This window comes from Kitasatospora sp. NPDC093102 (genome assembly GCF_040683915.1).
GTDB lineage: Bacteria > Actinomycetota > Actinomycetes > Streptomycetales > Streptomycetaceae > Kitasatospora.
Genome location: NZ_JBFBFA010000007.1, coordinates 1 through 57671, shown reverse-complemented (window position 1 = coordinate 57671; position 57671 = coordinate 1). Strand labels below are relative to the sequence as shown.

The window sequence follows — 57671 nt, the reverse complement described above, 5'->3', positions numbered from 1 at the left end:
ACGTGTTCCGCCGCCTCCGGGCCACCCCCTGGGCGGCGCAGTGCGAGGAGGAGCTCCGTGCCGCGGGCGACTCCGTGGCCCTGCCGCAGAACGGACCGGCCACGGGGGCGGCCGGGCTGACCGGTCAGGAGCTGCGCATCGCCCGGCTGGCCGCGACCGGTCTGACCAACAAGCAGATCGGCCGGCAGCTCCAGCTGTCGCCCCGCACCGTCGGGGCCCACCTCTACAAGATCTTCCCGAAGCTCGGCATCACCACGCGGGCCGCCCTCGCCCACGCCCTCGACGGCGGCTGACCTGCTCGAACGCCCGTCGTCCCGAGCCCGGCGACCGACCGTGCCGACACGACAGTCAGATGACCTAACGACCCACGCCGCCCGAGCCCCAGGCTGAGAGTGCAGGATCTCGGCGGAAGGACGGTCAGATGGGCGTGCGGGTGACGACCGCGTCGGTCGCGGACGACGAGAAGGCGGCCTTCTGGAGCGGAGCCGTGTCGCGGACGCTGGTGCCGCTGGAGGTGCGCCCGCTCACCGGGCGGCCGTTCGACGGGCTCCTGGAGTCGCACCGCCTCGGCTACGTGCGGATCTCCACGCTGGAGGCGGACGCCGCCCGGCTCTCCCGCACACCGGCGCTGATCGCGCGGACACCGCGCGGCGAACCGCAGGTCGGGGTCGGCGTGCAGGTGTCGGGCCGGGCCGTCCTGGAGCAGGACGGGCGCCGGGCGGAGGTGCCGCCGGGCGGGCTGGTCCTGTACGACACGGCGCGCCCGTACGCGGTGGACTACCCGCAGCGGTTCCGCACCCACCTGTTCCACGTACCGCGCCGGCTGCTGGGGGTGCCGGAGCGCGACCTGCGGAACGCGTCGGCGACGGTCGTCGGCCCCACCGAGGGGTGCGGGCCGGTGCTGCTGCCCTTCCTGGGCGTCCTCGCCGCCTCCGCGCACTCCTACCCCGCCCCGGTCGGCGACCGGCTGGCCGGCAGCGTCGCCGACCTGTTCAACACGCTCATCGCCCAACTGGCACCGGCCCGGGCGGTGGACGAGCCGGGCGCCCAGAACGCGCACCTGGTCCAGCGGGTGCGGGAGTACATCGACCGCCACCTGGGCGACCCGGACCTGTCACCCGAGAGGATCGCACATGCCCACCACATCTCCGTCCGCTACCTGCACCGGCTCTTCGAGGGCGAGGGCACGACGGTGAGCCGCCTCGTCCAGCAGCGTCGCCTGGACGCCTGCGCCCGTGAACTCGGCCGCCGCGGCCGCACCGCGCCCACGGTCTCGGCCGTCGCCCAGCGGTGGGGCTTCGTCAATCCGGCGCACTTCAGCCGGACGTTCCGCGCCGCGTACGGCGTCTCGCCGCGCGAGTGGCGCTCACTCCCGCACGACGAGACGGGCTGAGGAGCCATCGGTCCGCCCGCCGAAGGGCATGATCAGGTCACCACGGCCGGGGCACACACGGAGCCACCGTGCCCGTCGACCGAAGCCAGGAGCAAAGAGTTGTCCGACCCCACCCCCCTGCCCGACCGGCGTCCGGTGCTCGACCGGGCGCTCCAGGAGTTCCTGGACGCCCGAGCCGGCCGGCCCGCGACGGAACCGCCGGACCTCTCCTCCCTCACCCGCGACGACCTTCCGGACGTCGCGGACGGCGGGCCGGTCGGCGGCGCGTTCGAGGCCGAGGACGATCCGTACGCCACGACGTCGGAGTGGCTCGCCCTGCCCTGCGGACCGACCGGACGCGTGAACGTCCAGGTGACCAGACCCGTCGGCGCCGCCGAACCCAGCCCCGTCGTGCTGTTCCTGCCCGGCCTCGGCTGGTCGCTCGGCGACGCCGCCTGCTACGCCCGGCTGATCCGGGAGTTCGCCCTGGGCACCGACGCCGCCGTCGTCTACGTGGACTACGCCCGGGCACCCGCGGCCCGCTACCCGGTGGCCGTCGAGCAGTGCCACGCCGTGGCCCGCTGGATCCACGGGCACGGCCACGAGATCGGACTGGACGGGGGCCGGATCGCCGCCGTCGGCGACTCCGCGGGGGCCAACCTGGTGGCGGCCCTGACCCTGGTGGCCCGGCAGCGCGACGACGTACCGCTGCTCCACCAGGTGCTGCTGTGCCCGGTCACCGACGCCGACTTCGACACGCCCTCCTACCGCCGGTTCGCGACGGGGTACTTCCTGCACCGCGACCACATGCGCCGGTTCTGGGACGACTACCTGCCCGATCCCCAGCGCCGGAGGGAGGCCACCGCCGCGCCGCTGCGCGCCTCCCTCGACCAGCTCGCCGGTCTGCCGCCGGCCCTGGTGGTCACCGCCGAGGCCGACGTGCTGCGGGACGAGGGCGAGGCCTACGCGGCCAGGCTCCGCGCGGCCGGGGTCCCGGTGGTGGCGATGCGCTACCAGGGCGCCGTCCACGGCTTCCTGCTGCTCGGCGCGAGCTGCCCCACGAGCACCGCCCGCGCCGCGCTGATCCAGGCCGTCGACACCGTGCACGTCGCGCTGCACGGCCGCTCCTGGTGACCTGATCCCGTCGCCCCGACGAGGGCCCGCGCCCACCCGACACCGCGACACCGGACCGGCCGGTCCGGCCGACAGCTGTTCGAGGAGTACCGATGTCCGTCGTTCTCGACACCGCCCTGGTACCGCCCGCAGACCGCGCCGAGTACTGGCACGAGGCCGTCTCCCGCACCTTCATCCCGCTGGACGTCGCCCTGCTCGAAAGCAGGCCCGTCCCCGCGACGATCACCAGTCACAGCCTGGGTGCCACCCAGGTCTCCCTGGTGCAGGCCGGCCCGCAGCGGGTCGAGCGCGGCGCGGGGCTGATCGCCCGCGGCGGGGGGGACCACCTCACCCTGGCGCTCCAGCACCGCGGTACCGCCCGGCTCGACCAGGACGGCCGCCAGGTGGAGCTGGGCCCGGGCACCTTCGCGATCTCCGATGCCGGGAGGCCGTTCGCCAAGGAGCTTCCGGAGCCCTTCCTCTTCACGGCCTTCCACTGGCCGCGGTCGGTCGGGGGCGTCTCCGAGGAGGATCTTCGGGTGCTCACCGCGACGGCCTTCGACACCGGCGACGGCACCGCCCGGCTGGTGGCCGCCTACCTGGAGTGCCTCTCCCGGTCGGCCGACGCGATGGAGCCGCAAGTGGCCGCCTGGCTCGCCGCCACGGCGCTCGACCTGCTCGCGGTGCTCGCCCACGAGCGGCGCGGCCGGTCCGTCCCCGAGGCGCCCGAGGCGGCGCTCGCCACCCTTGCGCGGGTGAAGGACCACATCCTGCGCCATCTGGGCGACCCGGGCCTCTCGCCGGAGCGGATCGCGGCGGCCCATCACGTGTCGGTGCGGTACCTGCACAAGCTGTTCCGCTTCGAGGGGGTGACGGTGGCCCGCTGGATCCAGCGCCAGCGGCTGGAGATGTCCCGCCGGGACCTCGCCCGTCCGGGGGCGGGCCGGGCGAGCGTGGCGGCGGTCGCGGGCCGCTGGGGCTTCGTGAGTGCGAGTCACTTCAGCCGGGCGTTCCGCGCCGTTTACGGCGTCTCCCCGCGTGAGTGGCAGGCATGCGCCGGAACGGGCCTCACCCCGGCCGCCGTCCGGCTGCCCCCGCCGGGCGGTGAGCCGAGGGCGACGGGCCTGCCGTCCGGGTACGGCGTCGCGGTGTGAGGCCCACCCGGACCACCGGCCGGAGGGCGGGCGCGGCACACGGCTTCGTCGACGCACACGTATCCACCGGTGATCGGACGCCTTCGTCACACCCCTGACCGGTGTTCCACCGTCATCGAGGAGGGGTGGCCCCGGGGGAGCGGCCGTGGCCGGTCGGTGGGTCGGCCGGCGTCGCCCGAGGCGGCCGGGCCCGGCGGAAGCACGGTGTGCACGACGCGTGTGGTCACGGAGGGGTTATCGGGGGCCCGTGGCGGACGGCGTCTTCTTCCGCGCGCGGTAGGCGGCGGCCTTGATCTTGTTGCCGCAGGACTCCATGCCGCACCACTGACGGCGCATGCCCCGGGAGCGGTCGATGTAGACCCGGGTGCACTCCGGGTTGCCGCACTCCTTCATCAGGGGGACGTCCGGGCCGCTGAGGAGTTCGACCGCCTGGCGCGCGACGGTCGCCAGCGCCTGCTCGGGGGTCGCCTCGTTGTGCCGCCCGGTCACGGTGAGCTGCGGTGTCACGGGCGGCTTGCGTGCGGCGCCGTTGAGCACGGCGAGCGCCTCGCGGTCGAACGCCTCGCCGAGCCGCCGGTTGGTGACGAGCCGGTAGACGGCCTCGCGGACGGTCGTCGCCTCGCGGACGTCCTGTTCGTCACCGGGCGTGATCGTGTCCACCAGGCCACAGTCCAGGTACCAGGCGTTCAACCGCTCCGGCGTCACGAACATCTCGAACCGGATCGTGCGCCGGGCACGGAGCGTGGCCGCGAAGTCCAGGGCCGGGTGCCCGCAGACGAAGACATGGTCAAGGTTCACATCACCATGCTGACAGGTGACTGCGCAGGGGGGCAATAACGCCCGGCCCCGACAGCGTCGAGCCGCAGCTCGCGGCCCTGCCAGCGCCGGCGCAGCCAGCGGTCGTGGCTCGCGAGGACGATCGCGCCGGGACCGGTGCCGAGAGCCTCCTCCAGTTCGTCGCACAGGCGGGGGGAGAGGTGGTTGGTGGGTTCGTCGAGCAGCAGCAGTTGGGGCGGTTCGGCCACCAGGAGCGCCAGCGCGAGCCGTCGGCGCTGTCCGACGGACAGCCGGCCGACCGGCTTGTCCAGGTCCGCCGTGTGCAGCAGACCGAGCGACCCCAGTGGCACCTCCTCGGCCCGAGCCGGGCCCAGTGCCAGCGCGTAGGTGTCGAGGACGGTGCGGTCGGGCCGGTCGAAGGCGGTGTCCTGGGTGAGCAGCCCCACCGTCAGCCCGGGGCGCCGGCGCACCGTGCCCCCGGCGGCGAGGTGCCCGGCGAGCACGGCGAGCAGCGTCGACTTGCCCGTCCCGTTGCCGCCCGTGACCAGCAGCCGGTCGGCCGCGGGCACCTCCAGAGCGTCCAGCGCGAGCCGGCCGGGCACCCGGACGTCCCGGAGCGACACCAGGGGCCGCCGGTCCTGCCCGGCGTCCGTGTCCGGAGCGACGGCGTCCGCGGCCAGGGTGACGGCGTCCGCGGCCAGGGCGGCGACGGCGAACCGCAACGGGCGCGGCGGCTCGGGGACCTGCGCGCGCTCCAGTTCCGCCAGCCGGCGGGCGGCGTTGCGCACCCGGCGGGAGACCTGGTTCTGCACCCGGCCCGCCCGGTGGCCGTAACCCATCTTCTCGTTGTCGCGCGGCCCCCGGTCCGGTGCGACCAGGTGCGCGGTCACGCCGGCCGAGTGGCGCAGCTGTGCCAGCTCCTCCTGCTCCTCGGCGTACCGCCGCTCCCAGCGCTCCCGCTCGGCGCGCCGCTCGCCCAGGTAGGCGCTGTAGTTGCCGCCGTAGCGGACCGGTCCGTCCACCGCCGGGTCGAGGTCGACCAGATGGGTGCAGACGGCGTCCAGGAACGCCCGGTCGTGGGCGGCGACGACCACGGTGCCGGGCAGTTCGCGGATCTGCTCCTCCAGGAAGGCGGCGGCGCCGTCGTCGAGGTGGTTGGTCGGCTCGTCCAGCAGCAGCGCGGACGGCCGTCGGACGAGCAGTGCGGCGAGGGCCAGCCGGCCGCGCTGCCCGCCGGACAGCGAGCCGAGCGTGCGGTCGTGCCCGAGCGCGCCGAGGCCCAGCCCGTCGAGGACCAGGGCGGCGCGGCGGTCGGCGTCCCAGGACTCCCGGTACCGGGCCTGTTCCAGCCGCCTGCCGTAGGCGTCCAGGAGTTCCGTGTGGCCGGGGGTGGTCTCCGGGACACGGGCGATCTCCGCACCGAGCCGGTCCAGTTCCGCGAGGTCGTCGCGGGCCTCGCGCAGCGCGTCGTCCAGGACGGCGGCGACGGTCGCGTCGGCCCGGAAGGGCATCTCCTGGTGCAGGAAGCCGAGGTCCGCGGGACGCGAGACGCTCCCCGCGTCGGGTTCGTCCACGCCGGCGAGCACCCGCAGCAGGGTGGACTTGCCGGCGCCGTTCTCCCCGATCAGGCCGATCCGGTGGCCGGGGGCGGCGCTCAGGCCGACACCGTCGAGGACGCGCCGGCCGCCAAGGTTGCGGACGACGTCGTGGGCGAGCAGGGCGTGCTGGAGCACGGGGATCCTTGATCCTTCCGACGTGAGGGGTGGTGGGCCCGCCGGGCACGGAGCCTCGGGCGCGGGCCCGGTCGCACGTCGGCGGCTCACACCGCGGGCGCCCCGGTCTCCTTCAGGGTGCCGTCGGCCAGCCGGAGCCAGCGGTTGACCCCGATCTCGGCGAGGAAGCGCTCGTCGTGACTGACCACCAGGAAGGCGCCCTGGTAGGAGTTCAGGGCGCTCTCCAGCTGGCCGGCGCTGACCAGGTCGAGGTTGTTGGTCGGCTCGTCGAGCAGCAGCAGGTGCGGGGCCGGCTCCGCGCACAGCACGCAGGCCAGGGTGGCGCGCAGCCGCTCGCCTCCGGAGAGCACCCCGACCGGCAGGTGGGCCCGGGCGCCGCGGAAGAGGAAGCGGGCGAGCAGGTTCATCCGTTCCGTCTCGGGCCGCTCGGGGGCGAACGCGGCGAAGTTCTCCGCCACGGTGCGGTCGAGGTCGAGCAGGTCCAGGCGCTGCGAGAGGTAGGCGATCCGCCCGTCGTTGCGCTTGATCTCCCCGCTGTCCGGGGTGAGTTCGCCGGTGACCAGGCGCAGCAGGGTGCTCTTCCCCGCGCCGTTGGGCCCGGTCAGCGCGATGCGCTCGGGGCCGCGGACGCTCAGGTCGACGCCGCCGTCGGCGAACACCGGCCGGCCGGCGTGGTGGACCTGTAGGCCCTCGCCGAGGAAGAGGTTGCGTCCGGCGGGCACCTGGGTGTCGGGCAGGTCCAGGGAGAGCCGCTGCTCCTCGCGCAGGGCGCGTCCGGCCTCGTCGAGCCGGGCCTTGGCCTCGCTGACCCGGGCCGCGTGCATCTGGCCGGCCCGGCCCGCGGACTCCTGGGCGCCGCGCTTCATGTTCCCGGCGAAGATGCGGGGCAGGCCGGCGTTCTTGAGGTTGCGGGCGGCGTTGCTCTGGCGGCGCTCGGCGCGTTCGCGGGCCTGCTGCATCTCCCGCTTCTCCCGCTTCAGTTCCTGTTCGGCGTTGCGGACGTTCTTCTCGGCGACCTCCTGTTCGGCCCGGACGGCTTCCTCGTACGCGGTGAAGTTTCCGCCGTAGAAGCGCAGTTCGCCGTTGCCGAGTTCGGCGATGTGCTGCATCCGGTCGAGCAGCGCGCGGTCGTGGCTGACCAGCAGCAGGCAGCCGTTGAAGTCCGCCAGCACGTCGTGGAGCTTGTGCCGGGCCTGCGCGTCGAGGTTGTTGGTCGGTTCGTCGAGCAGCAGCACGTCGGGGCGCTTGAGCAGCTGGGCGGCGAGGCCGAGGGAGACGATCTGGCCGCCGCTGAGCGTGCTCAGACTGCGGTCCAGGGTGAGGTCGGTCAGGCCGAGGCGGTCGAGCTGGGCGCGGGTGCGCTCCTCGATGTCCCAGTCGTCGCCGATGGTGGTGAAGTGCCGCTCGTCGACGTCCCCGGACTCCACGGCGTCGATGGCCCGGACGATCTCGGCGATGTCGAGCACCTGGGCGACGGTGAGGTCGGAGGTCAGGGGGAGGTTCTGGCGGAGGTAGCCGAGCCGTCCGGTGACCGACACCGAGCCGGTGGCGGGCTTGAGTTCGCCGGCGATCAGCTTGAGCAGGGTGCTCTTGCCGGCACCGTTGGGGGCGACCAGTCCGGTCCGGCCGGCGGGCACGGTGAAGGACAGGTCGTGGAAGACCGGGGTGTCGTCGGGCCAGGCGAAGGAGACGTTCGAGCAGACGACGGCAGCGTCGGACATGGAAGTGACCTCGAAGGGAATGAGGGCAGGACTTGGACCTCTGCCCTGGGCAGACATGGGGGAAAAGGGGTACGACGAAACGGACCACCTCGGCGGCGCTCCTGAAGCACCGGCCGGTGGCCGTCAGATCCGGATCTCACCCGGAGATGTCGTCGTCACCCGCCACGTCTGCCACTCCTCGATCACACGACTACAGGTCGCGCCCACCCTAGCAGGCGCCGCCGGCGGCCGGGAGGCCGGACAGGTGTGCGTCCCGGCGGATGCCGACCGGCAACTGCCCTTCGTCGCAGCCCCTTTCGCCCCGGCCCCGCTCGGTGCGGCGCGCGGGTCGTCTCGTTGACAGGCCGGACGCGACCGTGCCAGCATCGTCACCAGTTGAACCGGTGATGGCGCTGAAAAGGCTCGACCGTGCTCACACGTGTGGATCCGCCCGTGACCGGGCCGGCCGGAGGGTGGCGGCCCGCCGGGATCGTCGCCACCTCGAAGGAGCGCACTGACCATGGCGGGAAAGTCGAAGCAGAGGACCGAGGGCGCACCCGTGGGGCGGCGCTCGGTGCTCGGGGTGGCTGCCCGAGCACCGGACGGACGCCTGAGCGCGCCGACCCGTCGTCACCGTCTCGACCGGTGGGACCTTTTCGGCCGCCTCTGTTCCACCCCCTGTTTCGACCCACCCCTGCCCGGACGCCGGACACGTGATCCTTCGCTGCCGGGCGCACACCCACGTACTTGGACGGGATACCCATGAAGCGATTCCTGATCGTGCTCGCGACCGGTGCGGCGCTGGCCGCGGTGAACCTGCCGACGGCGACAGCGGAGTCCCCGTACGGCTCCGTGCCCGCGGCGTCCGGCTGTTCGGCGCCGGCCGTGCAGGCCCCCTCCGGCGCGGCGGTGGAGTCCGTGACGGCGGTCCACCGGGACGGCGGCACCATCGACGGAACCGGGGTGGTGGGCGGCACGGTCACCGGGGTCCCCGCCTTCTGCGAGGTGACGGTCACCCTGACCCACCCGGGCGACAACGACCACGCCAAGGTCTCGACCTGGCTCCCCGTCAGCGGCTGGAACGGCCGCTTCCAGGCGCTCGGCGGGAGCGCCTTCGCGGCCGGGGACAACGGCGTCGGGATGGGCACCGCGGTCAAGAACGGGTACGCCGCGACGACCACCGACGGCGGGCTCGCCGATGCCGTCGACGTCACCTGGGCGCTGAACGCCGAGGGGCAGGTCGACACCGCGCTGCTGAAGAACCTCGCGTCCCGCTCCCAGCACGAGGCGTCGATCGTCGGCAAGCAGGTGGCCGCCGCGCACTTCGGCAGGCAGGCCTCCTACTCCTACTTCAACGGGTGCTCCACCGGCGGACGCCAGGGCTACATGGAGGCCCAGCGCTACCCCGACGACTTCGACGGCATCCTCGCCAACGCGCCCGCCGTCAACTGGGACGAGTTCGAGGTCGCCACCCTGTGGCCGCAGGTGGTCATGAACAACGAGAAGACCTACCCGTCCGCCTGCGAGTTCAAGGCCTTCACCGACGCCGCCGTCGCGGCCTGCGACCTGCTCGACGGTGCCAGGGACAACCTGGTGAACGACGCGTCGCGGTGCGACTTCGACCCGCGCCGGCTGATCGGCACCAAGGTGCTCTGCGACGGGAAGGAGCTGACCATCACGGCGGCCGACGCCGCCGTGGTGCGCAAGATATGGGACGGTCCGCGCACCGCGTCCGGCCGGAAGCTGTGGTCCGGCGTCCCGGTCGGCGCCGACCTGGCAGGGCTGGCCGGCACCGCACCCGACGCCAGCGGCCAGGTGAAGGGCGCGCCGTTCCCGGTGCCCCGGCTCTGGGTCACGACCTGGCTGAAGAAGCAGCCGTCGTTCGACGTCTCGACGATCACCTACGACCAGTTCGCCCGGCTGTTCGAGCAGTCCCGGACCGAGTACGGCCGGATCATCGGCACCGACGACCCCGACCTGTCCGCCTTCCGCGACTCCGGCGGGAAGCTCCTGACCTGGCACGGCCAGGCCGACCAGTTCATCCCCGCCCAGGGCACCGTCGAGTACCGCCGGCAGGTCGAGCGGAAGATGGGCGGCACCGAGCGGGTCGACGACTTCTACCGTCTCTTCCTCGCCCCGGGCACGGTCCACTGCGGCCTCAACAAGGGCGACGGCACGACCGACGACCTCGCCGCCCTGACGGCCTGGGTGGAGCAGGGCAAGGCGCCGCAGACCTTGCCCGCCACCCTGATCGACGCGTCCGGGCGGAGCGTCGACCGGGACCTGTGCCGCTACCCCGAGGTGTCCCGCTACCGGGGCCACGGCGACCCGGCCGCCGCCTCCGGCTTCCGCTGCGTCCTCCCCTCCCGGCACTGATCCCCTCCGGTGCCGTCCCGGCCCGCGCCCGATGGCGCGGGCCGGGTCTTTTTGCGTCGGCCCTTTTGCGTCGGAGGATTTGCGTCGGCCTCTTCGTGCCGGCCGGCGCGGGCGGGTTCGCCGGACGGGCCGCCTTCCGGCCGTCCCTCCGGGGCGCGTCGGCGTCCGCACCGGCCGGCCAGGGACATGGCGAAGGGGCCGACAGCTGGTGCTGCCGGCCCCTCGGGAATCGCCTCCTGCGGTGGATCACCCGGCCCGCAGGGGCCCTGCGAACGACTTGCGCAGGGCCGGGGGAGCGGCGACGGGGAGCAGCGCGGCGAGCATCCTGCCCTTGAGGGTGTCCGGCTGCCGCGTCAGCTGGACGTCGACCCGGGTGCCGTCGCCTTCGGGGGTCATCCGGAAGACCCAGCCGCCGCCGGGGCCGAAGAGCTTGGAGTCGAGGGTGGTGACGGTGACGGTGTCGCCGCCCGGCTCCCACTCGTAGCGCGCGCGTTCCCAGGCGGCGGCGGTCCCCTCGGTGACCTCGGCCCAGGTGTCGCCGAGCGCGTGGACCTCGAAGTGCTCGGCGTCGATCGTCGGCCAGACCTCGGCGCGGGAGGGGCTGAAGTCGGTCAGTACCGCCAGGACGTCCTCGGTGCCGAGCGTGGAGACGAGATGGAACCGTACGACTGCCACAGTGGATGTCCTCATCTAGAAGTAACTGCTCTGGCCGGTGACGGTAGATTTCCATGAGCAATCGTCACCTGTCAAGGTGGTGACGGATGGCGGGTGTGCCCGTCGATCGGGGAGCAGTGGTGAGACATGTGTGTGGTCCCGAAGGCCGCAGAGCACGACCCGCGGGCCGAGTGGGTGGACGGGCCGTCCGAGTCGTTGGGCCGCCGGGCGGAGGTGACCGCGCGAGGATGGGACGTCGGAGCCCCGGCGCGCGGGGCCGGTACGGGCGAGGGGAAGAGGGACCATGACCCAGCAGGAGCGCATCGATCCGATACGCGTGGGACTGGTGGGGATCGGCATCATCGCCGAGACCCACCTCGCCGTCCTCGCCGAACGTCCGGACGTGGACGTGGAGTTCACGGTCGACCCCAGGACGAGGGGGCCGGTCGTGTTCCGGGGCGCGACGCCGCCGCACTACAGCGGGCTGGACGAGGCGCTCGACGGACACCAGCCGGACCTGCTGGTCCTCGCCACCCCGACGGAGACGCACGCCGAGCTGGTGACCGTGGCCCTGCTGCGCTCCACGGCCAGGGTCCTGGTGGAGAAGCCGCTGGTCCATGACCGCGCGTCCCTCGCCGCGCTGCGCGAGCTGGACGGGAAGGCCGATGTGCGGGGGCGGGTGTTCACCGCGCACCACTTCGCCTTCTCCCCGGAGGTCGACTGGGCGGCGGAACTGCTCGCCGCACACCCGGAGTGGGGGCCGGTCACGACCGTCACCTCGGCGTTCTACGACCCGTACGTCCTCCGAGGAGCGGAGGCGTTCGCCTCGTACGTCTCCAGCTGGACGGACTCGGGGGTGAACCAGCTCAGCATGCTCACCCGCTTCGTCGACCTCGTCGGGCTCAGGTCCGTCCGGCAGACGGACGGCGGCGCGAGCGCGTGGTGCGCGGTGGACTTCCGCTCCCGGGGCGAGGCGGGTACGGCCCGCCTGCGCAGCAGCTGGCTGACCGGCTCCAGCAGCAAGGAGAGCAGCCTGGTGTTCGGCCGCTCCGGCGTGGAGGTGTGGATCGACCACACCGCCATGACGGGATTCGCCGCCCGGGACGGTGAGTTGCTGGCGGCCTTCGGGAACGACGGCAGGACCGGGCGGAAAGTCGCCCACTACCGTCCGCTCTACGCCAGCCTGCTCTCCGTGCGGCCCGATCCGGTGCTCGGCTTCGACGCCGCGGAGAGGATCACCGCGATCCACCGGGCGGTACCCGGCACGGAGTAGTCAGGGGCGGGGTGGCCGGCGAGCTGGGAGAAGACCTCGTCGAGGGTGGTGACAGGGCTGTTGACGCCCGGCTGATCGCCGGATGGCAGGCGGAAGCAGGAGTCAGGCCTGCTTGACCGAGATGCGTCCGTTGCTGGTGCTCAGGTCGAGCTGGTACTGGCCGGACGGGTCGTCGGGGACCGCGATGTCCTTGTGGCCGTTGCCGGTCTTCGCGGACACCTTGTACTTGGCGGGCGGCACGGCCAGGGTGATGGCGCCGTTGGAGGTCGACGCGCTGACGTCCTGCGGCTTGGTCGAGGTGATGTCGATCGAGCCGTTGTGGGCCTCCGCCCGGATGTGGTCGCCGTTCAGCCCGCGCCCGATGATGGCGCCGTTGGTGGTGTTCACCTCCGTGCTGCCGTTCACCCCGTCGAGGTTGACCGCCCCGGAGTTGGTGGTGACCTGCACGTTGCCCACCTGGGAGAGACTGACCGCGCCGGAGGAGGTCTGGCCGCTGATCGGCAGCCCCGCGGGGACGTCGACAGTGTAGGTCACCGCGCAGTGCTGACCGCAGCCGCCGAGCACCAGGACGCCGTTCTCGACCCGGCTCGTCGCGCCCGGCTTGTTGTCCTGGTAGCTGACCGACCGGTGCAGGGAGACCTTGTCGAGGCCCTCCTTGCCGCGCAGGGTCACGCCGCCGGCGGTGGTGTCGAGCCTCACCGCGGTGATCTTCTCGCCCACCGTGGTGTCGTCGTCGAAGGTGTTGTCGGATGTCAACCCGCAGGCGCTGAGACCGCCCACGGCCGCCACGAGGGCGACGAAGGACGCGAGACGGCCGGACTGCTTGCGCATGTCTTTCCCCAAATCTGAAAGGCGTTCCTGGAAGGGCCCCGCCGCGGGGCGGACTCCACGAAGCTATCGTGGCGGATGAGCCGCGGACCATGAGGCTAACCCCCCTGTAGGGGTGGAGAGTTCTCCAGGTAGTGGGCGTCAGGGGAAGGCACCGGAGACGAAGTCGGCGTCCTCCGGCGCGGGTCCGTGGTCGGCGCCGGAGCCCTGCGTGAGAGATCGGCCCCATCGACTTCCCGGGCAAGATCCGGCAGGGCCATGCCCTACCATGGCCCCGTGTTCCTCTCCCGTGACTAGGACCCCGGACAGCGACCGCACCCGAGTGGTGCGGCCCTTCGGCGTCCCGGTACACCGGCGCGCGGCGCGCGCCTGCTCTTGAGGAACCCCCATGTCTTCGTCCTATGCGACGGTCCTGCGCACCCCCGGCGCGGTCCGGCTCTTCGGCGCGGCCCTGATCGGCCGCCTCTCCTACGGCGTCGTCCCGCTCGCGCTTCTGCTGGCCGTCACCGGTACGACCGGCTCGTACGCCCGGGCCGGCTGGTTGACGGCCCTGTTCGCCGCCTCCAACGTGCTGCTCTCACCCGTCCGGGCCGGGCTGGTCGACCGCCACGGCCCGCGCCGGGCGCTGCCGCCGATGGCGGCCGGGTACACGGTGGTGCTGCTCGGCCTGGCCGCTGCCACCTGGCGGCCCGGCGTGCCGTTCCCGGCTCTGCTCGCCCTCGCCGTGGCGGCCGGGGTGCTCGCGCCACCTCTCGGGCCGGTCACCCGGGCGCGGTGGAGCGCACTGCTGCCCGATCCCGAGCTGCGCCGGCGGGCCTACAGCCTGGACACCGTCGCCGAGGAACTCCTGCACGTCACCGGCCCGTTGCTGGCCGGCCTGATCGCGGCGGCGACGGACCGCCCGGCCCTCGGACTGGTGCTGGGTGCCGCCCTCGTCCTCACCGGCACCCTCGCCCTGGCCTCCTCGGTGCGCGACGAGCCGGCCCCCGCCCGAATGAACTCCCCTGTGACCGAAGACCGTTCGCGCCCCTGGCAGCTGCTGGCCCGAACCCGCCAGCCGCTCGCCGCCGCCGCGGGGGCCGGGGCTGGGCTCGGCGCGTTCGTCCTGCTGGCGGTGGTCTTCGCCCAGCGGCACGGGCAGGCGGCCGACGCCGCGTGGGTGGAGGGGATGCTCGCCGCGGGGAGCGCGGTCGGCGGTCTCGCCCTCGGCGCCCTTGACTGGCGGGCACCGGCCCGGGTCCGGCTCGCCGTCCTGACCGCGGCCTTCGGCGGCACGCTGGCCCTGACCGCCCTCGCTCCGACACTCCCGCTCCTGGCGGCCGTCGCCGCCCTGGCCGGCCTGACCGTGGCCCCGACCCTCACCACCGCCTACCTGTTCACCGACGAACTTGCCGGGCCCGGCCGGCGTACCCGAGCCGGCGCCTGGGTCAACGCCGCTTTCAACGCGGGCAGTTCGGCCGGCACCGCGCTGGCCGGACTCCTCGCCGAACACCTGCCGCTACCGCTCTGCCTCGTGCTCGCCGCCACCCCGGCCCTGGCCGCCCTCGCCACCGTCCGACCCCGGACCACCACCCCGCCCGCCGGCGGGCGGCCCGAGAACCTGCCCACCCGCACGGCCGCCTGGACGAACGAGCCCAAGGGGGAGCGTTCCTAGGAGGTCAGCGGTCGGCGGTCAGCGAGCGGCGCCGGGCGACTTCGCGGGGCGGACCGCCCAGTGGACGGTGGCGGGTGAGTCCGTCGAGGCGGTCGCACCAGCCACTCGCTCGGCCCGGCTGTCGCGCCTGACCCGACGGAAGGTGCGGCGGCCGGGCCGGCCGGGCTACTCGGTGTCCGGATCGGCGGCCGGGGCGGCGGCGGCCGGGGCGGCCTCCAGCGCGGTCATCCGCGGGAGCAGGAGCAGCACCGCGACCAGCAGGACCAGCAGCAGGCCGCCGCCGAGGAGGAGCGGGGTGCGGATGCTGACGACGGAGGCGATCCAGCCGCTGAGGGCGGCGCCGGCCATGATGCCGAGTCGGCTCAGCAGCATGTAGCAGCTGTTGACCCGGCCGAGCAGCTCCTTCGGTACGGCCTGCTGGCGCAGCGAGATCGCCTGGATGTTCCAGGTGACGATCCCGAAGCCGACCACGCCGTACAGCGCGGCGACCTCGGCCACCGAGGTGCTCAGGCCCATCAGGATCAGCGAGACGCCCATCAGCAGGAAGGCGAGGGCGATCCGGGTGCCGCGGCCGAGCAGGCGGCTGAGCCGGCCGGCCAGGGTGCTGGCGGCGGTGCCGCCGATGGCGCCGGCCGCGAGCACGATGCCGTAGGAGGCGTCGGGCGCGTGGATGACCTTGGTGACCATCAGGACCATCATGGTGGTGCCCATGAAGCAGGCCAGCGCGCCCAGGGTGGAGAGCACGGCGAGCATCCGCACGTCGCGGTGGCGGACCAGCCAGCTGACGCCCTCGCGGATCTCGGTGAGCACCGGGCGGCGGTCGGCCTGGGCGCGCGGGGCGGTGGAGCGGCCGGTGGCGGCGACCAGGACGGCGGCGAGCACGAAGGAGACGCCGTCCACCGTGAACGGGTAGGTGGCGGCCACGGCGAACAGCGCCGAGCCGAGCAGCGGGCCGATGAGGTTGCCGCCGACCAGCATGTTGGCCTGCATCCGGCCGTTGGCGGCGTCGAGCTGGTCGGGGCGGACCAGCTCGGGGACGGCCGAGGTGGCGGCGTTGGAGAAGACCGTCTCGCCGCAGCCGAGCAGGAAGGCCAGCGCGGCGAGCGCGACCAGGGGTGGGTGGGTGAGGAAGACCCAGCCGGCGAAGCCCAGGACGACGACGGCGCGCGCGCCGTCGATCGTCCACATCAGCCGCCGCCGGTCGGCCCGGTCGGCGAGCACTCCGCCGTACAGCGACATCAGCAGGAAGGGCAGTGACGCGGCGACGGAGACCACGGAGACCGCGCTGGGCGAGTCGGAGACGGCCACCGCCAGCAGCGGCAGGGCGGAGTCGCGCATGCCGTCGCCGACCGAGGAGATCGCCGACGCGGACCACAGCAGATTGAACTTCCGGCCCAGTCGGGGACGGCTTTTGGACGGCTTCGCGGCCAGGTCAGCTGAGGTCACCGACGCAGTATGTCATGTCCGCGGAGGGCTGTTCGGGCGGTTTCCGAACTGCCGAGGGTATCCCGAACTGTCCGTGCCGGTAAGGGCGTCGGGCTCATCCGGAGTTGTCCGGAGTATCCGGTGGGTTTCGGCTGTTCCGGCCGGGTCTTCCGGACGGTGATGCCCGGCCGGGTGCGTGCTCAGCCCAGCCCCGAGACGCCCTTGGCGAGGGTGGTCAGCCCGCCCCCCAGGGCCAGGCCCAGCACCACCATCCGGGCGCGGCCCTCCGGCACCCGCCCGGCGAGCAGCCGGCCGATCGCCGCACCGCCCGCGAGCGCGGCGGCCACCAGCCACCAGGCGGGCCCGGACAGCGTCGGCAGGCCCTTGCCGGCCAGCGAGAAGGCGTTCACCACCACACCGTAGAACTGGGCGTTGGGCAGGAACTCCCGTGCCGTCCAGCCGGTGTTGACGGCGTACAGGGAGACGGCCGGGCCGCCCACCCCGGCGGCCGAGTTCATGAACCCGCTGGTGGCGCCCGCGACCAGGGCGCCACCGACCCCGCGCAGCGCGGCCGCCCGTACCCCGCGCAGCACCAGCAGGGAGGCCAGGCTGACCAGCGCCCCGATGCCGATGAGCAGCCCGGGCGCCGGGATCTTCGCCGCGGCCCAGGCTCCGGCCGGCACCGTGCAGGCCGCGGCGAGGATCAGCGGCAGCATCGCCGGCAGCCGCACCTGCCGCCAGCTGCCCAGCAGTCCGACGGCGCTGATGACCCCGGCGGCGAGGTTCGACAGCGTGACGCCGTCGCGCGGGCCGAGCAACAGGACCAGGACGGGCGCGGCGACCAGGGCGAAGCCGATGCCGGCCAGTCGCTGGACGGAGGCGCCCAGCAGGACGGCGCAGCCCAGGACGAGGTCGGTGGTCCAGCCGTCGGGCATCGGGTGGGCCCCCTCTCGGCGCCGGATGTCGGATCGTCGGGCGGTCGCACCGATCATGCCGCACAGTCGAGTTGCCGGGCCCGGCCGCCCCGCCCTGCCAGGCCGGGCGGGGCAGGGCGCGGCGGGGCGCGGCACCGGTGACACCCGTCGGGCGGGCGCGGGCGCGGGCCCGAACGGGGTCGGGGTCAGTGCTTCGGGACGGCGTCCGCGGACTCCGGCAGCGGGTAGGCGCCCGGGTCGACCGGGCCCGGGAGGTCGGTCGCCGGGCGGCCGGGCGCGGTCGGGTCCGCCAGCGAGGGCTGGGCGGGCGGGGCCGGCACCTGGCTGAACGGGATGCCGGGCGGCGCCTGGACCGGGCTGGTGCGGCCGAAGGGCGGGGCGGTCCGGCCCTGGACGGCGCAGCCCGCCAGCGTCTCCAGGCCGTCCGGGCTCTGGACGGCCGGCTGGTTGCCGGTGAAGCAGTTGCCCGGGTCGGCGGAGGCCAGCGCCAGGTCGGTGCCGTTGCCGGTGGCCCGGTTGCCCTCGATCCGGTTGCCGCTCGCCGGGTGCCCGGGCGGGTCGGTGATGACGATGCCGACCGCGCGGTTGCCCTGGACCAGGTTGCGCTGCACCTGGTTCCCCGTGCCGCCGCCGATGCCGATGCCGATGCCGTAGGCGCCGTCGGCCTGTTGGGGGGTGTCGGCGGCATTGTTGTCGGTGACGACGTTGCCCACGATCACCGCGCCGTGCTGGGGGGCGAGGGCTTCGAGGTCGTTGGAGTTGGCGGTGACCCCGACCCGGTTGCCGGTGATCCGGTTGCCGACCACGGTGAGCCCGTCGGAGGCGTTGGTGATCTCGACGCCGACGGCGTTGCGCTCGACGGTGTTGCCCCGCACGAGGGTGTCGCAGGGCTTGCACTGGCCGACGTAGATGCCGGAGTCGGCGCCCCCGGAGGCGTACGAGTCCTCGATGACGCCGCCGCGGGCGTCGAAGGCGTAGATGCCGTACAGGCCGTTGTTGTACGCGGTGACGTTGCTGGCGCGGAAGCCCTGGAGGGCCGGGAAACGGACGGTGTCCAGCGGGTTGTAGGCGGAGCCGCCGGCGCCGTGCTGCTGGAGCTTCTCGTCGGTGACGCCGGTGAACAGCACGCCGTTGGCGAGGTAGCCGTGGACGGTGAGGTTCTCCACCACCGAGCCGGGGCCGGAGGCCGTGATGCCGTTGATCAGCCGCAGGCCGCCGTCCAGGACCACGGCGTTGCGGTCGGTGCCGCGCAGCACGATCTTGGGCTTGGTGAGGCGCACGCTCTCCCGGTAGGTGCCCGGGTCGACCAGGACGGTGTCCCCCTCGCGGGCGACGTCCACGGCCTTCTGGATGGTCGGGAAGTGCTGCGGGACCCGGATGACCGTGCCCTCCGGGTGCTTGGCGTCGGAGGAGGACGAGCCGCCCGAGGAACAGCCGGAGAGGGCGAGGACGGCGGCGGCGAGCAGGGCGGGCAGCCGCTTGACGGTCAGGGCCGCGCGTGAGGGCGCTGTGGCGGAGCGGACGTGACGTGTGGTCAAGATTTGCATACGGCGTGTTCTATCGTCTCCAATGTCGCTCATGCATGCCGAAACCGGAAAGGCGCAGGACCAGCCACCGACCGTCAGGAGCGGTGTGGATCGAAGGGCCCTGATCGCGGGCGGGGCGGTGGTGGCCGCCGGGCTCGGCGCGGGGGCCGCGGCGCTGGCCCTGGGCGGCGGGAACGGCCCCGGGAGCGGCCACGGCCGGACGGCGCCGCCGCCGGAGCCGTCGGTCGTGCCCTTCCACGGCGAACGGCAGGCCGGGGTGACGGCCCCGCAGCAGCCGGCCACCCAGCTGCTGGCCCTCGACCTGGCGCCCGCCGCGACCTCGGACGGGCGGGCCGCCCTGCGCGGTCTGCTCGGCGAGCTGACCCGGGTGCTGGCCGAGGCGGCGGGCGGCAGCCCGTCGGACGCGCGGCTGCAGGGCGGCCAACCGGCCGGACTCAGCAGCCTGGTGGGGGTCGGGCCGGGCCTCGCCGCCCGCCTGGGACTGAACGTTCCGCCGGCCCTGCTGACCGAGCTGCCCGACTTCCCCGGGGACCGGCTCGACCCGGCGCGCGGTGGCGGCGACCTGGTGATCCAGCTGTGCGCGGCGGACCGCTGGCCGCTGTCCGTGGTCGCCGAGCAGGCGGGCGCGGTGGCCCGGGCGGCGGGCGCGACGGTGCGGTGGACGCAGTCCGGCTTCCTGGCCCGGACGGCCGGGGGCGCCACGCCGCGCAACCTGTTCGGCTTCAAGGACGGCACGGCGAACCCGAACGGTCCGGAGGGCGGGCAGTGGGTCTGGGGCCCGCCGGGGCCGCACGAGCACGGGACGGTGCTGGTCTACCGCCGGATCCGGATGGACACCGCCGCCTTCGCCGCCCTCCCCGGGGACCGCCAGGAGCAGGTGATGGGCCGTCGGGCCGGCGACGGCGCGCCGCTCACCGGCACGGCGGAGCACGACGAGCCGGACATCTACGCCAAGAACCCGGACGGCTCGTACGTCATCCCGGCCACCGCCCACGTCCGCCTCTCCAGCCCCCGGCTGGACGGCGGCGCCCGGATGCTGCGGCGGGGCTACAGCTACGACGACGGGCCGGGCGACCGCGGCCTGCTGTTCTGCGCCTTCATGCGCGACCCGGCCCAGTTCACCCGTGTCCAGAACCGGCTGGCCGCGCGCGATGCTCTCAACGCCTTCGTCGAGCACACGGCCTCGGCGGTGGCCTACGTGCTGCCGGGCGCGCCGGCGGGCGGGACGCTGGGGGAGGGGCTGTTCGGATGAGCCGCGAGGAGGAACAGCCGCTGTCCGGCGGGAACACGAGTGCCGGCGTGGTCCGCGTCGGGGACACCGTACGGCGCCCGGCCGGGCCGTGGACGCCCGCGGTGCACGCGCTGCTGGAGCATTTGCACGCGGCGGGGTTCCGGGCGGCGCCGCGCCCGCTCGGCCTCGACGGGCAGGGGCGCGAGGTGCTGACGTACCAGCCGGGCCGGGTGGTCTGGCCCGACCGCTTCGACCTGCTGGACCCCGCTGAGCGGCTGGCCCGGGTCGCGCGCCTGATCCGGGAGTTCCACGACGCCGTCCGGGACTTCACGCCCCCGCCGGACGCCCGCTGGCAGGTGCTGATGCCGCCCGACGACGCCGACATCATCGCCCACAACGACCTGGCCCCGTGGAACCTCGTGGTCGGCGCCGAGCACCAGTGGTCCTTCATCGACTGGGACACGGCCGCCCCGGGGACCAGGCTCTGGGACCTCGCCTACGCGCTGCACGGCTTCCTGCCGTTGTCGGCGCAGCCGGACCGACGGCTCGCCGACGCCGACGCGGCGGCCCGGCTGCGGGTCTTCGTCGACGCCTACGGGCTGGACGAGGGCGAACGGCGCGCTCTGGTACCGCTGTTGGGGCCGCGGACCCGGGCCATGCACGACTTCCTGCGGGACCGGGCGGGCCGTGGCGTCCAGCCCTGGGCGAGGCTCTGGACGGAGGGCCACGGGGAGGTCTGGCGCAGCGACGCCGAGTACATCGAGCGGCGCCGGGAGCGGTGGTCGGGCGCCCTGCTCGACGGCTGACGTCGGGCAGGGCGGCTCGCCGACCGCGTTCTCGGGGGCGGCTACCAGTCCACCGGGAGACGGGCGGGGCTCCGGGTGGTGCTGCCGAGCTGCCAGGCGAGCTCCGTGACCGGGGTGGTCAGGCGCAGGCCCGGGAGGGCGGTGGCGAGGCGGTGCAGGGACTCGCGCATCTCCAGGCGGACCCGCCAGGCGCCGATGCAGTAGTGCGGGCCGGCGCTGAAGGCGAGGGTGGGGGCCGGGAGCGGGAGCCCGAGGTCGGCGTCCAGGCCCTCGGGGTAGACGGCCGGGTCACGGTTGGCGCTGCCGAGACTGACGGCGACGACCGCGTCGGCCGGGACGGTGACGTCGCCGACCTCGATCGGCGCGGTGGTGCGGCGGATGGTGGCCTCGTCGTCACCGAGCGGGATGTAGTGCAGCAGTCGTTCGGCGGTGCGCTCGGCGATGTCCGGGTCGGCGAGGTGCGGCCAGTGCTCGGGGCGTTCGCCGAGCACGTAGACCAGGGCGTTGGCGAGGGCTCCGGCGACGCTCTCGTTGCCGCTGGCGGTGAGCCCGGCGACCAGGAAGACGAGTGACTCCTCGGGGACGCCACCGTCCTGGTCGGCGGCCCGGACCAGTCGGCTGACCAGGTCGTCGCCGGGCTCGCGGCGCCGTCGGGCGACCAACTCCTCCATGAACGCGCCGAATTCGGCGAGGGTGTCGCCGTGGTCGGCCGCCTGTGTCTCGCCCTGCTCGCCGCCCTGGGCGAGCAGGGCGAGGGTCCAGCGGTGCAGCCGCGCCTCGTCCAGGTGGTCCGGCCCGTCCCCGTCGAGCCCCATCAGCCGGGTGGTGACGGCGAACGGCACCGGCCGGGCGAATGCGGGGACGAGGTCGGCCGGCGGGCCGGCGGCGACCAGCCGGTCCACGGACTGCTGGACGGCGGCCGCGACCCACGGCTGCCAGCCGGCGATGGCGCGCGGGGTGAAGGCCCGTTGGACGGTGCCGCGCAGTCGGCGGTGGGCGGGTCCGTCCTGGTTGAACAGGGAGGCCGGGTTGGCGGCCACGTCCGCGGTGACGCCCGCGGTGCCGACGTCATGCAGGTCGGCCCGGGTGACCCGGGGGTCGCCGAGGACCTGCCGGACGTCGTGGTAGCGGGTGATCAGCCACGCGGGGGTGCCGTCCGGGAGGGTGGTGGGGTGGGGCGGCTGGGCGGGGGTGGTGGGGAGCCGGTGGAGTGGGGGGAGGATGGTCCGGGGGTCGGCTGCGGCGGAGTCCATGGGTCCCTTCACGGGGTCGGAGGTCCGGCTGGTCGAGGGGAGTCCGGGCATTCAATTGTCTTATTTTCATGAGAAATTGGATGCTTGTGGTGCTTCTCCCGTTACGCCCCGATGGTATGCCCTCGGCGCCCCCAGCCGAGTGCGGGATCGGTCGGCAGCAGTGGCCGGAGCGCGCCGAGTACGGCGCCGATGCAGGCGTCCCGCAGCTCGGTGCGGGTGCAGGTCTCCTCGGTCAGCCAGTCGATGACCAGGACCCGGACGAACACCAGCCAGCTGCGCAGGACCTGCGACACCGCCTGCCGCGCCCGCTCGTCCGCGAGCGGGAGGACGCCGAGCAGCCGGCCGCGCAGGGCGTCGAGCTCCTCGGTGATGATGGTCTGGATCACCTGGTCCCCGGCCAGCACGCGGTTGGCCGCGAGCACGGCGTGCCGGTTGGCGATGAAGTAGTCCAGGTGGGCGTCCATGCCCTCGACCAACTGCTCGGCCAGAGTGTCGGCCGGATCGAACCGGCTCCTGGCGAGCAGGTCGTCGGCGGCCTCCCGGTAGACCGCCGCGAAGAGGCGAACTCGGGCTCGCACCGGTGTACTTGTGGCTCGCCGGCGCGGACGAGCGGGCGCACGCGGAGGGCTGACGGTGCGGGGCGGCTATGCTTCCGCATCGATCGAACGTACATCCGCAAGGAGGGTCCGGAGCATGAGCGGCACCGTGGTGGCGGTCAGCAGCAACGCCGAGTACTCGTTCACCAAGCCGAACCGGGAAGCCATCACCCTGCTCGCAGGGCTGGGCGTCGAGGGCGACGTGCACGCCGGGGTGACGGTCAAGCACCGGTCCCGGGTCGCCCAGGACCCGACCGTGCCCAACCTGCGCCAGGTCCACCTGATCCACCGCGAACTGCTCACCGAACTCGTCGAGTCCGGCTTCGACGTGGCGCCGGGCGCGCTCGGCGAGAACATCACCACCGAGGGCGTGGACCTGCTCGGCCTGCCGGTCGGCGCGGTGCTGCGGGTCGGCCCGGAGGCCGAGGTGGAGATCACCGGCCTGCGCAACCCGTGTGCCCAGATCGACCACTACCGGCCCGGCCTGCTCAAGCAGGTCGTCGGTCGCGCCGAGGACGGCACGATCGTGCGCCGCGCCGGAATCATGGGGATCGTCCGCACCGGCGGACCGGTCCGGCCCGGTGACGCCATCGCGGTCGAGCTGCCGGACGGCCCGCACCGCCCGCTCGACCGGGTCTGAAGCGCACGCCTCGGCGGGGTCCCCGTCGACGCGGCGGAGGTCGAGCATACCCCCTACCGGTACGCCCCGGCGGCTGCTGTCCGCCCTGTTTGCCGGTTCGCCGGCTCGCCGAAGGGGCGGTGGATACCCCCTCCCCGTAACGGCGACGGCTCCCGGTGCACGAGCTGCCGGGAGCCGGGGAGGAGCCTGCGCTGCTGACGCGAGGTCAGGACCTGACGAGGCGGGCGATGGCCTGGTTGGCCTCGCGGATCTTGGTGCTCGCCTCCTGGCCGCCCTCGGCGATGGCATCGCGGACGCAGCATTCGATGTGCTCGTCCAGGAGTTGGAGGGCGAAGGACTGGAGGGCGCGGCTGGCGGCGGAGACCTGGGTGAGGACGTCGATGCAGTAGGTGTCCTGTTCGACCATGCGCTGGAGGCCACGGATCTGGCCCTCGATGCGGCGGAGCCGCTTGAGGAAGTCGTCCTTGTGGGAGCTGTAGCTGGCCATGGCCGTCTCCGGTTCCTGTTCGGTGAGGCGTGCTCACACTCTACCGGGGGTGCGGCAGGGGGGAGTCGGCCCGGACGGACGGGGTGGTGCCTGCCCGTCCGGGCCGACGTCGGTGGTCAGCCGTCGGTGCGGCCGACCAGCTCGTAGCCGGCCTCGTCGACGGCGGCGGCCACGTCGGAGTCGGCGAGCGGCCGGGTGCTGCCGACGGTGACCTTGCCGGTGGAGAGGTCCACGGCGACGTCGGTGACGCCGTCGAGCTTCTTCAGCTCGGCGGTCACCGAGGTGACGCAGTGGCCGCAGGTCATGCCCTTCACCTGGAAGGCCGAGGTCGGGGCGGACTCGGCGGCGGGGGCCGCGCCGGCGTCGGTGCCGCACGAGCCGCAGCAGGAGGACGCCTCGGTGGCGGCGGACTCGACGGTGACGGTGGTCTCGCTCATGGGTGTGCTCCTGTCGTGGGTGCCCGGCGCCGGCCGGACTGTCCGGGCGGCTGCTTCGCTTGTGAACATACCATACCCCCCTAGGGTAACGGCCAGACCTTTGTCCGCCGGGAAGCCGTCGTCAACACCGCACTGTGACAGTCCTGTTGCGGGTGGCCGGGCAGGGTGAAGGCGCTCCCGTGCATCCCCGGACGACCGGCGCCCGCCACCTCGACGTCCTCGCCGCCCACATGCAAGGAGTGTGCTCGTATCCGCAGTGGGAAAGGGCTCCGGCGGGGCCGGCCTGCCCTCGCCGCCTGATCGAGCAGCCCGGTGAGCCCGGCCGATCGCAGCTAGCCGGCGTCGAGGCCCAAGGAGCGGACGAGCTGGGCCAGTTCGGTGCGGAAGAGCTTGTCCGAGGCGAGCGTCTGGGCGCGCAGGTGGCCGTAGATCTCCAGCGCGACCAGCCCGTGCAGGTGCCCCCAGATCCGCAGGGCCAGGGCCACGCCCGCCGGGGGAAGGTCGGGGAAGGCCGGGCGGACCTTGTCCAGCAGGCCGGGATCGAAGTCCGCCCAGCTGAAGTCGCCGCCCTCGTGCGGCGATTCGGAGTTCTCCCAGGCGGTGGCAGCGAGGGCGGTGATGCCGACGCAGACCCGCCGGGCGGCGTCCGGTGCGGCACCGCCTTCGGGGGCCCGGTAGCCGGGTACCGGGTCGCCGTAGATCAGTCGGAAACCCTCGGGGTTGGCCAGCGCCCAGTCGCGGAAGGCGTGCGCCCAGGCCTGGATCCGGGCCGCCGGATCGCCCTGTGGCGAGGCGGCCCAGGCGGTGTCAACGGCGTCCGCGAGTGCGGTGTAGACGTCCACGATGAGCGCGGTGACCAGGTCATCGCGGGTGGCGAAGTATCCGTAGATGGCGTTGGCGGTCATGCCCATCTCGCGGGCGATCGCCCGCAGGGTGATCGCGTCGGGCCCGCCCGAGCCCATCAACTCCAGGGCAGTGCTCTTGATTTCGGCGGTCGTCTCGGTCCGCAGTCGCTCACGTCGTCCGGTGCTTCGGGTGCCTGCCACGGGCTCACTCTACAGCGTCACTGTGCTGATTGCCGTACTGAAACTTCACGCCGTATAGTTTTGGCACGGCGTGAAGGCGCGGGCCTTCATGCCGCCATCCGGCATGAACAAGGGGAGAACCATGCACATCGGCATCATCGGAGCCACCGGCATCATCGGCAGTCGGATCGTCACCGAGGCCCTCGGCCGCGGGCACCGCGTCACGGCGTTCAGCCGCGATGCCTCCGCGATCGACGACCAGCGAGAGAACCTCAGCTGGGCGAGCGTCGACGTCCTCGACGCGGCGAGCATCGCCGCAGTTCTGCCTGGTCTGGACGTGCTCATCAGCGGATTCCAGCCCGGCAACGCGGCGAACGACATTGCCGACGCCATCCGGCGCGCGATCGCCGACCCGACCGTGTACGCCGCCGCCGCCCGGGCCCTGCTCAAGGCCCTGGAGTCACACCCCCGCACCCGACTCATCGTCATCGGCGGCGCCGGCAGCCTGGAGATCGCACCGGGGGTCGTCCGCACCGACCACGACGACTTGGTGTACGAGGCCCTCGACGCCCTTGGCCTGCCCCGGGAATACATCGCCGCCGTCCGCGGCCACCGCGACGCGCTGAACGTCCTGCGCACCTCGAACCGGCTCTGGACCTACTTCAGCCCCGCCGAGGAGATCGCCCCCGGTGAGCGCACCGGCCGCTTCCGCATCGGCGGCGACCAGCCCGTCCTCGACGCCGACGGCCTCAGCCGGATCTCGGCCGAGGACGCCGCGGTCGCCCTCGTCGACGAGGCCGAGCTGCCCCGGTTCGTCCAGCGCAGGTTCACCATCGGCTACTGACCGACGGGCACGGCCGGTCGGGCCCACGGCCGGCTCGTGCCGACCTCGTGACTCCGGGCGTCGAAGAGCTGCCGGACGAGTCGGAGGCCCGGGCTGTCCGGCAGGGGGTTGCCGGACGGCCCGGTGTCGGCCGGGATCGTCAGCCTCCTGCAACGGGTGGCCGGACCGGGGGAGTGGTCCGGCCACCCGTGAACCATGGTCGATCCGCGCCGTGCGAGGCCGGCTTGGCGCGGCGGTTCCCGGAGGGGCGTCAGGCGGCCGACGGGGTCACTGGGTGCGGTAGGCGTCGGCGATGGTCTGGTCGAGGCGCTCATGAGAACGCGTCTTCGCCGCGGCGACCCCGACGCCCTGGGTGAGCTGTACGACGAGCACGCCCAGGTGCTGTACCGCTACGCCCTCCGCGTGACGGGCGACTGGGCGGAGGCCGAGGACGTCGTCTCGACGACCTTCCTGGAGGCGTGGCGGGGCCGGGAGAAACTGCACCCCGACGGTGACGGGCTGCGCCCGTGGCTGCTGGGGATCGCGACCAACGTCATGCGCCGCACCGCCCGGGCCCGCCGGCGCCGTGACAGCGCGCTCGCCCGGCTCCCGGAACGCGGTTCCGTCCCGGACTTCGCCGACGACCTGGTCGCGCACCTCGCGGACGTCGAGCACCTGCGTGCCGCGCACCGTGCGCTCGCCCGGCTCCGGCGCCGCGACCGGGAGGTCTTCACCCTCGTGGTCTGGGCCGGGCTGGACTACGCGAGCGCGGCCGAGGCGCTGGGCACGCCGGTCGGCACCGTCCGCTCGCGACTTTCCCGGGCCCGGGCCCGACTGCGTGAGCTCACCGAGGCGGAAGCCCGGGCCGAAGCCAAGGCCAGGGCCAGGGCCGAGGCCCGCGTCACCTCGGCGCGGCACCGGCACGCCGGAACCGGAAAGCCGCCCGCGGCGGAGGGGCGGACCCCTTCCGTCGTCACCGCCCTGCCCGTACCGGGCCGCATCCCCGCGCTCCGGCCGTCGATCCAGTCGATCCAGTCGATCCGGGAGAGCCACGGATGAACGCCACCCCACGGCGCGATACGCAGTGCCCGTCCTCCGCGGAGGCCGAGCGCCGCGAACTCGCCGAGCTGCTGCCCCCGCCGGCGGTGCCCGGCCTGGACGCTGATCGCCAACTGCTGCTGAGAAGGGAGGTGTTGCGCAGGGCCGCCGCGTCCGCCGAACCGCAGGGCGGCGCCACCCGGCGTCCGGCCCGGTACCGGCGTCCGGTCCGGATCGCGGTACCGGCGCTCGCCTGCGCCCTCGCGGTCGCCGGCGTCGTGACGGTGGACCTCGGGGGTTCGGCCGGGTGCGACCGCGCGGCGGTGGCCGGGGGTGGCGCCACCGGTACCTCCCAAGCGGTACGGCTGCTCGACCGCATCGCGCTCGCCGCCGCCGGAGCGGAGCAGGAGACGGTTCGCGCCGACCAGTTCGTCTACATCGAGAGCAGGGTCGCCTACGCGGCTCAGAGCGCGGCAGGCGGTCCCGTGACCACGGCTCCCGTGCACACCCGGCAGGTCTGGCTGTCCGCCGACGGCAGCCGCCCCGGCCTGCTGCGCGAGGAGGGCGGGCCCGACACCCGGCTCGACGCCTCGCGCGGAAGCGGCCCGTCGATCGACACGCCGACCCACGCGTACGTCGCCTCGCTGCCCACCGACCCGGATGCCCTGTTGAAGCTGATCCGGGACGGAGGCCGCAGTGGGGACCCGGACCAGCGGGCCTTCGCCGCGATCGGCGACCTGCTGGCCGAGACCTGGGCGCCGCCGCAGGTCAGCGCCGCGCTCTACCGGGCCGCCGAGCGGATCCCGGGGGTCGCCGTCGTCCCGTCGGCCGTCGACGCCGCCGGGCGGGAAGGCGTCGCCGTGGCGCGTACGGCGCACGGGCAGCAGACGCAGTGGGTCTTCGACCGGACCACGTACGCGTTCCTCGGCGAGCGCAGGGTCCTCAGTGAGGCCGGCGACGCGGGCCCCGCCGGGACGGTGGTCGGAACCTCCGCGGTCCTCGCGAAGGCCGCCGTGGACCGCGTCGGTGAACTCCCGCCGGAGCAGCCGCGCGGCTGACCGGACCGGACGCGGTCGGAAGGTTCGGAAGGCTCAGAGCCGGTGGGACATCGCGATGACCCGTTCCCCGGGCGGATCAGCGGACGGTGACCCGGATGCTCTTGGACACCTTGCCGCACTCGGAAGCTGTCGGGGCCGGAGTCCGGGAACACGCGATCCGGTCGTTGAAGCGCCAGGTCAGCCTGGTGGTGCCGGTGGCGAGTGCGACGAAGGTCTGGTCACCACGTAGGTGCAGCCGGGCGTGCGGTCGGTGCACGGGACGACGTTGACCTCCGGGCCGCGCTTCAGGACGGGGCCGTCGTCCGCCTCGGTGAGGGACCAGGCCCACGGCCGGGCGCCCTCGGTCACCCTGACGCCGAACCGCTGTCCGACCGCCAGGGTCACCGTGTCGGTCGGGTACGCGGAGCCGGCCTTGGCGGCCTCGTCGTCGGCGGGGAGGGCGATCTCCAACTTCGGCCGTTCGGTGGGAGGTTCGGCCATCGGACCGGGGAGGGGCAGCGTGCCGGAGGAGCAGCCGGCCAGCAGGGGAACGGCGGCCAGGAGTGCCGGTACGGCGGTGAGTGGACGACGCATCAGTTCCCGGACCCCTGCAATCGGCTTGTCTGGAAGGGCTGTTCGCCCGACGTGTCGGCCATCCCTCGGCCCACGTGATGTCCCGTGCCCGCCGTGATCGGACGGGCGCCGCCGACGAGCACAGACGCCGTCGGCGCGGGCCCGATCCCCGGTCGGAAGCACTCGGCGGAACATGCCCCCACCTCTATCGACCTCCGTGGCCACCCCGCGCCCCGAGGGCGCGGCCCGCGAGTCGAAGTCCGCGACAGCGGCGTGAGGCCGTCCACCACCTCGCCGAGGGGCGGGCCTCCTGCCGGCGCCCGCCCCGCCCGTCCCTCCGGGGGCGCCCTCGCCGTACGGGCGGTGCAACGGCGGGTCTCGGCGCGTTACGGTTCCTGAATACCCCACATGGGTATACGGTGACCGGCGCCCACCGGGGGACTCGCTCTGCGGAAGGCGGACCACATGCACGCGATCCTGCACGCGCTGTCCATCGCCGGATCGATGACTTGGGAGATCACCTGGGCCCTCGTCCTCGGTTTCCTGCTCTCCGCCGTCGTGCAGGCCGTCGTCCACAAGGCCACCGTGGTCCGGTTGCTCGGCGACGACCGCCCGCGCACCCTCGCCGTCGCCGCCGGCCTCGGGATGGCCTCGTCCTCCTGCTCGTACGCGGCCGTGGCCCTGGCCCGCTCGCTGTTCCGCAAGGGCGCGAACTTCACCTCGGCGATGGCCTTCGAGATCGCCTCGACCAACCTGGTGATCGAACTCGGCATCATCCTGGCCCTGCTGCTGGGCTGGCAGTTCACCGCGGCGGAGTTCGTCGGCGGACCGGTGATGATCCTGCTGCTCGCACTGCTGTTCCGGCTGTTCCTGAGCGAACGGCTGATCCGAGAGGCCCGCGAACAGGCGTCGTACGGGCGGTCGGGCTCGATGGAGGGCCACGCGGCGATGGACATGTCGGTGGCCGGGGAGGGCTCCTTCGCCCGACGGCTGCTCTCCGGGCGGGGCTTCACCTCGGTCTCGCACGTGTTCGTGATGGAGTGGGCCGCCATCCTCAAGGACCTGGTGATCGGCCTGCTCATCGCCGGCGCCATCGCCGCCTGGGTCCCTGATTCGTTCTGGCAGGCCTTCTTCTTCGCCGACCATCCCCTGGCCGCCAAGCTGTGGGGCCCGCTGGTCGGCCCGCTGGTGGCGATCGCGTCCTTCGTCTGCTCGATCGGCAACGTGCCGCTGGCCGTGGTCCTGTGGAACGGCGGCATCAGCTTCGGCGGCGTGGTCGCGTTCATCTTCGCCGACCTGCTGATCCTGCCGATCCTGAACATCTACCGGAAGTACTACGGCCGCCGGATGGCCCTCTTCCTGCTCGGCACCTTCTACCCGGCGATGGTGCTGGCGGGCTACGCGGTGGAGTTGCTGTTCGGAGGGCTCGGCCTGATCCCGGACCAGCGGGCGGCGGAGATCCCGATGTCGGGTGTGGAGTGGAACTACACCACCTGGCTCAACATCGCGTTCCTGCTGCTGGCGCTGGGACTGCTCATCCGTTTCTTCCGCACCGGCGGCGCCGCGATGCTACGGATGATGGGCGGTGCCCCGGACGCGGGCGGGCCCGCGGCCCACGACCACCACTGATGCTCAAGAGGTTGTGCGAGAGGTCGGCCTGGCGACTGGCGTTCGCAGCGCGGCGAGGATCGCGCCCGCGTCGGCGGAGGCCAGCATCTCGATGAAGTGGAACTCCATGATGCGCATCCGCCGGTACAGGGCCTGGAAGCGGGGATCGTGGTGCAGCAGGCGTACGAGGGCGATGTGGAGGGCCACGCAGTCGTTGTAGCCGGCTGCCACCGCGGCGTCGAGGTGGTGGATGGCCTGGTCCGTCTGTCCGTGTGCGCAGGCCAGGCCGGCGAGGCCCGAATGGCCCGCAGCGGCGAGCCACGTGCCGTCGGGGCCGAGCGCCGTGGCACGCGCGACGACGTCGTGGAGGCCCCTGGTACCCGCCACGGCGGGTCCCTTGGTCAGATGCTCCACCAGCACTTCGTGAAGACGGGCGGCCAGTGAGTTGACGGTGTCGACCATGGATCTCCTCGGACCTCGGTGGTGAAGAGCTGCAGGGGCGTCGAGTGTGTGGAACCCCTGCGGAGATGACGGGCGGACGGGGTGGGCGGTTCCTGCTCGTGCCCGGCCGTGATCACGAGAACTGCCGCCTGGGCCACCGGGTTTCGGGGACGGCAGCGGGCCGGGCGATCCGCGGTGGGATCGCCCGGCCCGTGTGGGGTGCTGCTCAGTGCTGGTGGTCGCCGGCCGGCTCCTCGGTGGTGGGGACGGGGGCGGTGCTGCCGTCCGTCGTCACGGTGAAGGCCGCGGTGCGGACGGTGTCCTGGTGCTTGAAGTCCAGGAAGAGCCGGTAGCTGCCGGCGCTCGGGGCGGTGGTGGTGAAGCCGATCTCCGGTCCGGGGGCGGTGGTGTCCGGGTGGACGTGCAGGTAGGCGAGGTCGCCGGCGCGCAGCGCGACCAGGTGGCCGTACGCGCCGAGGTAGGGCTGGAGGTCGGTGACCGGCCTGCCGTCCTTGCTGACGCTCAGGGTGAGCTTGCCGCTGCGCCCGGGCGTGAGGTCGCCGCCCAGGGTGACGGTGTAGCCGTCGACGGTGACGGTCCGGCCGGTCTCCGGCAGCGGGGCGGGCCGCAGGTCGCCGGCGGCGTGCAGGTCGGCGCCGAGCGTGAGGCCCTCGGCGGCGCCGGCGGGGGTGAAGTCCGCGAAGACCCGGTACTCCCCGGCGGCGGGGACGGCGGTCGGGGCGCTCCAGGTGCCGTCGGCGGACAGGGTCGGATGCAGGTGCTGGAAGGTCGACAGGTCGCGCGGGGCGACGATCAGGTGCAGTTCCTTCTCGTGCTGCTGCTGGTAGGCGGTGACGGGCTTGCCGTCCGTGCCGAGGATGCGGAAGCGCAGGTCGGTGGGGGAGCCGGCGGTCACGAAGGGGTTCTCGACGCTGAGGGTGTAGCCGCGTTCGGAGACCTGGAGCCCGCCGGGCAGGTGCTCGGCGGCGCCGGCCGGCTCCTCGCCGTGTCCGCCGTGTCCGGCGGTGGCGGGCTTGGGGGAGGGGCCGCTGCCGGTGGCGTGGCCGACGCCGAGGGCGAGGCCGAAGGCGGCGGCGAGTCCGGCGGCGAAGACGGTGATGCGCAGCGGGGTGTTCATGACGGGGTTCTCCTCGTGACGCGGGACGGAAGCGGAGCGAATGGGGCGGGGCTCAGGCCCGCATGAGCCGGGCGATGGCCTGCGAGGCCTCGGCGACCTTGGCGTCCGCCTCGGCGCCGCCGGCCGCGATGGCGTCGTGGACGCAGTGGGCGAGGTGGGAGTCGAGCAGGTGCAGCGCGACGGACTGGAGGGCCTTGGTGGCGGCCGAGACCTGGGTCAGCGTGTCGATGCAGTAGGTGTCGGTGTCGACCATGCGCTGGAGGCCGCGGATCTGGCCCTCGACGCGGCGCAGTCGGCGCAGGAGCTGGTCCTTGTCGTTGTGGTAGCCGGCCATGGGGCCCTCCTCGGGATGTCGCCGGGCTCGACACCTTGAGTGAATACCCCATGGGGGTATCAAGTCAAGCAGATCGCCGTCCCTGGAAAATACCTGCCCGGGGTACCGGCGAAGCCTTGCGGTCGATACCCCTCGGGGGTATAAATGAACCCGGCACCGCCCGATACCCCTCCTAGGTATGAAGGCCCGGCCGCCGAACGTACCGCACGACGACTGTCACGAGGAGCGACGATGACTACGCAGGCACCCGCCTCCGCGGAGGTGGAACTCTCGATCGGCGGAATGACGTGCGCCTCGTGCGCGGCCCGCATCGAGAAGAAGCTCAACCGGATGGACGGGGTCACGGCCAGCGTCAACTACGCCACCGAGAAGGCGAAGGTCTCCTTCGAGGGCGGCGTCGAGGTCGCCGACCTGATCGCCACCGTCGAGGCCACCGGCTACACCGCGGCGCTGCCCAAGCCCCCGGCCGTCGAGGGCGCGGACGCCGGGCAGGCCGAGCCGGCCGACGAACTGGCCCCGCTGCGCCGGCGGCTGTTCACCGCGGTGGCGCTCGCGCTGCCGGTCATCGCGATGGCGATGGTGCCGGCCCTCCAGTTCGACAACTGGCAGTGGCTGTCGCTGACCCTCGCCGCCCCGGTGGTCACCTACGCCGCCTGGCCGTTCCACCGGGCCGCGTTCACCAACGCCCGGCACGGCGCCGCGACCATGGACACCCTGGTCTCGCTCGGCACCGCCGCCGCGTTCCTCTGGTCGCTGTGGGCGCTCTTCTTCGGCGACGCCGGGATGCCGGGCATGCGGCACGGCTTCGAGTTCACCATCGCCCGCAGCGACGGCTCGTCCAACATCTACCTGGAGGCGGCGGCCGGCGTCACCGCCTTCATCCTGGCCGGCCGCTACTTCGAGGCGCGCTCCAAGCGCACCGCCGGGGCAGCACTCAAGGCGCTGCTGGAACTGGGCGCCAAGGACGTGACGGTGCTGCGCGGCGGCGCCGAGGTGCGCATCCCGATCGCCGACCTCGCCGTGGGCGACCGCTTCGTGGTCCGGCCGGGTGAGAAGATCGCCACCGACGGCGTGGTGGTCGAGGGCGCCTCGGCGGTGGACGCCTCGATGCTGACCGGCGAGTCCGTCCCGGTCGAGGTCGGGATCGGCGACGCCGTCACCGGCGCCACCGTCAACGCGGGCGGACGCCTGGTGGTCGAGGCCACCCGGGTCGGCGCCGACACCCAGCTCTCCCGGATGGCCAAGCTGGTCGAGGACGCGCAGAACGGCAAGGCCGCCGCGCAGCGCCTCGCGGACCGGATCTCGGCGGTCTTCGTGCCGATCGTGATCACCCTGGCGGTGGCCACCCTCGGCTACTGGCTGGGCACCGGCGAGGGCTGGACCGCCGCGTTCACGGCAGCGGTGGCCGTACTGATCATCGCCTGCCCGTGCGCCCTGGGCCTGGCCACCCCGACCGCGCTGATGGTCGGCACCGGCCGCGGCGCCCAGCTGGGCGTCCTGATCAAGGGCCCGGAGGTCCTGGAATCCACCCGCAAGGTCGACACCATCGTCCTGGACAAGACCGGCACCGTCACCACCGGCCAGATGTCCCTGCTCGCGGTGCACGCCGCCGAGGGCGTGGAGCAGGCCGAGGTGCTGCGCCTGGCCGGCGCCCTGGAGCACGCCTCCGAGCACCCGATCGCCCGGGCGATCGCCAACGCCGCCGCCAAGGCCGGCGAGCTGCCCGCCGTCGAGGGCTTCGAGAACGTCCCGGGCCAGGGCGTCCAGGGCGTGGTGGACGGTCACGCCGTGGTGGCCGGCCGGGAGGCCCTGCTGAACGAGTGGTCGCAGTACCTGCCCGAGGCGCTGGCCGAGGCCAAGCGCACCGCCGAGGCGGCCGGCCGCACCGCGATCGCGGTCGGCTGGGACGGTGAGGCCCGGGCCGTGCTGGAGGTCGCCGACGCGGTCAGGCCGACCAGCGCCGAGGCCATCGGAAAGCTGCGGGCGCTGGGCCTGACCCCGGTCCTGCTGACCGGTGACAACCGGCTGGTCGCCGAAGCCGTGGCGGCCGAGGTCGGCATCGCGCCGGAACACGTGATCGCCGAGGTCATGCCGCAGGACAAGGTCGACACCGTCAAGCGGCTGCAGGCCGAGGGCAGGGTCGTGGCGATGGTCGGCGACGGCGTCAACGACGCGGCCGCACTCGCCCAGGCCGACCTGGGCCTGGCGATGGGCACCGGCACCGACGCCGCCATCGAGGCGGGTGACCTGACCCTGGTCCGCGGTGACCTGCTGGCCGCGGTGGACGCCATCCGGCTCTCCCGCAAGACCCTGGGCACCATCAAGAGCAACCTGTTCTGGGCCTTCGGCTACAACGTCGCTGCCCTGCCGCTGGCCGCCGCGGGCCTGCTCAACCCGATGATCGCGGGGGCCGCGATGGCCTTCTCCTCGGTCTTCGTGGTCGGCAACAGCCTTCGGCTGCGCCGCTTCCGCTGAGGAATCGAGTCCCGCCACCGGGCCGAGGCCCCGGAACCCCGCCAGGGTTCCGGGGCCTCGGTGCCGGTCCGGCCGATCAGTCCTCCGGCAGCTCCACCGCCTGCCAGCGGTACGCCGCGTCCTCCTGCCAGACCTGCAACTCGCCCTCCACCACCGCCGCCAGGCACAGCCGCCAGTCGTCGCCCATGGCCAGTGCGACCCGGGTGGCCGGGCGCAGCGTGGGCCGCCACCAGCGCGGCCGGCGGGAGGCGCCGCCGGCCGGCAGCCGCAGCCGTACGCCGCCCGCGCCGGCCAACGCGACGGTCGGGCCGCCGCGGTGGCCCACCATGGCGATGCCGAGCGAGGGCTCGCCGTCGCCGATCTCGGTTCCCGCCCCGGCCGTGCCGAGGGTGTGCAGCTGGGCCGAGCCGTCCGGCCGCAGCGTGGCGGCCTGCGGCCCTGCGGAGGTACGGGCCAGTGCCCCGGCGCACAGCGGTCCGGCCGGGCCGACCGGGACGGGCGGTCCGGCGGCGCCCGGCCGCCAGCTCAGCACCCGCTCGCGGTGCTCCACCAGCAACAGCCAGGCGCCGGGCCGCTCCTCCTCGGCGGCGAGCACCCGGTCGGCCGGGCAGCCGGGGTGCTCCTGGCCGGTGAGGGTGCGGCCGGGCGTCCAGCGGTAGGAACGCAGTGCACCGCCGGCGGCTGTCCAGACCGTCATCTCCCCGGCCGAACCGACCGCGCCCGCCAGGCCGTTGACCCCGCGCGCGGCCTCCCACCAGCCGGCCGCCGTACCGGCCCACAGGGTGCCGCCGCGGTCCTCGGCCCAGACCACCAGCTCCTCCTGGCTCCCGGCCCAGCCGGCCGCCAATTCCCGTACAACAGAAGGGCCATGGCCCGCCGGGAGTCTTCGGCCGAGCCGGCCCGGCCCGGCCAGCGCGGTGCCGTCCGCGCCGCCGGTGACCACCAGCGGCCGCCCGGCCGGGTCGGGCAGCACGGCCAGACCCGCGGTGCGGGCCACCGGCCGGTGGGTGCGCAGCAGTTCACGGCCCCGCTCGGCCCACGGGCCGAGCGGGGAGGGGCGGCGGTCCGGGTCACGGGCCAGCGGCTCGCAGGCCCAGCGCGCCAACTCCTCGCTGTAGCCCGCCGCCAGCAGCTCCGCGCGGGCCTGCTCGGCGGCCAGCCGGTGGTCCAGGCGGCCGTGGTCGGGCAGCAGCAGGGTACGGGCGAGGGTGCCGACCGCGAACAGGTCCTTGGCGGTGGTCGGGAAGCCGCCCACCTGCTCGGCCTCCGGCGGGACGTGCCCGGGGGTGAACACCGCGACGGTCAGGGTGTGGTCCAGCGGGGCGAGGAAGGTCAGGTCGATCAGCTTGACCTGCCCCTGGCCGTCCACCAGGACGTTGGCGGGGGAGATGTCGCGGTGCACCCAGCGCTTGCGGTGCAGCTCGTCGACGATCCGGCAGAGCCGGGTCAGCACCTCGGCCACGGCCGGCGGGCCGCCGCGCTGGCCGCGCGCCCAGGTGTGCAGCGGCGCGCCCTCGACCCAGGGGGAGATCTGATAGGCCAGCAGCGCGCCGCCGGGCGGGGTGCCGGGCCGGTGCGGGGAGGGGCCGAGCAGGAAGCTGGGCACCACCAGGTCGGTGACGCCGAGCCGGTGCGCGTTGTGCGAGACGTCGTCCCAGCGGCCGAGCCAGCGCCGCACCTCGGTCGGGTCGCGCTCCAGCATGATCTTCGCGGCGACCAGCTCCTTGCGCCCGTTGTGCCCGGTGCGAACCGCCCTCCACACCTCGGCCTCGCCGCCCCGGTGGTGGAACTCCAGGAGTTCGTACTGCTCGGGGTCGAACTCCGGCCCGAACCGGAGACCGGGCACCCAACGCGACTCGGACACGCGACCCCCGACGCTTCTGACCGCTGTTGATGTGCTGCCGTGCTGCTGCTGATCGATGCCCAGGATAGTGCTCTTTCCTGTTCGTCCGTCCGATCGAGGGCCTATTCTGATGGCGTTCGATCAACATCACGACACGACGTCAACTCATGATCGCCAGAAGCGAGTTGATCATGGGGTGGGCGGTTTCCGAACACAGGGGGACGGTGCATGGTGCTGTTAGCGGTGCTGCTGGTCGTGGTGGCGCTGACCGGTGCGGCCGCCGTCGTGCTGGCCCGCCGCCGACGGGCCCTGGACGCCGCGACGGTGGCGAAGGCACTGGCCGCGGCCGCCGAGCAGCTCGCCGCCGGCCGGGCCGCCCAGGCCCGCCGCCGCTACGCCCGGCTGGCCCGCGAACTCGCCGACGGGCCCGAGGAACTGCGCCCGCAGCGCGGCCTCGCCCTGCTCGGCCAGGCCGAGGCCACCGTCCCCACCGGCGACCAGCAGGCCACCCTCGCCCTGCACCGCGAGGCCTACCCGTTGCTCGCCGACCCGGCCCGGCAACTGCCCCGGTGGAGCCTGCGCCGCCTCGCCGAGGAACGGATGCAGGCCCCCGACGGCGACCTCGGCCCGCCGCTCGCCTTCCTCCAGGCCACCGCCGCCGGCGCCGAACCCGGCGAGGAGGCCGAGGCCGCCGCCCGCACCGTCGACTGGCTGCAACACCACTGCCGTGAGGGCGCCCTCGACCAGCGCGAGCATGTCACCGCCCGCGCCCTCGCCGCCCTGCCCGGCCGGGACTGGCCCGTGCTCGCCCGCGCCGCCCTGCTGCGTGCCACCGCCCGGGCCGCCGAGGCCGAGGCCCTGCTCGCCGCCGCGGCCCCCGCCGGCAGCGGCGAACTGTGGTTCCGCTGGGGCGCCCAGCTCTACGCCCTGCACCGCGACGAACCCGCCGTCACCGCCTTCGACGAGGCGCTGCGCCGTGGCCCCGGCGAGCCCTCCCCGTGGGGGCGCGGCCCGGCCCTGCGCACCGACGGCCTGCTCTTCCGCGGCCTGGCCCGCCAGCGCCTCGGCGCCACCGAGGAGGCCTGGGCCGACCTCGCGGCCGCCGTCGTATCGAGCCCGACCGACCCCCGCCCCCGCTACGCCCTCGGCCGGCTCGCCCTGCTGCTCGGCGCCGACGAGCCGGCCAGGGAGCAGTTCACCGCCGCCCTGACCGTCCAACCCGACTTCGCCCCGGCCCGGTTCGGCCTCGCCCTGGTGCACGAGCGGGCCGAGCGCCCCGCCGAGGCCGCCGCCGACTACCGGGCCGGCCTCGGCCGGGCCTCCGACTGGCGCCCCGCCCGGGTCCGGCTCGGCGCCGCCCTGCTCGCCGCCGGGCAGGCCGAGGAGGCCGAACCGGTCCTGCGCGCCGAGGCCGACACCGACCCGGGCACCCGCTGGACCGCCATCGCCGCCTTCCACCACGGCCTCGCCCTCGCCCGCACCGACGACCCGGCCGGCGCCCTCGCCCGCTGGGAGGCGCTGGACGACGAGGACCTGAAACCCCGCCGGGCCCTGGCCCGCGACCGGCTCGCCCGCACCCGGCTGGCCACCGACCCGACGGCCGCCCGCGAACTGTGGCAGCAGGCCACCGCCGAGCACCCCGCCGCCCCCGGCTACCGCGCCGCGCTGCGCGAAGCCGCCCTGCGCGAGGCCGCCCACCTGCTGGTCACCGGCCGCGACCACGCCGAACCACGCCGCCGCGCCGCCGCCGCGCTCGCCCTCGCCGACACCCTGCCCGGCGCCCTCACCCACCGCCAGTCCCGGCTGCGCGCCGCCCTCGCCCTGGCCGAAGGCACCCCGGAGCCGGTCACCACCCTGCTCGACGCCGGCACCGGCCGACGCGACCGCTACCACCTGGCCGCCGCCGCCCTGCTGACGGGCCGCCCGGCCCGGACGATCGCCCTGCTCGGGCCGCCCGACCCGGCCGGCGACCCGGCGACCGCCCGGCTGCGCGCCCTGCTCGCCGAACGAGCGGGCAACTGGGCCGCCGCCCTGGACTGGTACCGGAACTTCCTCCAGGCCGGCGCCGCCTCCACCGGGTCGCCGACCGGCGACTGCGCGCTCTGCGACCGCCCAGCCACCGGCACCTGCGGCGGCTGCGGCCGTGAGGCCTGCACCGACCACCAGCACACCCCCGAAGCCGCCGCCTCGCCCCGCTGCGTGCGCTGCGCCGCCCCCGCACTGCGCGCCGTCCTCGACTGCGCCCGCCGGGCCGGCACGCCCGAGCAGGCCGAACCCGTGCTCGCCCGCTGGGCCGAGGTGCTCGGCGACGGTGCCGCCGCCGCGCCCGTCCGGCTCGACCTCGCCCTGCTGCGCGCCGAACTCGGCCGGCTGGACGAGGCCCTGACCGGCCTGCCCGCGGACGCCCGGACGGCCCGCGCCGCCGTCCTGGTCCGCCGGGCCGGCGCCGCCCTCGACGCCGGCCGGCCCGGCCCGGCCGCCGTCGACCTGCGCCAGGCCCTCGAACTTGCCTCCAGCCATGAGATCGCGGGCCACGAGCTCCCCGGCCACGAGCGGGTGGCCGGCGCGCTCGTCCTGCTCGCCGAGCACGAGGCGCACCAGGCCGCCGCCGACGGCCGCCACCGGGAGGCCTGGGAGGCCTACCGCGAGCTGCTGCTCAGGGATCCGGCCCACCCCCGGCTGCTGCACGCGCTCGGCCTGGCCGGCTACCGGCTCGCCGCCGGCTCCGACACGCCCGACGAGGAGGTCTGGGCCTGGACGCTCGGCAGCCTGGTCGCCGCCCTGCACCAGCCCGAGCTGTGGGCCGAGTCCGCCCGGATCACCGGCCGCACCGCCGAGCCCCAGCAGCTCGCCGCCGCCCGCACCGGACTGCTCGACCGCCTCCGCGACGACCTGCGCGCCCTGGACCGGACCGCCGGGCGCAGCGGCGACGAGGTCACCGCCTGGACGCTGCGCCTCGGCCTGGAGGCGCACTGCGCGGACGCCTTCGCCCAGGAGGACGTCCGGATCACCCTGCCCGGCCGCCCGACCCGCTGCCTCGCACTCGGCCCGGCCCTGGACCGGCTGCTGCGCGCCGAGCCCGGACCCGCCGGCTGGGCCGAGGCCTTCGAGCGGGCCGTCCGGCCCTGGCGCCGGCCCGCCGGCCCCGACGCGCCCGCGCCCACCCGGGCCCTCGGCCTGTTCGGCGACCTCGGCGCGCAGCGCTACCTGCAACTCCAGGGCCGGCAGGCGGCCGCCGTCGCCGCCCTGGACGCGGTGCCCGAACAGCGGCGGGGCGAGGACTGGCACGCCCTGCTCGGCGAGTCGCTGGTCAGCCAGGCCCGCGAGCACCACCGCAACCAGGACTGGCGCGAGGCCCTGGACAGCCTCACCCGCGCCCGGGCCGTCCCCGGCGCCCGGCTGCCCGCCGACGCCGCCGCGATCGCCGCCGAGTCCGGCGTCCGGGCCGCCCGCGCGCTGCTCAAGAACAGCCTGGACGACCAGGCCGGAGCAGCCGAACTCCTGGAGAGGGCGCTGGCGTTGGCCCCCGACGACCCTGAGGTGCGGGGTGACCTCGGGGCCACCTACGCCCAGTGGGCGCGCAAGATCAACAACGAGGACAAGGACTACCCCCGCGCCCTCGCCCTCCTGGAGAAGAGCCTGGAACTGGTCCCCGGCGACCCGACCGCCCGGCACTTCCTGGAGGCCGCCCTCGGCAACCGGGCCGGCCAGCTCAGCCGCCCCGACGCCACCGACGCGGAGCTGGAGGAGGCCGTCGAGGCCTGGCGGGCGCTGATCGAACTCAACCCCGACCCGGACAACCGGCTCGGCCTCGCCTTCGTGCTGCGCCACCTCGCCCGCTCCGCCGCTTTCGCCGACGACCGCCGGCGCGCCGTCGAGTGGATGGCCGAGGCGCTGCGCGCCGACCCGGAATGGGAGGGCGGGGTCGACCACGAGGCCCCGCGCCGGGTCTCGGTGATGCTCGCCAACCACGTGGTGGACGCCATGCAGGACCAGCCGTTCACCGACCAGGCCGCGATGCTCCAGAAGGCCAGGTCCTACGACGACTCCACCGACATCCGACGGCTGATGGTCGGCGTCTGGCGCGGCAAGGCCATCGGCCACTACGAGGGCCACCGCTACCGCGCGGCGATCAAGCTGCTGGAGGAGGCTCTCGAACTCTCCGGCACTCCGGAGGACACCGACAAGCTGCACCGCGAACTCGGCATCGTCTACGGCTCGTTCGCCGTCCAGCGGGCCAACGCCCGGCAGCTGCGCGAGGCCCGCGACCTGGCCCGCAAGGCCGTCGAGCACAGCCCGGACGACATCGAGCTGCACGCGATGCAGATGCGGATCAACTCGCTCTACTGACAGCAACCGCACGGCAGTTGGCGTCGTCCTGGACCGTACGCCGCAGCCGTGCCCGCACCCGCGCCGTCCCCGTCACCGTGAGGAGAGAGACCGCCCGCCATGCCACTGCACGAACCGTCGCCGTACGAGGTCCTGGGCATCCCGCTCACGGCCGGCGTGCGCGAGATCAACCTCGCCGTCGGAACGGCGATGCGGGCCGGCCGGTACAGCCGCCAGCAGATCCAGGAGGCCGCCGCGCTGCTGCGCAACCCGGACCGGCGCCTGGAGGCGGACCTCCAGCAGTCACTCCCGCCGGAGCCGGTCGACCGGGCTGCCGCGCTGCTGGCCCCCGCGCTCGCCGAACCGCTGCTGGTGATCGAGCGCCCGCCGCTGCGGCCCGCCGTCCTGCCCGCCCTCCACCGCGCCGAGCTGGCCGCCGACTTCGCCGAGCCGCCCCCCGGCGGCGCCGACCCCGAACCGCCCGTCCCCGCCCGCTACGCGGCGGACCTGTCCGTGCTGCCGCAGATCGAGGTTCCGGAATGACCGACGCACCCACCGACGCACCCACCGCCTCCCTGGCCGACGGCCGTCAGCGGCTGGAGGTCCCGCCCGGCGTCGAGGACGTCGACCTGGAGCAGGCGTTCGGCCGGCTGCTCTTCCGGGCGTCCCTGCTGGGGAGCAAGCTGACGGAGCAGAAGCAGGCCGCCCGGGCCGAGCAGCGTGAACTGCTGGGCATCCTGGTCGAGGTGGACGACGCGCTCGCCGCGCTCCGTCTGAACCCCGAACTGGTGGCGCTCGGCCGCGGCGACGGCCTGGAGGCCACCCGGCGGCGGCTGCTCGGGCAGCTCGCCAAGGCCAAGGTGCGGCCGATGCGTCTGGAGGGCATGACGGCCGACCCCGACCTGACCGAGATCGTGGGCACCGAGGCCCGGTCCGGGGTGGCGCCGGAGACGGTGGTGCGGACGGTGGTGACCGGGTTCTTCTGGGGGGACGAGGTGCTGCGCCGGGCCCAGGTGGTGGTCGCCGCACCGGAGCCGGACCCGGACCCCGAACCGCAGGACGGGCCGGCGGCGGCCGCGACGGAGGCGGACCCCGCGCTCCCGGGGCCGACGGGCGTCGAACCGGGGGCACCCGAGGCCACCGGGGCCGTCGAGCCCGTCGAGCCCTTCGAGCCCTTCGAGCCCTTCGAGCCCGTCGAGCCCGAGATGTCCGAGGCCGTCGAGGCGGAGGGGCTCGGGACACCGGAGAAGCCCGAGAAGCCCGAGGCCGTCGAAGCCGTCCCGCCCGCCACCGCCACCGCCGCGACGGCCACCCGCGCCCAGCCCAAGGGGGCCCCGCCCCGGGCCCGTCGCCGGGGCAAGGCCGTGGCCAAGCAGGCCAAGCGCAAGAAGTAGCCAGGACCACGAGGGGCAAGAGGGGAACGACATGTACCGCACACTCGGCATCGACCTGGGCACCACCAACTCCGTGGTCGCCCACCTGCGCCGGGGCGAGCCGGAGATCATCTTCAACCGGCAGAACCAGGAGGCCACACCCTCCGTGGTCGGCAGCGGCCGCAAGGGCGAGCTGCTGGTGGGCTCCACCGCGCGCAGCCGGATCGCCATCGACGGCGCCAACGTGATCCGCTCGGTCAAGCGCTTCATGGGCCGCAAGTTCAAGGACCCGCAGGTCCAGGCGGCCCTGAAGGAGGTGGACTACAGGGTCACCGCGGGCACCGACGGCGACGTCAACGTCTGGTTCAACGGCCGCTCGTACACCCCGATCGAGATCTCCGCGATCATCCTGCACCGACTCAAGGAGGACGCCGAGCAGCGCTTCGGCGAGCCCTTCCACCGGGCCGTGATCACCGTCCCCGCGTACTTCGGCGAGCGGCAGGTCGCGGCCACCCAGGAGGCGGGCCGGATGGCCGGCCTGCACGTGCTGCGGATCATCAACGAGCCGACCGCCGCCGCCCTCGCCTACGGCATCACCTCCGAGGCGGGCGACGAGGGCAGGACCGTCCTGGTCTACGACCTCGGCGGCGGCACCTTCGACATCTCCATCCTGCTGCTGGTGCCCGGATCGGTCTCGGTGCTCGGCATCGAGGGCGACAACCTGCTCGGCGGCGACGACTTCGACCGCGGGATCACCACCGCGCTGCTGGAGGACATCCGGGAGGAGTACGGCTCGGAGTACCAGCCCGACCTGCGCGACCGTCCGAAGATCGCCGCCACCGCCGAGACCATCAAGATCGAGCTCTCCAACCAGGAGTCCTCCGAGGTCATCCTGCCGGGCCTGGGCGCCGGGCAGCTGGTGCTGGAGACGGAGTTCGAACGGGCCCGCTTCGAGGAGCTGATCGAGGCTCGGATCGAACGCACCATCGAGCTGACCCACAAGGCCATCATGCAGGCCAACCTGACCGTCGGGGACATCGACGAGGTGGTGCTGGTCGGCGGCTCGACCGCGATCCCGCTGGTCGCCCGCCGGCTCGGCGAGGTGTTCGGCCCCCGCCGGATCCGGCGCGGCGTCAACCCGATGCAGTGCGTGGCGCTCGGTGCGGCCGTGCAGTCCGCCCTGGTCGGCGAGGTGGAGTGCCCCGAGTGCCGGGCCCCCGGCGACCTGTCCGCCTCCAACTGCGCCAACTGCGCCACCACCCTGCTCGGCGGCCCCCGGGTCTCCTGCCCGACCTGCCACCTCCCGGTCGACGCCGACGCCGCAGCCTGCCCCAAGTGCGAGCAGGCCCTGGACGGTTCGGGCGGCGGCGCGACGATCCCGCAGCAGACCCGGGCCACCGCCGTGGTGCACGGTGGCAACTGCCCGCGCTGCGGCACCCCGGCCGCCCCCGGCGTCACCGCCTGTGAACTGTGCGGCGAGCCGCTCAACTCGGCCGCCCCCGGCCACACCAGGGTGGCCACCAGCGCCGCCGAGGACGTCGGCCTGCGCTGCGCCGCCTGCAGTGTGGTCAATCCGCCCGGCTGCGAGGTCTGCCCGGGCTGCGGCGAGCTGGCGCAGGTCACCAACCCGTTCGACATCACCCCGAAGAACCTCGGCATCGAGCTGAACGACGGCCGCCTCGCCGTCATCATCCCCAAGAACACCAGCTACCCGACGAGTTCGCCGGTGAGCCGGGAGTTCGTGGTCTCCGGCAGCGGCCGGCAGCGGCTGGAGGTGGCGGTCTACGAGGGCGAGCACGAGATCGCCCAGCAGAACGAGCTGATCGGCCACCTCACCCTGCGGCTGCCCGAGGGCCTGGGCGGCCGTACTCCGGTGGAGGTCTCCTTCGGCCTCGACCGGGACCGCACCATCACCCTGTCGGTGCGGATCCAGGGCGGTGCCGAGAAGACCGTCAAGCTGGAGCGGGTCACCCTCGACCCCGAGCTGAAGGTGCAGGTCGAGGAGCAGCAGCGGCAGGTCGAGTCCTTCACCGACCGCTGGGGCGGCGAGCTGACCGAGGCCGAGAAGCGCGAGGCGCAGCGGCTGATGGACACCCTGGACGACCTGGCGGCAGGGCAGACCCGCGGCCAGTCGGTGGACGCGGCGCTGGAACGGGCCCAGCAGCAGCTCAAGGCCCAGCGCTGGGTGCGCGGCTCCGAGGCGTACCTGAGCCTGTTCATCCACTACTGCGAGAAGCACCTCGACCCGAGCGACCTGGACCGGCTGCGGTCGGTGGCCGCCGAGCTGCGGCTGCGCCGCGAGGCCGCCGACTGGGAGGGCGCGATGCGCGCGGCCCGGAAGGCGGACGAGCTGTGCGACTCGCTCGGGCACACCATGCGGATGCTCACCATGTGCAACGTCTACGTGACCCAGAACATGGTCTCGCCCGCCCTGGCCCAGCTGATCATGGCCGAGCTGCGCGGGCTGGACGCGGCGGTGGAGGCGCCCAACATGGCGGACGTCAACCGGCACATGTCGAACCTGCTGGCCCTGTACGCGCAGGCGGAGCGGGAGCTGGGCAGCGAGCCGGCCCAGGAGTCGCTCGGCCCGGTCCGGCCGGAGGAGGCGGGGCCGCGATGAGCGCCGTGGACGCCTTCTCGGGTGCCCCCGAGGTGCTGTGCCCGCTGTGCAGGGTGCCGGCGGATCCGCAGGCCCTGCGCTGCGCCTCCTGCCGGGAGGACCTTTCCGTGCTGTTCCGGCTGCGTTACGCCGGACGGATCGACTACAACCGGGCGCTGGACGCCCTGGCGGCCGGGGACCGGGCGCTCGCCCTCGGGCTGCTGCACCGTGCGGTGGCGGCCGAGCCGGGGCTGCACCAGGCCCGGGAACTGCTGGAATCACTGGGCGTCGCCGCTCCCGTGGCCGCGGCGCCGGCGGGCCGGGAGGGCGACACGCCCTAGGTCGGGGCAATCCCGGCGCGCCGAGGAGCGGATCGCTTGTGATCGATGGCGGGTGTGATCGTCACACTCGAAATCGCCACCCTCACAAGGAGTGTCGCAATGCGTATGCGCACCACCCTCGCCGCCACCGCCCTCACCGCGGCGGCGGTCCTCGCCGGAACCGGGACCGCCGCTGCCGGCGGCGACGGCGGTGGCGCCACCGCCTACGGTGTCGCCGCCAACTCGCCCGGCTTCCTGTCCGGCAACCTGGTCCAGATCCCGATCAACGCGCAGACCAACGTGTGTGGGAACTCGGTCGGCATCCTCGGGATCGGCGGCCCGACCTTCGGCACCTTCTGCATCAACAAGTGACCCCGCGCGCTGGGGCCGTCCGTCGCACCCGGCGGACGGCCCCAGCGCCGTGTCCGTACCCCCGTTCGGGGGTGGCGGCGCGGGGCCGGGGCCGCGAGCATGGTCCCCGTCCCGCACCGCCGTCCCCAGGAGCCAGCCCGTGCCGACCACGCCGACCCCGCGCAGCTACGCCTCCGGCACCTCGGACGTCCCGCTGCTCGGCGACACCATCGGGGAGAACCTCGACCGCGCGGTGCGCGCCTTCCCCGAGCGCGACGCCCTGGTCGACCGGGCCACCGCCCGCCGCTGGACCTACGCCGAACTCGCCGCCGACGTCGACGCCCTGGCGCTCGGCCTGCTGGAACTCGGGATCGCCAAGGGGGACCGGGTCGGCATCTGGGCCCCCAACTGCGCCGAGTGGACACTCACCCAGTACGTCACCGCCAAGCTCGGCGCGATCCTGGTCACGGTCAACCCGGCCTACCGCGCCCACGAGTTGGAGTACGTGCTGAACCAGGCCGGCATCCGGCTGCTGGTCGCCGCCGAGCGCTTCAAGACCTCGGACTACGCCGGGATGATCGAGGAAGTCCGGCCCCGATGCCCCGAGTTGGAGCGCGTCCTGCTGCTCGGCAGCCCCGCCTGGGAGGCCGTGCTCGCCGCCGGGAGGCTGGCCGACCCCGCCCGACTCGCGGAGCGCCAGGGAGAGTTGGCCCCCGACGACCCGATCAACATCCAGTACACCTCCGGGACGACCGGCTTCCCCAAGGGCGCGACGCTCTCGCACCACAACATCCTCAACAACGGCTACTTCGTGGGCGAGCTGCTCGCCTACACCGAGCAGGACCGGATCTGCATCCCGGTGCCCTTCTACCACTGCTTCGGGATGGTGATGGGCAACCTGGCGGCCACCTCGCACGGCGCCTGCATGGTCATCCCGGCCCCCTCCTTCGAGCCCGGCGCCACCCTGGCCGCCGTCGCCGCCGAGCGCTGCACCTCGCTCTACGGCGTGCCGACCATGTTCATCGCCGAGCTGGCCGACCCGGACTTCGACCACTACGACCTCGGCAGCCTGCGCACCGGCATCATGGCGGGCTCGCCCTGCCCGAGCGAGGTGATGAAGGAGGTCATCGGGCGGATGGGCATGACACAGGTCTCCATCTGCTACGGGATGACCGAGACCTCGCCGGTCTCCACCCAGACCCGGGTCGACGACCCGGTCGAGCGGAGGGTGACCACGGTGGGCCGGGTCGGTCCGCACCTGGAGGTCAAGGTGATCGACCCGGCCACCGGCCGCACCGTCCCGCGCGGCGAACCCGGCGAGCTGTGCACCCGCGGCTACTCCGTCATGCTCGGCTACTGGGGCGAGCCCGAGCGCACCGCCGAGGCCGTCGACGCCGCCCGCTGGATGCACACCGGGGACCTCGCGGTGATGGACGAGGACGGCTACCTCGCCATCACCGGCCGGATCAAGGACATGGTGATCCGTGGCGGCGAGAACCTCTACCCGCGCGAGATCGAGGAGTTCCTCCACACCCACCCGGACATCCTCGACGTCCAGGTGATCGGCGTCCCCGACACCAGGTACGGCGAGGAACTGATGGCCTGGATCCGGATGCGGGAGGGCGCCGAGCAGCTCACCGCCGAGACCGTCCGCGCGTACTGCACCGGCCGGCTCGCACACTTCAAGATCCCGCGCTACGTGCACGTGGTCGAGGAGTTCCCCATGACGGTCACCGGGAAGATCCGCAAGGTCGAGATGCGGGCGGAGGCCCAGCGCATCCTGGGACTCTGACCGGGGCCCTCCGGCCGGGTGTGTCCGGAGAGCGCGGTGGCCCGCCCGGCGGGAGAGTGTGATCATGCCCCTCGATGTCACAGTGGAACGCCTGATCCCCCTCCCGCCCGCCACCGTCGCCGCCTACGCGATGGACTGGCGCCACGACTCCGAGTGGACCCGGGCCATCCGCACCGCCACCCTCACCCGGGAGGCCGACACCGGCGGCTTCGGCGTGGGCGCCGAGGTCACCCGGAGCGCGCACTTCCTGGGCCGGCCGACGAGGTACGTGCTGCGCGTGGCGGGCTACCACCCGCCGACGGTGCTCGACATGGTCCCCGTCGCCGGGCCCCTGGCGATGCGCGTCACCTACACCTTCGAGCCCACCCAGGCCGGCACCTTCGCCCGCATCCGCGTCCGCGGCTGCTCGGTCGGCCTCCAGTGCCTGGCCTGGCCCCTGCTCGCCCTCCCGGTCCGTGCCGCCCTGGCCAAGGACCTCCAGGCGCTGGAGGCCCGCCTGACCGGGTGACCGCCGCCCGGGTTCCGGCCGCCCTCCGTCCCGCGCCTTCCGTTTCCCCCGCTCGGATAGGGTGCGCCGACACCACAGCCGGATCGGGAGAGGTACAGCGGATGAGTTCGTCGCCGACGGCGGCCGGTCCGGGGGAGTTGCGGCGGCACCTGGGGGTGTTCGACGCCGTGGTGATCGGGCTGGGCTCGATGATCGGCGCGGGCGTCTTCGCCGCGCTCGCGCCCGCGGCCGGGGCCGCCGGCTCCGGGCTGCTGGTCGGGCTGGCGACGGCCGGCGTGGTGGCGTACTGCAACGCGACCTCCTCGGCCCGGCTGGCCGCCCGCTACCCGCAGTCCGGCGGCACCTACGTCTACGGCCGGGAGCGGCTCGGCGAGTTCTGGGGGTACCTGGCCGGCTGGGGCTTCGTGGTCGGCAAGACCGCCTCCTGCGCGGCGATGGCCCTCACCGTCGGCTCCTACGTCTGGCCCGCCCAGGCCCACGCCGTCGCGGTCGCGGCCGTGGTGGCGCTGACCGCCGTCAACTACGTCGGCGTGCAGAAGGCCGCCTGGCTGACCCGGGCGATCGTGGCCGTCGTCCTGGCGGTGCTCGCCGCCGTGGTCACCGCCTGTGTGACGAGCGGTGAGGCCGACACCGGCCACTGGGCCATCGGTACGGACGCCGGCTTCCACGGTGTGCTCCAGGCCGCCGGTCTGCTGTTCTTCGCCTTCGCCGGGTACGCCCGGATCGCCACGCTCGGTGAGGAGGTCCGCGACCCGCGGCGCACCATCCCCCGGGCGATCCCGCTGGCCCTCGGCATCACCCTGGTCGGCTACGCCGCCGTCGCCCTCGCCGTCCTGGCCGTCCTCGGCCCCGAACGCCTCGCTCACACCGCCGCACCGCTTGCCGACGCGGTCCGGGCGGCCGGGGTGCCGGGCCTGGCCCCGGTGGTGCGGGCCGGTGCGGCGGTCGCCGCCCTCGGCTCGCTGCTCGCGCTGATCCTCGGCGTCTCGCGCACCACCCTGGCGATGGCCCGCGACCGTCACCTCCCGCACCCACTGGCGGCTGTCCACCCCCGCTTCGGCGTCCCGCACCGCGCCGAGCTGGCCGTCGGCGCGGTGGTCGCCCTCGCCGCGGCCCTCGGCGACGTCCGCGGCGCGATCGGCTTCTCCTCCTTCGGCGTCCTCGCGTACTACGCCGTCGCCAACGCCGCCGCCTGGACCCTCACCCCCGCCGAGGGCCGCCCCCCGCGTGCCGTCCCGCTGCTCGGCACGGCCGGCTGCCTCGTCCTCGCCTTCTCCCTCCCTGCCGCCTCCGTCCTCCGGGGCGCCGCCGTCCTCGCGCTCGGCGCCGCCGCCTACGGCCTCCGCAAGGTCCTCGCCCGGGCCTGAGCCCGGGAACGCGGACGGCCGGCGAGGGCTGCTGCCCCGCGCCGGCCGCGGGTGTTCGTGGGAACTGGCGGGCGCCCCAGGCCTGGCCGGACGGGACGATCTCGCGGCCGAGCGGCATCAGCGAGAGTGGCCCAGCCGAAGGGGATCCCGATGAGGATGCGAATCACGAACTCGGGCCTTGACCCTGGGGCGATGCCCGACCGCCAAGCTGACACCCTGGAAGCCTGGAGGGCGCGGGATCAGCTGAGCTGGTCGGCACCTGCCAGGCCGGTGGCGACGCATGCTTCACCGGGGGATGCCGTGCGCCAGTCCGCCAACCGGCGGCGTAGGAGTGGCTTGTCAATTTTGCCGCTGCCGTTGCGGGGGATCCGGTCGAGCACTGCGAGCTCGGTTGGGAGCTTGTAGCGGGCAAGACGATGGCCGGCGAAGGTGCGGACGCTTTCGAGGGTCGGGGTCTCGGCCGTGTTCCGTGCGAGCGAGAGGACGGCGGTGACCGCCTCTCCCCAGTGGTCGTCCGGCCGGCCGACGACGGCCACGCCCGACACCCCGGGCAGCTCGGCGAGCACGTGCTCTACCTCGGACGGATAGACGTTCTCGCCGCCCGTGATGATCACGTCCTTGACGCGGTCCACGACGTACAGGTAGCCGTCGTCATCCAGGTAGCCCACGTCTCCGGTCCGAAACCAGCCGTCCTGCGTGAACGCCTCGGCGCCGGCCCGGGGATTGTTCCAGTAGCCCTTCGTCACGTTCGGTCCGCGCACCCAGAGCTCGCCCCGGACGTGCGGGCCGGCGTCGGCGGCGGTGTCGGGGGCCACGACCCGGAGCTCGGTGTACGGCATGGGGAGTCCCGCTGAGCCGAGTTTGGCCAGGGCGGCCCCCGGCGGGAGGTAGGTGGCGAACGGGGCTGTCTCGGTCAGGCCCCAGGCTTGCTGGAGCAGCACGCCGTGCTCCGCGTACCGCCTGATCAGACTGGGTGGTACCGGCGCTCCAGCGACCACCGCCGTACGCAGGGCGGAGAGGTCAGCCTCGGCGAAACCCGGCAGCGCCGCGAGCGCGGCGAACATGGCGGGCACCGCGAACACTCCCGAGACGCGGTGGGTCTGCAGGTCGGTGAGGCACTGCTGGGGGTCGAAGCCGCGGTGGACGACCACGGTGCCGCCGCGGACCAGGGTGCCCAGGGTCAGAGCGTTGAGCCCGCCGATGTGGAACATCGGCGCGACAGCGAGGGTGGTGTCCTGGAGCCGACTGTCCACCATGGCGCAGACATTGACCTGGTTCCACCACAGGTTGCCGTGGGTCAGCATCACCCCCTTGGGACGGCCCGTGCTTCCCGAGGTATACAGCAGTGCGGCCAGGTCGGCCTCGGCCAGTGGTCTCGGCTGGGGAGTCGGGGAGGTGTCCGAGCCGGAGGCCGACGCCGGAAGCCAGCGCTGACCCGGCCGGTCGCCGACGTGGAGCACGAACGCGTGCGCGGCGAGCGTCGCCGTCAGCTCGCGTCTGCCCTCCTCGCAGACCAGCGCGGCAGGTGTGCAGTCGTCCAGTACCAGGGCGGTCTCGTGCTCGGTCAGCCGGTGGTTCACCGGTACGAAGACCGCGCCGAGCCGGGCACAAGCCAGGAAGGTCGTGAGGAGGGCGGGGCTGTTCAGCCCCAGATAGGCGACGCGCTCGCCCCGGCCGACCCCGCCCGCTGCCAGCATGGCGGCGAGCGTCGCGGCCTGGGCGTCGAACTCGGCGTAGCTGATGCGCTCGGGCCCGTAGACGAGCGCCGTCGCGTCCCCCTGACAACGGGCATGGCGCTGCACCGCGAGAGCGGGGCTGATGTTGACCTCTGGCATGACGACTCCCGGGTCTGCCCGGTCGGCTGGGACGGCGCGAGGGCGGACGCTGGTCGGTGGCAACGGACGGATGGTCGGACGGCCGGGCTCAGCCGGCGAGTTCGGCGGTCACCGCGCGCCGGAGCTCGCCCGAGCCGATGAGCTGCGAGACCAGCTCGATCTCCGCGTCGAGCGGACGGTCTCCGTCGAGGTACGGCGAGTACTCGCGCACGAGGTCGTAGGCGGCCCTGGTCGGTCCGCTGAGCAACTCCGGCCCGCGCAGGTCCGCCGCCTGGCACAGCGCCATCAGCTGGATCGCGGCGATCTGGCGCACCAGGCCGCCGACCGCGTAGGCGTCCCGGGCCGCGATGGTGCCCATGCTGACCTTGTCCTGGTTGTGGGCCTCGGTGGACCGGGAGAACGACGTGGCGGGCATCGTCCACTTGAGGGCCTCCGCGGCCAGCGCGGAAGCGGTGATCTGCATGCCCTTGAAACCGTGATGGAGACCGGCGCGGTGGTCGTCGGGGTCCACCGGGGGGGTCAGGTTCGGGGTCAGACCGTTGTTGAACTTCTCGTCGACGGTCAACTCCAGCTGGCGGTCGAGCAGATCGCCGAGGCTCGCGACGGCGGTCTTGAGCGCGTCCATCGCCAGGCCCACGTGCCCGCCGTAGAAGTTGCCGCCGTTGCGGACGACACCGGCTTCGACGTCGAACAGCGGGTTGTCGTTGGAGGAGTTGATCTCGGTGGTGATCCACTGCTCCGCCCACTCCAGCGCGTCGCGGACCACACCGGTGACGTGCGGCGCGCACCGGATCGAGTAGCGGTCCTGGATCGGCTGGTCCAGCTCGCGGAAGTCGACTCCACCCGGGACCGGCGCGGGCCGCTCGACGTCCTGGTCGAACGAGGCGGAGCCCTTGAGCATCTGCCGTACCACGGCGGCGCTCTGCCGGACCCCCGGGTGCGGCTTGTGATCGAACAGGAAGTCGGCGAAGTGCCCCGGGTTGCCCCGCAGCACCTGACTGGTCAGCGCGGTGCACAGGTCGGCGGCGAAGGCCAGTTCGGCGGCGTCGCGCAGGGCCAGGACGGCGAAGCCGGACATGAACGACGTGCCGTTGACGAGCGCCAGACCCTCCTTCGCGATCAGTTCGACAGGAGTCAGACCGTGCTCGGCCAGCGCCTGCCCGGCTGGCTTGCGGACCCCCTGGAAGACGGCCTGGGCCTGGCCGGTCAGCAGCCCGGCCAGGTAGCTGAGCGGCACCAGGTCGCCGCTGGCGCCGACCGATCCACGCTCCGGGATGATCGGGAGCAGATCGAGGTTGAGGCAGTCGATCAACAGCTGTACCAGTTCGGGGCGTACCCCGGAGGTGCCGCGGGCCAGGCAGTTCGCCCGCACCAGCATGGTGGCCCGGACCACCTCGTCCGGGGCGGCGGGGCCGACACCCGACCCCAGGAACCGGATGAGGTTGCGCTGCAGCTCGGTCGACTTGGCGTCGGAGATCTGGCGGGTGTTGCTGTCGCCGAAACCGGAGGTCACCCCGTAGATCGGGATCCCGGAGGCGGCCAGGTGGTCCTTCAACTGACGGGACTGCGCCATCCGGTCGCGGGAGCCAGCGGCGATGGTGACCCGCGGCCGCTCGGTGCTCCGGGCCACGGCCGCCACGTCCGCCGTGCGCAGCCGGTAGCCGTCGATGGATATCTCCTCGGCACGGCCCACCGGGTAGCGCGGGTCCAGCAGGCCCTCCGGTGTGACCGGAGCCGATTCGACAGCAAGGGTGTTCGACAACATGAGCATCCGTTTCGGGCGGGTTTCCGGCCCGGGCCGGTGCGGCCCGGGCCGTGCGGTGGTCGGACGTTCGGCGTGCTGGACCGGTCAGTCGGCCATGGCCTCGATCAGGCTCTTCGGCCGCATGTCGGTCCAGTTGGCGTTGATGTAGTCCAGGCATGCCTGGCGGGTGTCGTTCGAGAGAACCGCGGTCCAGCCGTCCGGGACCTCGCAGTAGGCCGGCCAGAGCGAGTGCTGGTTCTCGTGGTTGACCAGCACGTGGTAGGTGCCGTTCTCGTCTTCGAAGGGGTTGGTCATCGCCATGACCTCTTTCATGGGAGCTGGGTGGTGGGTTTCGGACGTGCGGGGCGGCTGGCGGCGTCGGTTGCGTAGACGCCGCCGGGCGCGACAGTGATCAGTCTTGCGGTCCGGGACGTCCCCGGTCACGGCACCGAGCTGTCAGGACCTCGCCCCGACAGCTAGTTGCCAGCAGCCCGGTTACCGTCCGCTGCTCAGCTGGGCCGGCCGACCAGGCCGGGGGCCGTGGCTCCCACGAGGACCGCGAGGTTGCCGGCGGGGTGGCGGTTCTCGTACATCAGCTGGTGGACGGCCGCGGTCTGGTCGAACGGCACGACCGCCGACAGGCACGGGTCGAGCCTGCCCTGCGCGGCGAGCTCCGTCACCGCGCGGAACTGCGCGGTGTTCGCACCGTGCGAGCCCTGCAGCCGCTTCTGCCGCATCCACAGGAAGCGCAGGTCGACGTCCGCGCTGTAGCCACTGGTCCCGCCGCAGGTGACCACCATGCCGGCGTTGTCGCAGACGTACATCGACGTCGGGATGGTGTCCTCGCCCGGGTGCTCCAGGACGATCCGGGGCGAGCGGCGCTCGCCCAGTACGTCCCAGATCCGCCGGCCGAACGCGCGCAGTCCCGCCGTCCATCGGGCGAACTCGACCTCGTCCTCGGCGGAGGGGATCCGGCCCCAATGATCGAACTCCCGCCGGTTGATCACCCCCTTGGCACCGAGCCGCAGGCAGTGCTCCTCCTTGGACGGGCCCGAGACCACGGCGATCGGGATGCCGCCGAACTGCCGGACGATCTGGATCGCCATCGAGCCGAGCCCGCCCGCGCCGCCCCAGACCAGCACCGGGTCGCCCGGTTCGACCACATGCGGCTGCCAGCCGCGCAGCTGCCGGTACACGGTGGCCGCCGTGAGCAGGAAGCAGCCCGCCTCCTCCCAGGTCAGCTGGGGCGGCTTCGGGTGGCACTGGTACTCGTCGACCACCGTGAACTGGGCGAACGAACCGTAGTTGGACTCGTACCCCATGGCCAGTGCCGAGGTGGAGGTCATCGGATCGGCGCCCATCCGGATGTCGGCGGCCCGCTCGTCCCAGACCACCGGCGCGATGACGATCTCGTCGCCCACCTTGACCTGGGTGACGCCCTCGCCGACCGCCCAGACGATGCCCGCGCCGTCCGAGCCGCCGATGTGGAAATCCTCCTGGGCGCCCGCCTTCTGCCGGGCACCGATGACATCCATCGGACTCCCCAGCGCAGCCCACACGTTGTTGAAGTTCACCCCAGCCGCCATCACTGCGACCAGCACCTGGCCGGGGCCGATCGCGGGCACCCTGGTGGCCTCGATCCGGATGGCCTGCTCCGGTGCGCCGTAGCGCTCCGGCCGGATCATCGCGGCGTGCATGTACGGCGGCACCTCGCCCAGCGGAGGAAGCTCGCCCGGGCGGTAGATCTCCTGCATCTGTCAGTAATCCTTGGGTAGTTGGAGGTAGGTCAGCAGGCGGCTGCGGATCCCTCGCCGCGGAGCCGCAGGTGCTTGGCGACGGTCCGGCCGATCTGCCGCAACGGCTCCGAATCCATCATCCGGTCGTGGGTGGCGGGCACTTGGTGGACCTCGACCGTGCCGGTCAGGTACGGCACCCAGGAGTCCACCGGCTTGGGAGCCTCGGACTCGTAGCGCTCCGCGGCGAACAGCAGCAGGCCGCCGTCGAACCTGGCCGGGGTGAACCGGCCGGCCAGCCGGACGTTGTTGCGGAACACCGAGACGAAGTCCTCGGCGTGTCCGGCGAGCGCGTGGCTCATTCCGGCGCCGTCCGACCGCAGCAACTCCTCGATCCGGTCCAGGTCCAGCCGCTCGTCGGCGGCGGGCGTGTGACCGACCATCTCGGCCAGCCCCGCCAGGACCTCACTCTCAGGCGGCAGTCGGTCCTCGTCCCCGGCGGCAGAGGACAGGGGGTAGGAGTCCATCACCGCCAGCAGGTCGACCTCCTCGCCCGACTCCTGCAAGCGCGTGGCCATCGCCTGGACGACCAGGCCGCCGAAGGACCAGCCGAGCAGCCGGTAGGGACCGCTCGGCTGGACGGAGCGGATCCGGCGGACGTAGTCCTCCGCCATCTCCTCGATGCTGCTCTCCAGCCGGCCGCCCTCGGCGTAGCCGGACGCCTGGAGCGCGTACACCGGGTAATCGGCCGGGATGTGCTGCAGCAGCTCGGCGTAGCGCCAGCTCAGGCCGCCTCCCGCGTGCACACAGAACAGACCCGGGCGCTCGCCTCCCGGCCGCAGCGGCAGCAGGCCGGCGAAGGCGTTCTCACTCTCGTGCGCCCGGCCGTGCTCCCCGGCGAGGAACTCGGACAGGCCCGCGACGGTCGGGGTCGCGTAGAGGTGGCGGACGGCCAGCTGGACGCCGAACGCCGACCTGATCCGGCTGACCAGGCGGGTGGCGAGCAGGGAGTGGCCGCCGAGGTCGAAGAAGCTCTCGTCGATGCCGACCTCGTCCAGGCCGAGGACCTCTGAGAACTGCTCGCAGAGCGTGTCCTCCTGGGCCGTGCGCGGAGCCCGGATCAGGGCGGCGGAGCCGCTGACCGGGGCGGGCAGTGCCTTGTGGTCGAGCTTGCCGTTCGGGGTGAGCGGCAGCCGCTCCAGCGTGACGAACGCCGCCGGGACCATGTAGCCGGGCAGGACGCGTGCGCTGTGCCGGCGCAGGTCGTCCTGGGTCGGGGTGTGTCCGGTGGTGGGGACGGTGTAGGCGACGATGCGCTTGTCGCCGGGCCGGTCCTCGCGGACGATCACAGCGGCCTGCGCAATGAACTGATGGACACTCAAAGCGGCTTCGATCTCTCCTAGTTCGATGCGGAAGCCGCGCACCTTGACCTGGTGGTCGACCCGGCCGACGTAGTCGAGGGTGCCGTCGGGCTGCCGGCGGACGAGGTCGCCGGTGCGGTACATCCGCTCGCCGGCCGGGCCGAACGGGTCGGCGACGAAGCGCTCCGCGGTGAGGTCGGGACGGTTGGCGTACCCGCGGGCCAGCTGGTCGCCGGCCAGGTACAGCTCGCCCGTCACGCCGACCGGCGCGGGCTGGAGGAAGCCGCCCAGGACGTAGGCGCGGACTTCACCGAGCGGTCGGCCGAGCGGGACGCTGTCGGGGACCTCCGCCGCGTCCGTCATCGGGTGCTTGGTGGCGAAGACAGTGGTTTCCGAGGGGCCGTAGCCGGCGGTGACCGAGATTCCGGGACAGGCCCGCAGAACTCGTCGGACGGCGGCCGCCGAGACGATCTCGCCGCCGGTGGAGACCTCGCGCAGCCCGGCGAAGGCCTCCGGTCGCTCGTCGGCCAACAGGCGGAACAGGCTGCTGGAGGCCCACAGCCGGGTGGCCCCGGAGTCGGTCAGCCGGGTGGCGAAGTCGTCCACGTCGAGCTCGCCCGGCGGTGCGACCAGGACCTCGTCGCCGCGCAGCAGCGTGGCCCAGATCTCCCAGGTCGAGGCGTCCCAGGCGTGCGGGGAGTGGAAGAGGACCCGCTCCGGCCGGTCCCCCGGTGCGGTGAGGTCGCCGTCCGCGGCGGCCATCCGCAGGATGCTCCGGTGGGAGACCTCGATGCCCTTGGGGCGGCCCGTGGATCCGGAGGTGTAGATCACCTGCGCCGCCTGGTCGGGGTGGACGTCGGGAGCGGTCAGCACCGGGCCCTCGCCGTACTCCGGCGTCACCACCCGCACGGCCGGCCCGAAGTCGATGCCGGGGGCGGAGCCGTTGGTCAGCACGAGCTCGGCACCGGTCTCGCGGACCAGCTCGGTGAGGCGGTCGGCGGGGGAGCGGGCGTCCAGCGGTACGTAGCAGGCGCCCGTCTTGAGCACGGCCAGCATCGTCACCACGAGCTCGGCGGAGCGTTCCTGCAGGATGGCGACCCGCGACTCGCGGCGGACCCCGAGCGCGGTCAGGCAGTGAGCCAACCGGGCGGCACGGGCTTCGAGTTCGGCGTAGCTCAGGTGGGTCTCGCCGAACCGTACGGCGGTCCGCTCCGGAAGCCGTGCGGCCACCTCGCCGATCCGGCCGTGCACGGTGCCGGACTTCATCTCTGATACCAAGTCATGTGAGGTGTGGGTGAGTTGGTGGTGTTCGTGGGTGGTGAGGGGGGTGAGGTGGGCGGTGGGGAGGGTGGGGTTGGTGGTGATGGTGTCGAGGATGGTGGTGAGGTGGTTGGCGATGGTGGTGATGGTGTCGGGTGTGAAGCAGTCGGGGCGGTAGTCGAAGCGGATGTTGAGGGTGTCGGCTGTGATGGAGGCGATGGCGTTGAGGGGGTAGTGGATGCCGTCGTGGCCTTCGGCGTGGGTGATGGTGAGGCCGGGGGCGGTGGTAGTGAGGCCTTCGCGTTCGACGTGGTAGTTCTCGAAGATGAGTGTGGTGTCGAAGAGTTGGTGGTGTCCGGTGGTGTTTTGGATGTCGGTGAGGCTGGTGTGTTGGTGGGGGAGGAGGTGGGCTTGTTGGGTTTGGGTGCGGGTGAGGAGGTGGTTGAGGGGTTCGGTGGGGGTGAGGGTGGTGTGGACGGGGATGGTGTTGATGAAGAGTCCGATCATGGACTCGATGCCGGGGATGTCGGCGGGGCGGCCGGAGACGGTGGTGCCGAAGGTGATGTCGGTGTGGCCGGTGTGGTGGTGGAGGAGGAGGGTCCAGGCGGTTTGGAGGATGGTGTTGAGGGTGATGCCGTGGGTTTTGGCGAGGGTTTGGAGGTTGGTGGTTTGGGTGGGGGTGAGGGTGTGGTGGTGGGTGTGGGGGGTGGTGGGGGTGGTGGGTGTGTGGGGGTGGATGAGGGTGGGTTGGGTGAGGGTGGTGAGGTGGTTTT

At 73.6% G+C, this 57671-nt stretch carries 46 protein-coding genes and 1 pseudogene (1 of these 47 running past the window's edge); 24 read left to right on the top strand and 23 right to left on the bottom strand.

What is annotated here, in order from left to right:
* The 4 genes from AB0O11_RS12410 to AB0O11_RS12395 form a co-directional block, all read left to right on the top strand.
* Positions 1-293 carry the final stretch of a LuxR family transcriptional regulator gene (locus AB0O11_RS12410; RefSeq protein WP_363384867.1) on the top strand. 2434 nt of this gene lie to the left of the window's left edge, so only the last 293 of its 2727 coding nucleotides appear in the window; the start codon falls outside the window, past its left edge; the stop codon is at positions 291-293.
* A 128-nt stretch (positions 294-421) separates the two neighbouring features.
* Entirely contained in the window at positions 422-1393 is a 972-nt protein-coding gene (locus tag AB0O11_RS12405) for a helix-turn-helix domain-containing protein (RefSeq protein WP_363384864.1), read from the top strand.
* A gap of 99 nt (positions 1394-1492) precedes the next feature.
* Complete coding sequence (locus AB0O11_RS12400; protein WP_363384861.1) at positions 1493-2506, top strand: alpha/beta hydrolase; 1014 nt, start codon at positions 1493-1495, stop codon at positions 2504-2506.
* Between the two features lie 92 nt (positions 2507-2598).
* Positions 2599-3639, top strand: a complete 1041-nt coding sequence (locus AB0O11_RS12395; RefSeq protein WP_363384859.1) for a helix-turn-helix domain-containing protein — start codon at positions 2599-2601, stop codon at positions 3637-3639.
* Between the two features lie 234 nt (positions 3640-3873).
* On the opposite strand, the gene AB0O11_RS12390 is transcribed toward AB0O11_RS12395, so the two are convergent.
* The 3 genes from AB0O11_RS12390 to abc-f all read right to left on the bottom strand — a co-directional run bounded on the left by AB0O11_RS12390 (position 3874) and on the right by abc-f (position 7870).
* The gene (locus tag AB0O11_RS12390; protein WP_363384856.1) at positions 3874-4437 is read right to left on the bottom strand and encodes a CGNR zinc finger domain-containing protein; all 564 of its coding nucleotides are present in this window, start codon (positions 4435-4437) and stop codon (positions 3874-3876) included.
* A complete protein-coding gene (locus AB0O11_RS12385) occupies positions 4434-6149 on the bottom strand; it encodes an ABC-F family ATP-binding cassette domain-containing protein (protein WP_363384854.1) in 1716 nt (571 codons plus the stop codon). Before AB0O11_RS12385 ends, AB0O11_RS12390 begins: the two co-directional genes overlap by 4 nt.
* A gap of 86 nt (positions 6150-6235) precedes the next feature.
* Complete coding sequence (gene abc-f, locus AB0O11_RS12380) at positions 6236-7870, bottom strand: ribosomal protection-like ABC-F family protein (RefSeq protein ID WP_363384851.1); 1635 nt, start codon at positions 7868-7870, stop codon at positions 6236-6238.
* Between the two features lie 741 nt (positions 7871-8611).
* Here abc-f and AB0O11_RS12375 point away from each other — a divergent pair.
* On the top strand, positions 8612-10225 hold the full coding sequence (locus AB0O11_RS12375; protein WP_363384849.1) for a tannase/feruloyl esterase family alpha/beta hydrolase: 1614 nt from the start codon (positions 8612-8614) through the stop codon (positions 10223-10225).
* Between the two features lie 246 nt (positions 10226-10471).
* Here the strand turns inward: AB0O11_RS12375 and AB0O11_RS12370 are convergent, their stop codons facing one another.
* The gene (locus AB0O11_RS12370; protein WP_363384846.1) at positions 10472-10900 is read right to left on the bottom strand and encodes a hypothetical protein; all 429 of its coding nucleotides are present in this window, start codon (positions 10898-10900) and stop codon (positions 10472-10474) included.
* Positions 10901-11183: 283 nt separating this feature from the next.
* On the opposite strand from AB0O11_RS12370, the gene AB0O11_RS12365 reads away from it, so the two are divergent.
* Complete coding sequence (locus AB0O11_RS12365; protein WP_363384843.1) at positions 11184-12152, top strand: Gfo/Idh/MocA family oxidoreductase; 969 nt, start codon at positions 11184-11186, stop codon at positions 12150-12152.
* Positions 12153-12254: 102 nt separating this feature from the next.
* Here the strand turns inward: AB0O11_RS12365 and AB0O11_RS12360 are convergent, their stop codons facing one another.
* Positions 12255-12983, bottom strand: coding sequence for a DUF4097 family beta strand repeat-containing protein (locus tag AB0O11_RS12360; protein WP_363384840.1), 729 nt, complete (start codon positions 12981-12983; stop codon positions 12255-12257).
* 385 nt (positions 12984-13368) lie between these two features.
* On the opposite strand from AB0O11_RS12360, the gene AB0O11_RS12355 reads away from it, so the two are divergent.
* Entirely contained in the window at positions 13369-14634 is a 1266-nt protein-coding gene (locus AB0O11_RS12355; protein WP_363384837.1) for an MFS transporter, read from the top strand.
* Between the two features lie 165 nt (positions 14635-14799).
* On the opposite strand, the gene AB0O11_RS12350 is transcribed toward AB0O11_RS12355, so the two are convergent.
* The 3 genes from AB0O11_RS12350 to AB0O11_RS12340 all read right to left on the bottom strand — a co-directional run bounded on the left by AB0O11_RS12350 (position 14800) and on the right by AB0O11_RS12340 (position 18532).
* On the bottom strand, positions 14800-16080 hold the full coding sequence (locus tag AB0O11_RS12350; RefSeq protein WP_363384834.1) for an MFS transporter: 1281 nt from the start codon (positions 16078-16080) through the stop codon (positions 14800-14802).
* Positions 16081-16259: 179 nt separating this feature from the next.
* Positions 16260-16994 (bottom strand): sulfite exporter TauE/SafE family protein, encoded by a 735-nt coding sequence (locus AB0O11_RS12345; RefSeq protein ID WP_363384831.1) that lies wholly within the window; start codon positions 16992-16994, stop codon positions 16260-16262.
* A gap of 185 nt (positions 16995-17179) precedes the next feature.
* The gene (locus tag AB0O11_RS12340; RefSeq protein WP_363384829.1) at positions 17180-18532 is read right to left on the bottom strand and encodes a right-handed parallel beta-helix repeat-containing protein; all 1353 of its coding nucleotides are present in this window, start codon (positions 18530-18532) and stop codon (positions 17180-17182) included.
* Positions 18533-18626: 94 nt separating this feature from the next.
* On the opposite strand from AB0O11_RS12340, the gene AB0O11_RS12335 reads away from it, so the two are divergent.
* Positions 18627-19793 (top strand): Dyp-type peroxidase, encoded by a 1167-nt coding sequence (locus tag AB0O11_RS12335; RefSeq protein WP_363384827.1) that lies wholly within the window; start codon positions 18627-18629, stop codon positions 19791-19793.
* Positions 19790-20578: an aminoglycoside phosphotransferase family protein gene (locus tag AB0O11_RS12330; RefSeq protein ID WP_363384824.1), complete on the top strand. Its 789-nt coding sequence runs from the start codon at positions 19790-19792 to the stop codon at positions 20576-20578. The genes AB0O11_RS12335 and AB0O11_RS12330 overlap by 4 nt, the downstream gene beginning before the upstream one ends.
* Before the next feature lie 41 nt (positions 20579-20619).
* On the opposite strand, the gene AB0O11_RS12325 is transcribed toward AB0O11_RS12330, so the two are convergent.
* Entirely contained in the window at positions 20620-21831 is a 1212-nt protein-coding gene (locus AB0O11_RS12325; protein ID WP_363384822.1) for a cytochrome P450, read from the bottom strand.
* A 101-nt stretch (positions 21832-21932) separates the two neighbouring features.
* Positions 21933-22391: pseudogene (locus AB0O11_RS12320) on the bottom strand (TetR/AcrR family transcriptional regulator); the annotation flags it as partial.
* A 133-nt stretch (positions 22392-22524) separates the two neighbouring features.
* Between AB0O11_RS12320 and AB0O11_RS12315 the strand changes: the two are divergent.
* Positions 22525-23067 (top strand): MOSC domain-containing protein, encoded by a 543-nt coding sequence (locus tag AB0O11_RS12315; RefSeq protein ID WP_363384820.1) that lies wholly within the window; start codon positions 22525-22527, stop codon positions 23065-23067.
* Between the two features lie 205 nt (positions 23068-23272).
* On the opposite strand, the gene AB0O11_RS12310 is transcribed toward AB0O11_RS12315, so the two are convergent.
* The 3 genes from AB0O11_RS12310 to AB0O11_RS12300 all read right to left on the bottom strand — a co-directional run bounded on the left by AB0O11_RS12310 (position 23273) and on the right by AB0O11_RS12300 (position 25037).
* Entirely contained in the window at positions 23273-23554 is a 282-nt protein-coding gene (locus AB0O11_RS12310; RefSeq protein ID WP_224282060.1) for a metal-sensitive transcriptional regulator, read from the bottom strand.
* Positions 23555-23670: 116 nt separating this feature from the next.
* On the bottom strand, positions 23671-23991 hold the full coding sequence (locus AB0O11_RS12305) for a heavy-metal-associated domain-containing protein (RefSeq protein WP_363384817.1): 321 nt from the start codon (positions 23989-23991) through the stop codon (positions 23671-23673).
* Between the two features lie 332 nt (positions 23992-24323).
* Positions 24324-25037 carry a TetR/AcrR family transcriptional regulator gene (locus AB0O11_RS12300; RefSeq protein WP_363384814.1) on the bottom strand — a complete coding sequence of 238 codons (714 nt, stop codon included), beginning with the start codon at positions 25035-25037 and terminating at the stop codon, positions 24324-24326.
* Positions 25038-25158: 121 nt separating this feature from the next.
* Between AB0O11_RS12300 and AB0O11_RS12295 the strand changes: the two genes are divergently transcribed.
* The 3 genes from AB0O11_RS12295 (at position 25159) to AB0O11_RS12285 (ending at position 27935) form a co-directional block, all read left to right on the top strand.
* Positions 25159-25860, top strand: coding sequence for an NAD(P)H-binding protein (locus AB0O11_RS12295; RefSeq protein WP_363384811.1), 702 nt, complete (start codon positions 25159-25161; stop codon positions 25858-25860).
* Between the two features lie 312 nt (positions 25861-26172).
* A complete protein-coding gene (locus AB0O11_RS12290) occupies positions 26173-26898 on the top strand; it encodes an RNA polymerase sigma factor (protein ID WP_363384808.1) in 726 nt (241 codons plus the stop codon).
* Positions 26895-27935: a CU044_5270 family protein gene (locus tag AB0O11_RS12285; RefSeq protein WP_363384805.1), complete on the top strand. Its 1041-nt coding sequence runs from the start codon at positions 26895-26897 to the stop codon at positions 27933-27935. Before AB0O11_RS12290 ends, AB0O11_RS12285 begins: the two co-directional genes overlap by 4 nt.
* Before the next feature lie 177 nt (positions 27936-28112).
* Here AB0O11_RS12285 and AB0O11_RS12280 read toward each other — a convergent pair whose 3' ends face one another.
* Complete coding sequence (locus tag AB0O11_RS12280; RefSeq protein WP_363384802.1) at positions 28113-28508, bottom strand: hypothetical protein; 396 nt, start codon at positions 28506-28508, stop codon at positions 28113-28115.
* Between the two features lie 444 nt (positions 28509-28952).
* Here AB0O11_RS12280 and AB0O11_RS12275 point away from each other — a divergent pair, with 444 nt between their 5' ends.
* A complete protein-coding gene (locus AB0O11_RS12275) occupies positions 28953-30116 on the top strand; it encodes a permease (RefSeq protein ID WP_363384800.1) in 1164 nt (387 codons plus the stop codon).
* A gap of 3 nt (positions 30117-30119) precedes the next feature.
* On the opposite strand, the gene AB0O11_RS12270 is transcribed toward AB0O11_RS12275, so the two are convergent.
* The 3 genes from AB0O11_RS12270 to AB0O11_RS12260 form a co-directional block, all read right to left on the bottom strand.
* Positions 30120-30557: a hypothetical protein gene (locus AB0O11_RS12270; RefSeq protein WP_363384797.1), complete on the bottom strand. Its 438-nt coding sequence runs from the start codon at positions 30555-30557 to the stop codon at positions 30120-30122.
* Positions 30558-30762: 205 nt separating this feature from the next.
* Positions 30763-31674 (bottom strand): hypothetical protein, encoded by a 912-nt coding sequence (locus AB0O11_RS12265; protein WP_363384795.1) that lies wholly within the window; start codon positions 31672-31674, stop codon positions 30763-30765.
* Between the two features lie 52 nt (positions 31675-31726).
* On the bottom strand, positions 31727-32008 hold the full coding sequence (locus AB0O11_RS12260) for a metal-sensitive transcriptional regulator (RefSeq protein ID WP_224283025.1): 282 nt from the start codon (positions 32006-32008) through the stop codon (positions 31727-31729).
* A gap of 231 nt (positions 32009-32239) precedes the next feature.
* On the opposite strand from AB0O11_RS12260, the gene AB0O11_RS12255 reads away from it, so the two are divergent.
* The gene (locus AB0O11_RS12255) at positions 32240-34483 is read left to right on the top strand and encodes a heavy metal translocating P-type ATPase (protein WP_363384792.1); all 2244 of its coding nucleotides are present in this window, start codon (positions 32240-32242) and stop codon (positions 34481-34483) included.
* Between the two features lie 76 nt (positions 34484-34559).
* Here the strand turns inward: AB0O11_RS12255 and AB0O11_RS12250 are convergent, their stop codons facing one another.
* A complete protein-coding gene (locus AB0O11_RS12250; protein WP_363384790.1) occupies positions 34560-36347 on the bottom strand; it encodes a hypothetical protein in 1788 nt (595 codons plus the stop codon).
* Positions 36348-36554: 207 nt separating this feature from the next.
* On the opposite strand from AB0O11_RS12250, the gene AB0O11_RS12245 reads away from it, so the two are divergent.
* The 9 genes from AB0O11_RS12245 (at position 36555) to AB0O11_RS12205 (ending at position 48965) form a co-directional block, all read left to right on the top strand.
* Positions 36555-40676 (top strand): hypothetical protein, encoded by a 4122-nt coding sequence (locus AB0O11_RS12245; RefSeq protein WP_363384787.1) that lies wholly within the window; start codon positions 36555-36557, stop codon positions 40674-40676.
* A gap of 99 nt (positions 40677-40775) precedes the next feature.
* Positions 40776-41198: a hypothetical protein gene (locus AB0O11_RS12240; protein ID WP_363384784.1), complete on the top strand. Its 423-nt coding sequence runs from the start codon at positions 40776-40778 to the stop codon at positions 41196-41198.
* Entirely contained in the window at positions 41195-42049 is an 855-nt protein-coding gene (gene grpE / locus AB0O11_RS12235; protein WP_363384781.1) for a nucleotide exchange factor GrpE, read from the top strand. Before AB0O11_RS12240 ends, grpE begins: the two co-directional genes overlap by 4 nt.
* Positions 42050-42080: 31 nt before the next feature.
* A complete protein-coding gene (locus AB0O11_RS12230; RefSeq protein WP_363384778.1) occupies positions 42081-44648 on the top strand; it encodes an Hsp70 family protein in 2568 nt (855 codons plus the stop codon).
* A complete protein-coding gene (locus AB0O11_RS12225; protein ID WP_363384775.1) occupies positions 44645-44968 on the top strand; it encodes a hypothetical protein in 324 nt (107 codons plus the stop codon). The genes AB0O11_RS12230 and AB0O11_RS12225 overlap by 4 nt, the downstream gene beginning before the upstream one ends.
* 99 nt (positions 44969-45067) lie before the next feature.
* Positions 45068-45319, top strand: coding sequence for a chaplin (locus tag AB0O11_RS12220; protein ID WP_363384772.1), 252 nt, complete (start codon positions 45068-45070; stop codon positions 45317-45319).
* A gap of 139 nt (positions 45320-45458) precedes the next feature.
* Positions 45459-47090, top strand: coding sequence for an AMP-binding protein (locus AB0O11_RS12215; protein WP_363384769.1), 1632 nt, complete (start codon positions 45459-45461; stop codon positions 47088-47090).
* A gap of 64 nt (positions 47091-47154) precedes the next feature.
* Complete coding sequence (locus AB0O11_RS12210; RefSeq protein WP_363384766.1) at positions 47155-47598, top strand: SRPBCC family protein; 444 nt, start codon at positions 47155-47157, stop codon at positions 47596-47598.
* 101 nt (positions 47599-47699) lie between these two features.
* Entirely contained in the window at positions 47700-48965 is a 1266-nt protein-coding gene (locus AB0O11_RS12205) for an APC family permease (protein WP_363384763.1), read from the top strand.
* A 239-nt stretch (positions 48966-49204) separates the two neighbouring features.
* Here the strand turns inward: AB0O11_RS12205 and AB0O11_RS12200 are convergent, their stop codons facing one another.
* From AB0O11_RS12200 to AB0O11_RS12180, 5 genes are all read right to left on the bottom strand, one after another.
* A complete protein-coding gene (locus AB0O11_RS12200; RefSeq protein WP_363384760.1) occupies positions 49205-50800 on the bottom strand; it encodes an AMP-binding protein in 1596 nt (531 codons plus the stop codon).
* 88 nt (positions 50801-50888) lie between these two features.
* Positions 50889-52565, bottom strand: a complete 1677-nt coding sequence (locus AB0O11_RS12195) for an aromatic amino acid ammonia-lyase (RefSeq protein ID WP_363384757.1) — start codon at positions 52563-52565, stop codon at positions 50889-50891.
* A gap of 84 nt (positions 52566-52649) precedes the next feature.
* Entirely contained in the window at positions 52650-52859 is a 210-nt protein-coding gene (locus AB0O11_RS12190) for an MbtH family protein (protein ID WP_363385482.1), read from the bottom strand.
* Between the two features lie 194 nt (positions 52860-53053).
* Complete coding sequence (gene ccrA, locus AB0O11_RS12185; RefSeq protein WP_363384754.1) at positions 53054-54298, bottom strand: crotonyl-CoA carboxylase/reductase; 1245 nt, start codon at positions 54296-54298, stop codon at positions 53054-53056.
* A 32-nt stretch (positions 54299-54330) separates the two neighbouring features.
* Positions 54331-57671, bottom strand: a 3341-nt coding sequence (locus AB0O11_RS12180; RefSeq protein ID WP_363384751.1) for an amino acid adenylation domain-containing protein, incomplete at its 5' end; no start/stop codon positions are given.

What these genes read in the sequence shown, in the direction of transcription:
- AB0O11_RS12405 (WP_363384864.1), top strand. Translation starts at nt 422, where the DNA reads ATGGGCGTGCGGGTGACGACCGCGTCGGTCGCGGACGACGAGAAGGCG.
- AB0O11_RS12395 (WP_363384859.1), top strand. Translation starts at nt 2,599, where the DNA reads ATGTCCGTCGTTCTCGACACCGCCCTGGTACCGCCCGCAGACCGCGCC.
- abc-f (WP_363384851.1), bottom strand. Translation starts at nt 7,870, where the DNA reads ATGTCCGACGCTGCCGTCGTCTGCTCGAACGTCTCCTTCGCCTGGCCC.
- AB0O11_RS12375 (WP_363384849.1), top strand. Translation starts at nt 8,612, where the DNA reads ATGAAGCGATTCCTGATCGTGCTCGCGACCGGTGCGGCGCTGGCCGCG.
- AB0O11_RS12365 (WP_363384843.1), top strand. Translation starts at nt 11,184, where the DNA reads ATGACCCAGCAGGAGCGCATCGATCCGATACGCGTGGGACTGGTGGGG.
- AB0O11_RS12360 (WP_363384840.1), bottom strand. Translation starts at nt 12,983, where the DNA reads ATGCGCAAGCAGTCCGGCCGTCTCGCGTCCTTCGTCGCCCTCGTGGCG.
- AB0O11_RS12355 (WP_363384837.1), top strand. Translation starts at nt 13,369, where the DNA reads ATGTCTTCGTCCTATGCGACGGTCCTGCGCACCCCCGGCGCGGTCCGG.
- AB0O11_RS12345 (WP_363384831.1), bottom strand. Translation starts at nt 16,994, where the DNA reads ATGCCCGACGGCTGGACCACCGACCTCGTCCTGGGCTGCGCCGTCCTG.
- AB0O11_RS12330 (WP_363384824.1), top strand. Translation starts at nt 19,790, where the DNA reads ATGAGCCGCGAGGAGGAACAGCCGCTGTCCGGCGGGAACACGAGTGCC.
- AB0O11_RS12325 (WP_363384822.1), bottom strand. Translation starts at nt 21,831, where the DNA reads ATGGACTCCGCCGCAGCCGACCCCCGGACCATCCTCCCCCCACTCCAC.
- AB0O11_RS12315 (WP_363384820.1), top strand. Translation starts at nt 22,525, where the DNA reads ATGAGCGGCACCGTGGTGGCGGTCAGCAGCAACGCCGAGTACTCGTTC.
- AB0O11_RS12310 (WP_224282060.1), bottom strand. Translation starts at nt 23,554, where the DNA reads ATGGCCAGCTACAGCTCCCACAAGGACGACTTCCTCAAGCGGCTCCGC.
- AB0O11_RS12305 (WP_363384817.1), bottom strand. Translation starts at nt 23,991, where the DNA reads ATGAGCGAGACCACCGTCACCGTCGAGTCCGCCGCCACCGAGGCGTCC.
- AB0O11_RS12295 (WP_363384811.1), top strand. Translation starts at nt 25,159, where the DNA reads ATGCACATCGGCATCATCGGAGCCACCGGCATCATCGGCAGTCGGATC.
- AB0O11_RS12290 (WP_363384808.1), top strand. Translation starts at nt 26,173, where the DNA reads ATGAGAACGCGTCTTCGCCGCGGCGACCCCGACGCCCTGGGTGAGCTG.
- AB0O11_RS12285 (WP_363384805.1), top strand. Translation starts at nt 26,895, where the DNA reads ATGAACGCCACCCCACGGCGCGATACGCAGTGCCCGTCCTCCGCGGAG.
- AB0O11_RS12280 (WP_363384802.1), bottom strand. Translation starts at nt 28,508, where the DNA reads ATGCGTCGTCCACTCACCGCCGTACCGGCACTCCTGGCCGCCGTTCCC.
- AB0O11_RS12275 (WP_363384800.1), top strand. Translation starts at nt 28,953, where the DNA reads ATGCACGCGATCCTGCACGCGCTGTCCATCGCCGGATCGATGACTTGG.
- AB0O11_RS12270 (WP_363384797.1), bottom strand. Translation starts at nt 30,557, where the DNA reads ATGGTCGACACCGTCAACTCACTGGCCGCCCGTCTTCACGAAGTGCTG.
- AB0O11_RS12265 (WP_363384795.1), bottom strand. Translation starts at nt 31,674, where the DNA reads ATGAACACCCCGCTGCGCATCACCGTCTTCGCCGCCGGACTCGCCGCC.
- AB0O11_RS12260 (WP_224283025.1), bottom strand. Translation starts at nt 32,008, where the DNA reads ATGGCCGGCTACCACAACGACAAGGACCAGCTCCTGCGCCGACTGCGC.
- AB0O11_RS12255 (WP_363384792.1), top strand. Translation starts at nt 32,240, where the DNA reads ATGACTACGCAGGCACCCGCCTCCGCGGAGGTGGAACTCTCGATCGGC.
- AB0O11_RS12245 (WP_363384787.1), top strand. Translation starts at nt 36,555, where the DNA reads ATGGTGCTGTTAGCGGTGCTGCTGGTCGTGGTGGCGCTGACCGGTGCG.
- AB0O11_RS12240 (WP_363384784.1), top strand. Translation starts at nt 40,776, where the DNA reads ATGCCACTGCACGAACCGTCGCCGTACGAGGTCCTGGGCATCCCGCTC.
- grpE (WP_363384781.1), top strand. Translation starts at nt 41,195, where the DNA reads ATGACCGACGCACCCACCGACGCACCCACCGCCTCCCTGGCCGACGGC.
- AB0O11_RS12230 (WP_363384778.1), top strand. Translation starts at nt 42,081, where the DNA reads ATGTACCGCACACTCGGCATCGACCTGGGCACCACCAACTCCGTGGTC.
- AB0O11_RS12225 (WP_363384775.1), top strand. Translation starts at nt 44,645, where the DNA reads ATGAGCGCCGTGGACGCCTTCTCGGGTGCCCCCGAGGTGCTGTGCCCG.
- AB0O11_RS12220 (WP_363384772.1), top strand. Translation starts at nt 45,068, where the DNA reads ATGCGTATGCGCACCACCCTCGCCGCCACCGCCCTCACCGCGGCGGCG.
- AB0O11_RS12210 (WP_363384766.1), top strand. Translation starts at nt 47,155, where the DNA reads ATGCCCCTCGATGTCACAGTGGAACGCCTGATCCCCCTCCCGCCCGCC.
- AB0O11_RS12205 (WP_363384763.1), top strand. Translation starts at nt 47,700, where the DNA reads ATGAGTTCGTCGCCGACGGCGGCCGGTCCGGGGGAGTTGCGGCGGCAC.
- AB0O11_RS12200 (WP_363384760.1), bottom strand. Translation starts at nt 50,800, where the DNA reads ATGCCAGAGGTCAACATCAGCCCCGCTCTCGCGGTGCAGCGCCATGCC.
- AB0O11_RS12195 (WP_363384757.1), bottom strand. Translation starts at nt 52,565, where the DNA reads ATGTTGTCGAACACCCTTGCTGTCGAATCGGCTCCGGTCACACCGGAG.
- AB0O11_RS12190 (WP_363385482.1), bottom strand. Translation starts at nt 52,859, where the DNA reads ATGACCAACCCCTTCGAAGACGAGAACGGCACCTACCACGTGCTGGTC.
- ccrA (WP_363384754.1), bottom strand. Translation starts at nt 54,298, where the DNA reads ATGCAGGAGATCTACCGCCCGGGCGAGCTTCCTCCGCTGGGCGAGGTG.